Here is a 54,751-nt window from a genome sequence, read left to right as displayed (position 1 = left end):
ATGATGTGGTTGTGGATCTTGATCGTGTCCGGCGAAAGCCCGGTCAGGCTTGCCGCTGCGGCCTGCGCAGACCCAACGACCTGGGTGCCGACCCACATGTCGCAGCCATCCTTGCGGACATGCAGGGTGCAGTTCATCGGCTCCATGGTGGTATGGGCGAGGAAGGGCAGCTGGTAGACCGCTTCAAGGCGGGTGGCAGCAGACGCCAGTGCCTGTTCGACATCACCGTCATTGCGGGCGACAGCGCCAGGCTTCTGGGATTCCTCCTCGAGATGCTTGATGATCGCGGCGCTGGAGACTGCGGCGTTCGGGCCGTCCTCCCATTCGATGGCGGCGGCTTCGAGGCCTTTCTTGGCCGCCCCCGTGTGATCGGCAACCACGGCGACGGCACTTGCCGTCAGCACGACCTGGCGCACGCCCTTGACGGCGAGTGCGGCATCACGATCGACCGTCTTCGGCTTGCCACCCAGCACGGGGGAGATGGCGATGGCTGCGATCTTCACGCCTTCCGGCATGGCATCGATGCCGTATTTCTGCGTGCCGTTGACCTTGGCTGGCGTATCGAGCCGCTTGGTGGCCTTGCCGAGCAGCTTGAACTGGTCCGGCTGCTTGAGCAGGACGGCTTCAGGCGCAGGAACGGGGAGCGTTGCGGCGAGATCGACCAGATCGCCATAGGCAAGCGTCTTGCCGGCGGCATCAAGCACGGCGCCGTCTTTGGTGGTCAGCGTTGCGGCATCGACCTTCCACTCGCTGGCGGCGGCCTGGACCAGCAGGGTGCGGGCGGTGGCGCCGGCGGTCCGCAACGGGGTCCAGAAGGCGCGGATCGAGGTGGAACCGCCGGTCAGCTGGCTGCCGATCAGCGGGTTGCCGTAAAGCGCGGCATTGGCCGGTGCGTGTTCAAGCACCACCTTGTCGAGCGCGACATCGAGCTCTTCGGCGAGCAGCATGGCCTGGGCGGTATAGATGCCCTGGCCCATTTCGACCTGCGGCAGGACCAGCGTCACGAGCCCCTTGGTGTCGATGCGGATGAAGGCGTTCGGGGCGAAATCCGTCGCGGCCAATGCCGAGAAGGCGGAGCCCAGGGAGAGGTTGACGACGAGGCCACCGCCAATGATGGCGCTTGCCTGGAGAAAACGGCGGCGGCTCAGGTCTGGGCCGGAAACATGGTTCGACATGGTGAGCCCTCCTTCAAGCGCTGGCAAGTTTGATGGCAGCGCGGATGCGCTGATAGGTTCCGCACCGACAGACATTGCCGGACATGGCAGCATCGATGTCGTCATCGGTCGGCTTGGGCGTGTCGGTCAAAAGGGCCGCTGCAGACATCAGCTGGCCCGACTGACAGTATCCACATTGCGGAACATCAAGCTCTATCCAGGCCTCCTGCAGGGCCTTGCCATGGGTCAGCGTGTCGAGCGCTTCAATGGTGGTGATCTGGCTCTCGCCGATGCTGTCGATGGTCGTGACGCAGGAGCGCGTGGCGACGCCGTCGACATGCACGGTGCAGGCGCCGCACAGCGCCTGACCGCAGCCGAACTTGGTTCCCGTCATGCCGAGCACATCCCGGATGACCCAGAGCAGCGGCGTGTCGCCATCGACATCCACGGTGTAGGCACGACTGTTGAGTTGGATGGAAAATGTCATTGAGACCTCCGCTGGAAATTGTATGTGTCGCGCACGTTGACGGTTATGGGATATAAGTAAAGTGCCTTGTAGTGCACGAAGTGTTCATCGATCGGCATCATTGCGGCACCCCCGGCACCGGAGGCCGCCGTTCATGCCCGACGGTACACAAGACGACAGCCGACCTGAAACATTTATGTTTCCTAATGTTAATTATTCATGTGGAGATCGAAAACGCCCGGCAAGCTTTCCGGACGCTGGCCGAAAAAGACGTGCCGTATGCCGGACACCGCCTGCTTTGCCGCGGGGGTGGGGTGCGGCAGCTTGCACCACAGCTCAGGCTCTCGGTGCTGCCGCTTGCCCGGCGCGATGCAATCGAGGCGCTGGGAGACGGGCGAGCCGATATGGCGCTCGGCTTTCTCTGGGATGCGCCGGAGACGCTGTCGAACCGACGGCTCTACGAGGAGAGTTTTCTGGTGGCAGGGCTCAGCACCGCCCTGCCCGAGGCGCCCGTCATGACACTCGACGCCTATTGCTAGGCCGAACATGTTCTGGTCGCGCCGGGCGGCGACATGAGCGGGATCGCCGACCGAACGCTGGAGGCGATCGGGCGGAGCCGGCGGATCGTGCTCGGCCTGCCCTCCTTCCTGCCGGCGCTTGCGGCCGTCGCGCAATCGGGTGCGATCGTGACGCTTCCCAGGCGGGTGGCAGAGGATTTTTGCCAAGGGCTTCGGCCTGGTGACGGCAGAACCGCCGATCGGCATCCGGCGCTTCCCGGTCTCCGCCTTTAGGCACCGGCGCAACGACAGCGATCCGCTGACGCCATGGCTGGTACAGGAACTCTCAGTGACCATCGACCGCTGATCTCAGACGCAAGAAGGCCGGCACGAGGCCGGCCTTCGGGCGGTGGATCAGAGAGGATCGGATCAGGCGATCAGCGAACCGAGACCGGAACTTCCGTCGAGGTGCGCAGGGCGTGGCTGTAGGGGCAGACGATATGGGCGGCGGCGACCAGCTTTTCGGCCAGAGCGCGGTCCATGCCGGGGATTTCGGCCGAGATCTTCACGTCGATCTCAAAACCGGTGCCATCAGCGCGCGGGCCGATGCCGACATCGGTGTGGATCTTGGTTTCCGCCGGGATCGTCACCTTTTCCTTGCCGGCGACGAATTTCAGCGCACCGAGAAAGCAGGCGGAATAGCCGGCTGCGAAGAGCTGTTCGGGATTGGTGCCGGTCGCACCGTCGCCACCCAGTTCCTTCGGTGTGGTGAGTGTCACATCCAGGACGCCATTGTCGGATACGGCTTGGCCGCTGCGGCCACCGGTGGCATGGGCGTGGGCTGTGTAAAGAATGGCCATGGGTGTTCTCCTTGTTTCGGTTGCGATGATCACTACATAGAGCACAATTGATTTGCGCGCAATTTATTTTTGCGCATTGCATCGTGGCGAAGATTTCGCCACAGTCGAAACAGATAGGACGCCTGCGGGGTTTCTAAAAGACCATGACCGATCACGACCTCGAAAAGGAGCTGCGGCTCGACAAGCAGTTGTGCTTTGCGCTTTATGGCGCCGCACATGCCTTCACGCGCGCCTACAAGCCGCTTCTGTCGCCACTTGGCCTGACCTATCCGCAATATGTGGTGATGATGGCGCTGTGGGAGGAAGATGATGTGGCGGTGAAGGCGCTGGGCGAGAAGGTCGGGCTCGATTCCGGCACGCTGTCGCCGCTTCTGAAACGGCTCGAACAGGTCGGCTATGTCTCACGCCGCCGCGACGCTGCCGACGAGCGGCAGGTGTTCATCACGCTGACTGCGCAAGGCCGGGCGCTGAAGACCCGTGCCGTCGGCGTGCTGCGCGGCATCGGCAGCCAGACCGGATGCGAAATTGCCGAGATCGAAAGCCTGCGCGACAGCCTGAAACGGCTGAAACGGCAGCTCGACTCCGTCAAGGGACCGGACGAGGAAGGCTGAAAGGTCGCCTGCCAAACCGACCCGGATGGGAACCGATCGGGGTCGGGCGGGTTGTACTTGGAACATAGTCGTTGGCCCGCCGCCTTTTCCGGTGGCGAGGGGGCCTTGCGCCAGCCCGAGGAGATCTCAAATGCAGCTTCCACAGAATACAATCATTGCCGTTGCCGATGGCGAAAAGCTCGTCCTGTTTCAGCACGAGGGCGATGCCATGCATGTCAAGCTCAGGGCCATGCCGGACGAGGCGATCGACAGTTCGAAACTCTCCTCCGGCGCCCGTCACAGGAGCAGCGCGGCCAATCCCGACGACAGCCAGCAGGAAGAAGACGGCTTTGGCAGCGGCGTGACGGCGATGCTGAACCGGCATGTGCTGGATGGCACGATCACAAGCCTCGTCATCGTGGCGGCACCGCGCATGCTCGGCGAAATGCGCAGGGGCTATCACAAGGCACTTTTGGCAGTGCTGATCGGCGAGCTCGACAAGGATCTGACCGGGCATTCGGTGGCGGATATCGAAAAGGCGCTTGAAGCCGCCTGAACCGGATCTGCAGGCCGCAGAGTTCGACCGCCCCTTTCCAACAAAGCGCACGATAAAACAGTTCAGGCCCCGTCAGTGCTGACGGGGCCTGAACTTTGATGCAGAGCGGACTGGCGCTTCTGACTACTGGCGGACCATGATCTTCGCCTTGGTCGGCACGCGTTCGTAGAGGTCGATGATGTCCTGGTTCATCAGGCGCACGCAGCCCGAGGAGACGGCCTTGCCGATCGAGTTCCATTCCGGATTGCCGTGCAGGCGGTAGAGCGTGTCCTGACCGTTCTGGAAGATGTAGAGCGCACGCGCGCCGAGCGGGTTGTCGATGCCGCCGGGCTTGCCGCCATTGCGCGAGGAGTATTTCTCAAGCTCTGGCTGGCGGGCGATCATCTCGTCCGGCGGGGTCCACTTCGGCCATTTCTGCCGCCACTGGATGACGCCCGCGCCACCCCAGGCAAAGCCATCACGGCCGATACCGACACCGTAGCGCATGGCGGTGCCGCCGGGTTCGACCAGATAGAGGAAGCGGCTAGGCGTATCGACGACGACCGTGCCGGGGGCTTCGCCGGTGGGATCGATGACCTGCTGGCGATAGAAGCGCTCGGGGATCTTCCAGTAGGGCACGGCGGGGATGACGAAGCCGCCGTCATAGATTTCGCCATACATGGCGTCGAGTTCAGGCGTGCGGCCGGTCGGGGCCGCCGGCACGACCGGGCCTTCGAGGCGGGTGCCTGACGGAAGCGGGCGGGACGTGGTGCAGCTGGCAAGCAGGGAGGCCGCGCCGAGACCTGTCAGCGACAGGAGCGAACGGCGGGTCAGATGCGGTGTAGAGGACATGAATGTATCGGTTTCCTATGGCAATGCTGCGGAGGAAGACGCTGGGAGGTGCGCTTTGTTCCGCGATGATGCGATGCAAACAGGAAAGGTTCAATTAAAGCAACGCTGCCCCCCTTTCACGTTTTGGAGAGAGGCACACCGTCGCAAACGGGTGTCGCTAAATGACAACAATCGGGGTGTTGTCGGGCACGCGATCGAAGAGATCGATGACATCCTGGTTGAACATGCGCACGCAGCCCGAAGATGTTGCCTTGCCGACCGACTGCCAGTCCGGCGTGCCGTGGACGCGGTAAAGCGTGTCCTTGCCGTTCTGGTAGATGTAGAGCGCGCGGGCGCCAAGGGGATTGTTGAGACCGGCCACGAGACCGCCGCGGGCGGCCGAGACGGGCTTAAGGTTGGGGTTGTTCTCGACCATATCGTCGGTCGGGGTCCAGTGCGGCCACTTCGCCTTGCGCTGGATGACGCCCCTGCCCGACCAGGCATAGCCGTCGCGGCCGAGGCCGACACCATAGCGAATGGCCTTGCCGTTCGCCTGGACGAGATAGAGATAGTGCGCCTTGGTATCGACGACGATGGTGCCCGGGGCTTCGGCCGAGGCATAATCAACCTCCTGGCGCAGCATGTCCGAACGCACCCGGTCGAGCGGGATCGCCGGCAGGGTGTGACCCTCGTCGACCATCAGGCCATAGATTGTCCGGTGCAGCGGATTGGAGACCGGCAGGCCATAGGTCTGATGAAACTGCGTCTGGTAGAGGCTGCGCTTCTGCGGCGCGGCCTGATCGGCTGCCGGCGGCGTGCGGGCCGGGTCATACCAGACGGGCGCCACCTCGTCCTGGAAGACATCGATGTTCATGCGGCTGGTGTCGGTCATCAGGATGCAGCCCGAAAGCGAGCCGACAAGCGCCGTCCCGAGCCCGAGCGACAGCATGCGCTTCGACAGGAGAAAGGCCGTGGCGGCCGGGCCGGACGGGGAAGACTTGGACATGCTGCACCGATTCACTGACATCGTTGCAGCCACCCTGTCAGCTGCGGCTGGCGCGAAGCTTATGGCAAGAAGCGCCTGATCACGCCGTGTTAGCGCGATCATTTTTGGATTCGAACTCGCCGCCTCTGGGGTCACCATTGGATTAGTCCTTCATTTCATTCGCGAATTCTCACTCAACCTAGAAATACCAGACCTCCGCCCCGGACACTTTGGTTAACTTTCTTTAAATCAAATTGCTCAACTCATAAATACATCGTGGCAATACTTCCGAGAGGGGAATTAAAATGATGAACAACATTTATATAGGCAATAAAATATACATCGGCTTCGGATTGGTGCTGTCGATCCTGACAGTATTCGCCGGGATCTCGATCCACTCCAACCTGACCAATGCGGGCTACTTCAGCGAGTATCGGAGTGCGGCGCGGCTGACGAATGAGTCCGGTCGAATCCAGGCCAATATGCTCGAGGCTCGACTGTCGTTTCTCAAGTACAGAGCATCCCAGACCGAGGAGCTGCATCAGGAGGTGCTGAGCCGTCTCGCAACCACACGGCAGTCCATTGAGGCGACGGCAGGCATGGTCGAAACCGATCAGGAGCGCACGTCGATCCAGGGTTTCCTGGCCCAGGTGGAGGCCTATGAAGAAGGCTTCAAAAAAGTCTCCGAATTTCAGGCGCAGCGCGCTGTTCTGGTGACGGAGACGCTCAATCCTCTCGGCTCGGCAATAGCCGAAGAACTCTCTGCAATCAGCGAGGCTTTTGCTGGCGCGGGCAATACCGAAGCCGCTCTTGCCGCCAGCCGGATGCAGTATCAGATGGCCAACCTGCGCCTGGCCGCCAACAAGTTTCTTCTCGACAACAACGAGGCCAACTACACTGCCGCGATGGATTCCGCCGGCAGGGTTTCGGAGGAGGCCACCAAGGTCGCCGCCCTGATCATCGATCCCTCGCGCACCGAACGCTTCAAGGCGATCACTGCTGATGTTGCCAGCTATGTCGAAGCCTTTGGCAAGGTGCATGGCGTCATCACCGAGCGCAACGCCGTGATTGCCGGAACGATGGATGTCGCCGGGCCCGCCGTGACCAGCGCGGTGGAAGACCTCAAGCTCGGACTGAAGAAGGAGCAGGACACGCTTGGCCCGATGATCGCGGCAACCATGGACGGCTCCGTCACGACGGCTGTCAGCATCGGTGTCGTGGGCATCATGCTAGCGCTGACAATCGCCTTCTTCATCGCTCGCAGCATCACCAAGCCGATCGGTCAGATCACTGGCGCCATGGGTGCGCTCGCCGCCAACAAGCTGGAGACCGAAATCCCCGGCCTCGACCACAGAAGCGAGATCGGCCTGATGGCCAAGGCGGTCGACGTATTCAAGCAGAACGCCATCAAGATCCGCGATCTCGCGGCCCAGGAGGCGGCGCTGCAGGAAAAGAATACCGACCTGCAGTCGAACATCGCGACCGTGGTGGATGCGGCGGTCGCCGGCGACTTCACCCGCCGGATCACCAAGCATTACGACAATCCGGACCTCGATCGGTTTGCCGCCAATGTGAACACCCTGGTTCAGTCGGTCGATACGGGTATCGCCGAGACCCGGCGCGTGATCTCGGCCCTGGCGCAGGGCGACCTGACGGAAAGCATGGATGGCCGCTATCAGGGCGTGTTTGCCGAACTGCAGACCAATATGAACGAGACCATGGGCACGCTGCGCGCACTGATGCAGGAGGTGCGCCAGTCCGCCGACGTGATCAATGGCGGTGCGGACGAAATCCGTCAGGCGTCGAACGACCTGTCGAAGCGCACCGAAACCCAGGCTGCCTCGCTGGAGGAAACATCTTCGGCGCTGGAGGAGATCACGGTTGCGGTCAAGACCTCGACGGAGCGGGCGCAGGATTCGAGCCGCATGGTGACCGAGGCGCGGCAGTTCGCCGAGGCCTCGTCGAGCGTGGTGGGCGACGCCACCTCCGCGATGAGCCGGATCGAACAGGCCTCGAACGAGATCACCCAGATCATCAACGTGATCGACGAGATCGCCTTCCAGACCAACCTGCTGGCGCTGAATGCCGGGGTCGAGGCCGCGCGTGCCGGTGAAGCGGGCAAGGGCTTTGCCGTCGTTGCCCAGGAAGTCCGTGAACTCGCCCAACGTTCGGCGACCGCCGCCAAGGACATCAAGGCGCTGATCACCAAGTCGTCGCACGAGGTGGAGACCGGGGTGAAGCTCGTCACCTCCACCGGCCAGGCGCTGCGGGAGATCCAGGTCAAGGTCGTCGGCATTGCCAGCCAGGTCACCTCGATCGCCACCGCCGCCCAGGAGCAGTCGACCGGCCTTTCCGAGGTCAACATGGCCGTCAACCAGATGGACCAGATGACGCAGCAGAACGCCGCCATGGTCGAGGAAGCTGCCGCCAGCACGTCCCGCCTTGCGGACGAGACGGCGCATCTGAAGGCGCTGATCGCCCGCTTCAAGGTGCATAAGGAGGGCGTCGCCGCCCGCTACGCGGCCTGACATCCTCGACGAAAACCAGGACGAGGCAGAACGACCCCAGCTCTCCGTGAGCTGGGGTCTTTTCTTGTGTTCCAGCTGCTAATCGGCGACGACCGCCGGGTCCGGCTTACCTTCGCCTTCGCGCGGCAGGCGGATGTTGGGCAGAAGCAGCGCGCAGATGAGGCCGATGACCATCATGCCGGAGGCCGTCAGGAAGAGCGGGACGAAGGCGTCGGAATAGGCGTTGGCGACCAGCATCCGGGCGGCGTCCGGCAGGGCGGCCAGGGCTTCGGGCGTCAGGTTGCGGAAGTCGACGCCGCCGGGCAGCGCGATCTGGACATGGGTGAGGCCGGAGCTGACGATTGCGCCGTAGATGGAAATGGCGATGGCAGCACCGCCCATGCGGGTAAGCGTGACGGTGCCCGTGGCGGCCCCGACATCGGCTTTTGAGGCGGCGTTCTGCACGCCGATGACCGGCACCTGCTGGCCGACGCCGACGCCAAAACCCTGCAGCAGCATGACCATGCCGATGAAGACGACCGGCGTTCCGGCATGGATGAAGGAGAAGATGCCGAGGCTGATGACGCCCAGTGCAGTCGAGGCAATGCTGAAGGGCTTGTAGCGACCGCTTCTGGCGATCAGGCGGCCCGATGTCAGCGAGCCGAGCGCGATGCCGCCTGTTGTGGCGATGAAGAGCAGGCCGGCCATGGAGGGCGACAGGCCTGTTGTCGTCTGAAGGAAGAGTGCGATGTAGTTGACCGAGCCGATGCCGATCGCGCCCGAGACAATCGAGATGACCAGCAGCAGGTTGATGGTGGGCTTGGAGAAGAGCGACAGCGGCACGACGGGCTCCGGCGCGCGACGCTCGACCAAGACCCAGCCCGTGGCGCAGAGGGCGCCAAAGGCGACGACAGCCAGGCTTTCCCATGACATCAGCGAGCCGAATATCTGGCCGCTATCGGCCCAGAAGACGATGGAGGCGACGGCACCGGCGAGCAGGATCGCGCCGGCATAGTCGATCTTCGGTTTGCGGTTCGGCTTGCGATAGGGAAGCAGGAAGGCGAGACCGATGAAGACGGCAATGCCGATCGGCAGGTTGACGAGGAAAATCGAGCGCCAGCCAAAGAGATCCGACAAAGTCCCACCAAGGACCGGACCCAGCGCGCCCGAGGCCATTAGCACAAGGCTCGAATAGCTCTGGTAGCGGGCGCGCTCACGCGGTTCGAAGAGATCGGCATTGATCGAGAAGATTGAGACCATGATGCCGCCGCCGCCGAGCGCCTGGAGGACGCGGGCTGCAATCAGCGTGTCCATGGAGACGGCGAGGCCGCAGACCAGGGAGCCGAGCGTGAAGATCGCGATCGCCGCCATGATCACGTATTTGCGGCCGAAGAGATCGCCGAGTTTGCCGTAGAGCGGCATGACGGCGCTGGTGGTCAGCAGATAGGCGGAGCCGACCCAGCCGAAACGCTCGAGCTCGCCGAATTCACCGACGATGGTGGGCAGCGCGGTGGAGACGATCTGGTTGTCGAGGGTGGCCATGAACATGGCCGACATCAAGAGGAGATAGACGAAGAGGCGAAGTTTCGGATCGGTGACCAGGGGCGTGCTGCCCGAGCCCGCCGGGCCGCCCGTTGCGGCTGACGGCGCATTGGGATGCGGTTCAAAGCGTGTATCAGGCCCGGACTGGGCCGCGGTGGTGAACTTGGTCATGGATCGGGGGCTCCTGTCTGACCGCAAAATGTGCCTCTCGCAATTATATGTCAATAGCACATATTTGCTGATGGCATCTATTTTGCTTTTCGAGCAAGGCGCGCTCTGTTATGCTCCCGCCATGATGTCTGCTTCACACCCCAAACCCGCCGCCGATGAACCCGTCACCGAACCCGCCGCGGTTCCCTTCTCAGGCGATCCGCCGCTGGCCGCGATCGGCCAGGCGATGACCCGCATGCGGCTTCTGATCGGCCGCCGGTTCATCGGGCGCATGGCCTTGAAGCGCATCGGCACCGGGCTCGAACTCTCCGACCTCGATGCGATTGGCGTCATCAAGCGGATCGGCAGCCAGCAGGAGGTAACGGTGGGCACGATTGCCGAGCAGTTGAGGATCGACCCCTCGCGCGGCAGCCGGATCGTGGCGGACCTCGTGCGTCAGGGCCTGCTGGAGCGGGCCGCCTCACAGGAGGACGGGCGCCGCAGCCTGGTCAAGGTGACGGCGGCCGGACGGCAGGTGCTGGACGAGATCGAGGCGATCAAGCGGGAGATCATCGCAGAAGCCACGGCCGGATGGCCGGCGGCAGACGTGGAGGCCTTCGGGCGCCTCTACACGCGCTTCACAGAGGGCCTTGAAGCCCGGTTCGACCGCTTCGAGCAGGACGAGAGCTAAGAGGGGCATGCCGCAGGGCATGACGGCATCGGCCCGGAATTCGGGCAAGACTGCCGCAGAAACGACCCGACCGGCACTCCCTCCCCCGAGAAAATGCCGGCCGGTCGTCATGGGACTGGTTGTTCACCACCTTCCCGCTCCGCCAGAACAGGAAAGGCTTGCGTCCCATGCCGAAGGAAAATGGGATCAGATGGGCTTGGGGCCCTGCATTGCATTGTAGATCTTCTTGCCCAATACGACGGCAATCGGAATGGAGATCACCAGACCCGTCGCAAAAGCCGCCGCGATCTGCCAGCCTTGCCGCATGTCCAGGGACAAGACCGCGATGACCGATGCGCCGCCCACGGCGCTGGCAACCAGGATATAGAGGACTGCGGCCAGACGAAGCATGGTCTTTCTCCTTCGCACTCACGTCTTTCGATAATCACCATAGGAGTCTGGCGGCGAATTTCCTTGATCTGGCTCAAGTCCTTGCTCGCGATCGCTTAGACCAAAGGCGAAGTCCTTCATCTCAGACGTTAACACTGTTTTAAGCCTGTTCTTGCCGGTCCGTCGCACTTGCTCCAAGGTCGCCCCATTCGCAATCCACCCGAAACGGAACGAACAGGATGCCTTCTCGACGCTCGGTCATGCTTGGCCTCGGCGGGCTGCTCGCGACGGCGGGACTGCCGGCTGGCCCGCGCATGGCTGGAGCCCAGACGCTTGCCATGGCGGAGCTGCGGGGTGGTTTCGATGCGGCGGAGGCCGGGATCCTGCCGGGCACGGAAGACGACCAGAGCCGCAAGCTGCAGGCACTGATCGACCGCGCAGCCGCCGTCGGCCAGCCGGTCTTCCTGCCGGCCGGCACCTATGAGGTTGCCAATCTGGAACTGCGCGACGGCAGCCGGCTGACCGGGGTTCCGGGCCTGACCCGGCTCATCTATCGCGGCGACGGCCACCTGATCGCGGGCCAGGATATCTCCCGGGTCAGCCTTTCCGGCATCACTTTCGACGGCGCCAATCGCTGGCTGGCGGACTATACGGAAGGGCTTCTTGCCTTCCGAAGCGTCGACGAGGTCGTGATCGACGGCTGCGAGATCGTCGGCAGCCGCAAATGCGGGATCTATCTCGCGCGCTCCGGCGGCCGGATCGAGGACACACGCGTCTCGGGAGCCGCCGAGACCGGGGTCTGGGCGATCGAGAACAGAGCCTTTTCAGTTCGCAACAATCATGTCTCCGACTGTGGCAATGGCGGCATCCTCGTGCATCGCTGGACGAAAGGCGAGGACGGCACGGTCATCACCGGCAACCGGGTGGCGCGTATCGGCGCGACCAATGGCGGCACCGGTCAGTATGGCAACGGCATCAACGTCTTCAGGGCCGACAACGTACTGGTTTCCCAGAACCACGTCTCCGACTGTGCCTTTTCCGCGATCCGGGCGAACTCGGCCTCCAACATCACCATCAGCGGCAACCAGGCCTTCCGCTCGGGCGAGACGGCTGTCTATGCCGAGTTCGAATTCGAGGCAGCGCTGATTACGGACAACCTGATCGATGGCGCGGCGATCGGCATCTCGGTCGCCAATTTCGACCAGGGCGGGCGGCTTTCGACCGTCAGCAACAACATTGTCAGGGGCATCGTGAACAAGGGCCCCTATGAGCCGATCGTCAGCGGCTTCGGCTTCGGCATTTCCGTGGAGGCCGACACGCTGGTGAGCGGCAACCTGGTGGAGGGCGCGCAAACGGCGGCCATCGCAGTGGGCTGGGGGCCCTATCTTCGTAACGTCATCGTCAGCGACAACATCCTGCGCGGCAGCCCGGAGGGCATGCGGATCAGCGTGGTGGAGGGTGCGGGCCATGCGGTGGTGCGCGACAACATCATCGAAGGCGCATCAGATGGTGCCATCCTCGGCTATCGCTGGAACGACCGGGTGACGGAAGACCTGGCCGACGAGAGCTCCTCCTTCGTTAACCTCAGCCTTTCCGGCAACATACGCGTGGCGTCCTGATCCGGGACAATGTGGCGCCGATCGTTTACGGATCGGAAACCAATATCGGTATTTCCGGGTAGTCGTAATTTCTGTTTAAGGTGACGCTGATCTACTCGTTGCAGTCACACGGCAACGGCACCCATGTTCCTGAAACTTCAGAATACCATCCTCGAAATGATCGCCACCGGGCGTTCCCTGGCCGAAACCGTCGATCTGCTTTGCCGCGAGGTCGAGCAGATGAGCGACGACATCGTCTGCTCGGTGCTGCTGCTGGACGATGAGAAGCGCTTGCGCCACCTCGCCGGACCGTCCCTGCCCTTCGAATACACCGCGGCCATCGACGGGACCGCCGTCGGGCCGGGTGTCGGCTCCTGCGGGACGGCGGCACATACAGGCGAACCGGTGCTGGTGGAAGATATCGACACCCATCCCTATTGGCAGCCCTACAAGGGGCTTGCCCTGCCCATCGGCCTGAAGGCCTGCTGGTCAACACCGATCATCGGCGCCGGTAAGGTGCTCGGCACCTTCGCCTTCTACTACCGTGTAGCGCGCGGGCCCTCCGCTGACGAGCGCGCCGTGGTCGAGGCCTGCGTGCATCTCTGCGCGATCGCCATCGAACGTGACCAGCGCATCGCCGAACGGCGGCGGCTCGCAGAAACCGACAACCTGACAGGACTCGGCAATCGCAGCCGGTTCAACGAAACGATCAATGAGGTGGCGCGCCGGGGCACAGACTGGGCCCTGATGCTGATCGACCTCGACAATCTGAAGATGGTCAACGACACGTTCGGCCATGGCGCCGGTGACGGCCTGATCCACATCGTCGCGCAGCGGCTGAAGGAAATGGCCCCGGCCAACATGACCTTCCGGATCGGCGGCGACGAATTCGCGGTGATCGTGCCCTGCCTGGAAACGACGGATCCGACGGAACTCGCCGATCGGCTGATCCACCGGATCAAGGAGCCGGCCGATTGCGGCGGGCATCTGGTCTATCCCGCCGCCACGCTTGGCGGCGCCAAGGCCGGCCTGGAGCGGAGCCCGCAACAGGTGCGGCAGAATGCCGACTACGCGCTTTATCACGCCAAGGAACGGGCGCGCGGGCGCTATCTGGAATATGCCCCCGGCCTCGGCACCGCGATCGTCAAACGTTTCCGCTCGGTGCAGGACGTCGACAAGGCACTGCGCGACGACCGGATCGATGCCCATTACCAGGCTGTGGTGCATCTGACGACCGGCCGGATCATGGGTTTCGAATCGCTATGCCGGATGATCGCCCCGGACGGTACGCTGGTGGCAGCCGCCCATTTCCACGAAGCGATGAAGGATGCGCATGTGGCGATCGAGATCACCGATCGCATGCTCGAGCGGGTTGCCGCCGATGCCGGCCGCTGGCGGGCCGAGGGCCTGCCCTTCTCGCGCGTCGGGATCAATCTTTCCGCCGCCGATTTCCATCGCGGCGGGCTGACGCAACGCATGCTCGATGCCTTTGCCAAACAGGGCGTCGGCGCCGAGAAGATCGTCGCGGAGGTGACGGAATCCGTCTATCTCGCCCAGAAGGATCACGTGGTTGCCGAGGAAATCCACGCCATGCGCGAGGCTGGCATCAAGGTCGCCCTCGACGATTTCGGCACCGGCTTCGCCTCGCTGACGCATCTGCTGACCGTGCCGGTGGACATTCTGAAAATCGACAAATGCTTCGTGCGCCGGCTCTCGGATGCCGGCGGCGGCGGCGGCGTCATCACCAAGGGGCTGCTGGAGATCGCCCGGGGCCTCGGCATCTGGGTGGTGGCGGAGGGCGTCGAGGAACAGGGACAGGCCGAACATCTGCTGTCGCTCGACTGCACCGCAGGCCAGGGTTATTTCTTCTCGCGTCCGGTCGACCGACACCAGACGACCGCGTTCCTGAGGGCGAGCGGTTTCCATCGCGACTGGACCGGCATCCTGAAGGAGCGGGCTGGCGAGCCCGAGCTGCATCGGGCAGGCTGAGGCCGTGACCCCGCCTGCCCACAGCCAGGCTTACGACATCACCGCAGCGCGCTCCCCGAGACCACGGCTGGAAACGAGCCGGATGAGCGCGCGCGCCTCCGGCGGCGGTCGCTTCTCCATCCGCCGGTAGAGGCGGCAATCGGGCGTTCGCGTCAAAAGCCCCATATTGACCAGTTCTCGGCGGATCAGCACGTGATCGGCAAAGCCGTTGTGGCGCATCAGCACGTCGTTCACCGCCTTTTCGGGCATCTCCCCCCCGGCCGGCAGAAAGGACCAGAGCACCCAAAGGGCGAGCTGCTGCTGGCTGAACTTGCCAGGCCAGCGAACGAGCACGTCCGTTCCGGCAAAGCAGCGGGCGGTGAGCTCGACGCGACGGAAATCGACCGCAGGCTCGGCCTCGACGACCGGTGGGTTGGCAAGACGTTGCTCTGCTGCGCGGCTTGCCTTGAAATGCTGATAGTTGCGAAAGCCCACGGCACGGGTCAGCATGTTCAAGAGCTCGACATGGCCGGGCAATTCCGCCCGTGTCTCCAGTTCGCGCTTCAGGGACTTGGCCAGCGCCGACAGATCGGGCGCAGAATAAGCGTGTGTTGTCCTCGACATCTCAATTCTCCTGGTCGTGCCCGGTCGCGAGAGCAACCAACAAGGCCGGTGGTCACCGACTTCCGACGGGGCACGGGAAAACGAGCTGACGTCGACAAGAGAAAGGCAGGTTTAGCTCCCCTCATCGGGGCGGTGACGCCTGGGTGAACTGCGGACCCTGGAGGTCCATGGATACGCGCGGCCGGCGGGGATTGTCAATTCCGCCGGCGATCAGGAAATTTCATCGATGCCATCAACGGGGACGGCTTTTCCTACCGTCCGCTGCAAGATAGTTTTCTGCGCACCATTCAAGGGAGACCGGCATGCTGAAGATCTATGGCGTCTACAAGTCCCGCGCGACACGCGTTCTCTGGCTGATGGAGGAGCTTGGCGCCCCCTTCGAGCTGGTACCGGTGCTGCAGGCCTACAAGCTCAAGGATCCGATGGCAGCAGATGCGCGGCTGAACACCCGTTCAGCCGGCTTTCTCGCGGTCAATCCGATGGGCAGCATCCCGACGATCGAGGACGACGGGCTGGTGCTGAACGAGTCGCTGGCGCAAACGCTTTATGTGGCACGCAAGCATGGCGGGCCGATCGCGCCGCGCGATCTCATCGAAGAGGCGCAGATGCTGCAATGGTCGCTGTTTGCCGCGACCTCGATCGAGACGGAAGCCTTGAAAATCTCCATGGCCAACAACGAAGGACGGCTCGCGACCGAGGCCGGTCAGGCGGAGGCCAAGGCGGTTGCGCGCATCCTTTCGCGGCCATTCGGCGTGATGGAGAAGCATTTTTCCAGCAATGATTACGCCGTCGGCGGACGCTTCACCGTGGCCGACATCAACCTCGGCGAAGTGGTGCGTTATGCCCAGGCCTACCAGCCGCTGTTCGACGCCCATCCGAAGACGGCAGAATGGCTTGCCCGCATCCAGGCACGCCCGGGTTTCAAGGCGATGTGGGAGAAGCGACTGGCCGAGGTGGAGTAGCCACTTTCACTCTGGCCCGGCCCCCCGCATGAACGGACGCGCCAGCACCCAATAGCCGGTGTGGTGGTGGACAAGCCCCGTCACCACCACGAGCCGGATGAGCTGCACCAGGACCATGGCGACTGCGGCGCCGGTGATGCCCCAAAGGGGCACCAGCAACAGCATGAGGACGAGGCAGGCAGCCACCGAAATCGAGACGATCAAAAGGCTCAGGCGGTAGCGGCCCTGGACGACGAGCAGCTCGGCGGCCTGGCCGGTGGCAGCGCGGATGACATAGGCGAGCCCAAGCAGAGCCAGGCAGGGATAGGCCGATACGAAGGCCTCTCCAAAGAGGTGCAACAGGGGATAGCCGGCGACAAGAGTGAGGGCGACCGAGGGAATGGTGAGCCAGAAGGTGGCGTTGGTCGAGCGGGTGATGCGGGCCTGCAGCCCTGCCCTGTCGGCCGAGGCGAGTGACTGGGAGAAGCCACGGGCGGCGACCAGCATGAAGCCATATTGCACGAAGGCGGCAAGCGACAGTGACCGCTGGGCGGCGAAATAAAGCGAGGCCTGATCGGGCGGCACCAGGAAGCCGAGGATCAGTACGTCGATCCAGACGAAGAGTTCCTCCGCCGTCATCGCGGGCATCATCAGCACCGAAGCGAGAAGCCAGAAGCGGCGGCGCTCGGGCGTCGTCACGGGCCGAACGCTTCTCGGCAGGCGGGCGCGCAGGATGAGAGCCTGGACCACGAGCACCAGCACGGAGGCGAGCACGACGAGGGAGAGAACCGTCACGGCATCGAGGGCAAGACCGGCAAGCTCGGCGATCCCGACCCCGAGCATGATCAGCACTGGTCGCAGGATGAAACCCGGAATGGTCGAGAGCGCATACCAGCCGAAGCCTCTGGCGATACCGGTCAGATAGGTTTCGAGCGAGAGAACGGGAAAGCCAAGCGCGAGCACCCCGATGGGGAGCAGGAAAGCCGGATCGACGAGATCAGGCAGCAGGAAAAGGAAGGCAAGGGCTGCGACGGCCAGAAACCCGGACCCGAGAATGACGGCGCGAAAGCCGGTTGCGAGATAGCCGGCGAGATGGGCTTGGCTGTCGCGCCGGCCATAACGCGGGATGAAGCGGGCGGCGGAATCGTAGAAACCGAGCACGCCGACCTGGCCGACGACGCTGACCCAGGTCCAGAGGATGACATAGACCCCGTAGTCCTCAAGTGCCATCAGGCGGGCGAGCAGGATCTGAAGGCCAAGACCGACAAAGGCGGCGGCAATGCGCACCGAAATGCTGACAAGCGCACCGTGCAGGCCGGGATCGTCGAGGACACCGACAAGCTTGCGCCGCAGTCTCGCTATCATGGAACGCAGCAGAGCATCAGGCTCACGGTGCTGCCGTTTCGACCAAAGAACTGCTGAAGCGCATCGATGGTGACCCGCACGCGGTTTCGCCAGGCCGGGCCGATCCCGTCATAAAGCGCGCGCAGACGCGGACGAAGGCCCGCCTTCCAGTGGCGGCAATACAGATAGCCGAGCGAGGTGAAGGGGATGTAGCTTGCTGCCAGCGGTTCCGCCGTATTGGTCCAGCTCGACTTGTAGGTCGAGGGATCGTTCAGGAAGTCGAAACGCCGGATGCCAGTCTCGATCGCCCAGCGCTGGGCATTCTCCATCTGCACCTTGCCGGGGGAGTGTTTCTGGTAGGTCAGATCGATCGCACCGAGAAAACAGTAGTAGTGCTGCCGGAAGCGCATGCCGAGCTCCATGGCGATCGGCACCCCGTCGAGCGTCAGCGCATGCAGGAAGACGCGACCCTCATCCTCATCGGCCCCCTCGCCCAGACCATGCAGGAAGGCGGTGAAGCGCGGATCGAAGACGTTGCGGCCGCGGCGGCCGGTGCCCTTCAGCCAGTCCTGCTTCATTGCCAGGCAGCGCTCGATATTCTCGGCATAGCCCTCGCTGCCGGGAACCAAAATGCGATAATCGACGACGCCCAGCTTTTCCAGCCTGTTGCGGCGGCTGTTGCGCTGCAGGCGCTGCTTCTTCGGCAAGCTGCGGTGATGGCTCTCCCAGTCGGGAAATCCGGTCAGGTCGAAGATGGAGGACTGCTGCGAGACGGCAGACGAGCGGCCCTCTCCCTCGATGATGCGGGCAAGCAATGCGCTTTGCGGCACGTGATCGACACAGATGGCATCACGGCCGCCGCGATTGCGGATCTTCTCGAAGACGGCGCCGCCAAGCGCGACATCGAAGGCGCCGGGATCGTAAAGCACCGTGGCATACTGGTTCATCGGCGCGGTCAGCGGCATCAGCACGGTGAGCGACGCGCCGATGCGGCGCGTCATCAGCGGCCAGATCATGATGCAATCGGCGCCATCCCACAGCACGTAGATCTTGGGCCTCGCACGGGCGCTCTCCTCTTCGGAGAGGAAGGTCCTGCACCAGGTTCTGCACCAGTCGAAGCTCTGGAAATAGGTGAAGGTCTCCGGGCAGCGCCGCTCCAGCGCCTGCCACTCTTCCTTCAGGGCTTCGAGATCGTCGAGGCTTTCACGGCATTCGAGTTCGAGCACGCGGCCGTTCCGCTCGACGGGCACGGTCCAGCGGCCGCCGGTCACGGTGCCGGTCGCCTGTTCATGCTCTCTCATCGAAACATCCATGGGAATCGGCCTCGTCGGTTGCGCATGGTGGATCGTGCGAAAAGCCTAACCGGCAAGGGTTAAACCTCCCTTGAGGCGAACGCAGCGCATGCGGACACCTCTGACATGGCGACGAAGGATCAGGCAAAAAGCACATCTGTGACCCTGACGGTGCCGACGGCCAAGCCGTTCCAGTTGGTCATGCCATGATGGGCAAGGCTCATCAGGGCGGCTTGCTCCTCACTGTCCTTTTCGAAATGGCGGGCGAGCAGGGCTGCCATCATCGCCTCGGCGGCGCGGCTTGCGCCATCCTCGGCCTTGACGGCAAAGGACAGGCCTTTTTCCGGCAGCAGCGCGCAGAAGACGCCTTCGGCACCGGTCTTGGCGAAGATTTTCCCCGGCGCCACCTGCATCAGCTTCGTGCAGAAACGTTTCGTTCCGGCGACATAAAAGGGTTCGGCCATGCAGGCGTCGATCAAACGGCGGGCAGCGGCAGCGCGGATCGGTTCAAGGCCCCTGCCCGTCGCAAGCCTGCCGAAACCGCGCGCAAGGCCCGTGAGCGGTACGGCATAGGTCGGGATGGAGCAGCCGTCGGTGCCGCAATTGTCTCTTGAGAGAACAGCACCGGTCAGATCCGCCATGATGGCGCGGATCGCCTGCTGCAGCGGGTGGTCGAAGCCGGCATAGCCGCGCGGGTCTTCACCGATGTGACAACAGGTGCAGACGAAGCCGGAATGTTTGCCGGAGCAGTTGTTGTGGAGAGCTGACGGTCTGTCGAGCGTGCGGGCCTGCTCGATCAGCACCGGTTGATGCGAGGACCAGTGGGCGCCGCATTCGAGCACGCTTTCGTCCCGGCCGGCGGCCTTCAACATGGACGCGGCGGTCGCAACATGCTCCGGCTCGCCGGAATGGGAGGAGCAGGCAAGTGCCAGCTCCCGGTTGCCGAAACCATAGGCATCAGCCGCCCCGCTCTCGACCAGCGGCAGCGCCTGCATGGCCTTGCAGGCGGAACGCGGGAAGATGGCGGCATCGATGTCACCGGCGGAAAAGAGGATCTGGCCTTCGGCATCGACCACGACTGCCATGCCGCGATGGCGGCTCTCGACGAGTTGACCGCGCGTGACCTCGACCGTGACCGGATTTTCCATGCTCTGCCTCAAAATGCCAACAATCTCAGTCTCCATTTAAAGCATGCAACGTCAACTTGTTCGAGGTCGGGATTGAAATTTCTGCTGCGCGCGGTCTCCGTCATTCTGCTGGTCTTCGTTCTGCCGACGCTGGTTTCGGCGGGGCTCTGGGTGTCGCAGGATCGGCCGCAGCGCTGGAGCGAGGCGAACTGGGGGTCCTCTGGCCTCTTGCCCAGCGCGGAAGAGAGCCCGCAAGCGGCGATCTACGTGTTCTCGGCGATGACCGGCGGCTTGAAAGGCGCGATTGCCAGCCATGCCTGGATCGTCACCAAGGACGAAAACGGCAGCTATCAGCGCTATGACAAGGTGGGCTGGGGCTCCCCCATTCGCCGCAACCACCGGGCGCCCGACGCCTTCTGGTATTCCAACCCGCCGCGCCTCGTGGCCGAGGTGAAGGGCGAGGCGGCGAAGCGGCTGATCCCTCAGGTGGAGGCGGCGATCGCGGGCTATCCCCATGGCCAGCCGGGCGGTTACCGGATCTATCCGGGGCCGAATTCCAACACGTTTGTCGCCCATGTGCTGCGCGAGGTGCCGGAACTTGGCGCGGTTTTGCCGCCGGATGCCGTGGGGCGCGACTACCTGCCTGATGGTGCCTTCTATCATCTCGACAAGGACGGACGCGACCTGCATGTGAGCCTCGGCGGGCTGGCCGGGCTTTCGGTGGGGATGCGCAGCGGGCTGGAGGTGAATTTCCTGGGGCTGGTCGCCGGCATCGATATCGCCCGGCCAGGCATCAAGGTGCCGGGCTTTGGCACGGTTGGGCTGTGAGCGCGAAGGCTTGCCGACAACCGGAATCAAAAGAGCCACCCGCGAGGGTGGCTCCCATGAGTTTTGGTCCTGTTGTCTGGACCCGGACGGGGCAACCGTCCGAAGGAAGGCTGTGTCAGGCCGAGGGCTGCCCCGTCAAAACCGCATCCTTTCCAAAGTCACATACGCAGACCGAAATCTCATTAGACATTGGATCACCTTCCTTTCGTTACGTTGCCGATGGGTAAAAGGTAGGGTGACAGGCGGGATTCGACAAGGCACGTTGTGTGACGGTTTGTTTGGATAATTGTGTTGCATTGCGGCGGACTGCGTTCATAATTCGCGCGCTGGCGCTTCGGGACGCAAGATCAAAGCAGAGCTTCCGTTGTGACATGGAACGCAGCATCCACTATCTTGAACCGAAACGCGCAATGATTTCCGACAAAGTGACGTGGCCGAGGCACGCTCCGTTGCCCGGCGATCGTTCGCCGTTTTCCAGCGCATGCGCATAGATCACAGCCGGATCGGCCTCGATGCGCGACCTCAAGGCTGCGAGCTTTGGCCAGCGCGAGATGTCGGCCACCCGATGGAAATCGAGCCAACGGGCGACACCGATCAGGATGCCATCGGCGAGCATGGGATGGTTGCCGACCAGAAAGGGGGTATCCCCGATCATCTCTTCAAGCCGGTCATGGCGTTCGATGACGGCCTCCCTGCCCCATTCGGTGAGCGCCGACTGCATGCTGGGATTGGCTGGCTGCATCTCCATCGCCGCCCATAGGGGACTGAAGGCTGCGGTGAAACCGGTGTTGATGAAGGCCATCAGCTGGTGGGCCCGGTCCGCTTTGCCGGACAGCGGATCGAAGCTGATGCGCCGCTCCAGATCGCGGGTCTCGAGCCAGGCGGCGATGGCCAGGGTCTCGGTCAGCTTCTCGCCGCGATCGGTGATGAAGGCAGGGGTTTCGACGCGCCGGTTGAGCTGCTTGTAGGCCGGCTCTCGCATTTCGCCGAACATGTCGACGCGGCACAGCCTGCAAGGCTTGCCCAGCCATTCCAGCGCGGCCACCAGGCCCATGGAACTTCCCGCCGGGAAGCCGTATATCAGTATGGGTTCCAAGGTCTTGTTCTCCGTGATTTCTTCTGATCACGCTGCGCAGCGGAGCTTTGAAAATAGACCGCACGTTTCCCAAGTAAATTACGCACTTTTTTGTCACCATAGGCGACCGATGAAAGACCTCGTTTCCCGCTGCCCGATCGAAGAAGTCATGCAGGTGTTGAGCGGTCGCTGGCCGACCCTGCTGATCTACTATCTCCAGGAGGGCACGAAGCGCTTCAGCGATCTGCGCCGGGACAACCCGACGATCTCGCATAAAATGCTGACGCTTGAACTGCGAAAGCTGGAGCAGGCCGGCATCGTGGTCCGCACGGAGTTTGACGGCTATCCGCTTCGGGTTGAATATGATCTCACGCTTGCGGGCAAACGGCTCGTGCCGCTGATCGATGCCTTGGGCGACTGGTGGGACAGCTGCGGCACAATCCCGGTTGACCAGGGCGTCACGGTCCCGGATCAGGATGGTCATCAACGCGCTCAGCAGCCAGGCTGAAAATTCCGCAATTAGGCAGCAACTGCCACCAAAGCTACCGTGGCAGGGTATCAAGTTGGAGTTGATCGAAAAGTTGGCTTGTGTTCACGCCGCTTATCGCCAAGAGTCACTAGATGAGCGAGCATCCTGCCGTCGATATTAACGCACTACGCCAAATCGGATGGGATCATTGGGATCCTATCGGAATTCGTCAGTCCAACGATGTAGCTTGGCGAAACGCCGCTGCCGATGAGTACGACACCTATCTTCGTCAAGCCGCCAACATGATCCTGCGGGGGGCAACACTTGAGGAAGCCGCCAGGTATCTTGACACGATCGTTTCCGACCACATGGAGCTTGGCGTGAGTGAGGCTAGTCGTCATGCCTCATTGCGTACAGCCGAAGCGATCTCGGCCTATGTGCTGGACAACGGCCTTAATTCCTGAGGCGGAGCGGAGGTTCAGGGCTATGGTTGAAGACTTGGTGGCAGTTGCTGCCTAATTGCGGAAAATTCTGCCCGCGATCCGATCAACAGCAACGAAATTGGACGGTGTATGAGTGAACGTCTCACCACTGCGGTAAGAATGGGCGTTGCCGCCCGGCAGATCTTGAACAAAGCGCGGACATTTCCAGATGGAGAGGCCGGGAGTCCATTCGGTTTGGATGGGTCCCATATCGGGGTAGAGCCGATGCTTCTGGCGCTATCGATGGAGTTGGCGCTCAAGGCTTGGTACGTTTTTGACTACGACAAGACGATGAAACGCAAGCATCACGATCTCGCAGAGATTTTTGATAGTTTGACCGAAGAAAGTCAGCATAAGCTCGATTCAGCTTTCAAAGCTTCCGTAGCGCCGCTCCACCCCAACATCCTCTATGTTGATTATGGCATCCGAAATGTCCTCTTTCAACACAAAGATGCATTCGTAAGATGGCGCTATTTCCACGAGAGAGGAGAGCCCATGTCGTTTGAGCAATCTGTCTTCGAGGCAACGCTTGAGGTGGTGCTCGTGGAATTTGAGAAACGATATCGTAACGTGCATCTCCAGCCGCCGCTATTCTCTCGCGGAAGTTAGGTCGAGCCGTAGAAGCACGAAAGCCGGCCCCCACAAGAGGGCCGGCTTCAGCCGCGATGTCTTTAACGCGTTCTCATCTCGACGCTCTATACCCGCCCGCCCTCAGGCCACCGCTTCCTCGCGGACATCATCCAGCAGAAAATAGGCTGTGATGTATGTGATCGTGTAGGGCACGCCGCTGTCGGCCTTGCGCTCCTCGGTGCCGCCATCGGCGGGGTGCCAGGCGTGGTAATGGGGGTTGTTGACGATGAGCGTGACGGCCTTGCCGGCGTGTTTTCCGTCCAGGCGGTAGCGCGTTTCGGCAAGCGGCCAGATGCGCTGATAGTCCTCCTGGGTGACCCGGACCCGCAGGGCGGCCCGCTGGGTCTTGGCGCCCGGGCCTGTGCCCTCGCGCTCAGCTTTGGGAATGTCCAGCATCACCTCTTCGGCACCCTCGAAGATCGATTTCAGTTCGTCCGGCCACAAACGTCTCATGCATATTCCTCCCGTGTTCGGCTCCTCAACCGATCATGAAGGTAGCGTGACATTGGCGGCGACGCAAACGGCCATGACACGAGCCTAAAGGGGGCGTTTTGGGGGGCCTGAGGGCGGGCTTGAGGGGGACGGCGGCCTTACCCCCTCCCCCGTCATCACAGTTGACCGCATCCTCGCCGGAGGCGACACTCCCTTGCGCAATGGGAGGAGAACATCATGGAAGACCCGATCCGCTGGCGAAACATGCTGAGCGCACCGAAGGACGGCAGCCGTATCCTTGTCACCATCCGCGCTTCCGAACAGGGACCGGGCGCCGTGGATCTCGTCTACTGGTCGAGGGGCGACCGATACGGCGCCGACGGCTGGCGCTCGTCGGATTCGACGCCGGGCGCGATCATTTCCTATGCGGAACCGGAGCTGAAATGCTGGATGCCGCTGCCGGGGGTGAACATGGATGCAATGGCAAGACCGCCGGCCTGGGAGGGCGAGGACGAAAAGGAGTTGGATGGATCCGGCATTTGAGCCGCACTGCGGTGACGTGTGGCCGCTTGGCCGCCAGGGCGGGAGCTTGCGGTGTGGAGGGCGCTCCCCCGGGATGGTGGTTGCCAGGAGGGAAAGGAAGTGTGGCCTCTCGGTGACACCGGCGTCGGACACGTTGATTGTTGCGCGGGTTTACTTGACTCTTTTTCTCATCTTTGAAATCTGACCCCCTAGTTTTTTTATTGGGGATCACAATGGTGAAAATCGGTTCGGCGCTCTGGCGCCACAAGCTCTCTTTGATGGCAGGCGCGTCTCTCGCCTTGCAGGCCGGGTTTGTTTTCGCGCAGGAAGCTCAGACGGAACTCGATACGATCGTTGTGGAATCAGAGAGTGATGCCATTCTGGTTCAGGATGGCTATGTCGGCAAAGCGGACCGGACAGGGACCAAGACCGATACACCTCTGGTCCAAATTCCTCAGTCCGTTTCGGTTGTGACGCAGGATCAGATTGAAGATCAAAAGCCGCGGACCCTGAACGAGGCGCTGACCTACACAGCCGGCGTCAATCCGAACACGTTCGGCTTCGACAGCCGCTATGACGCCTTTTATCTTCGCGGTTTCCCCGCCTATTACAACGGCATGTTCCGCGACGGGTTGCGGCAGTTCAATGGTCCCTCCGCTTGGCTGCGGACGGAGCCCTATGGGGTGGAAGGGGTGAGCATCCTGAAAGGTCCCGCCTCGTCTCTTTATGGCGTGAGTGGTCCTGGGGGCATCGTGAACGTGGTCACCAAGCGTCCGAAGGACGAGCCATTCCGCGAGATCGAGATCGGCATAGGACAGGACAAGCGCTATCAGGTGGGGGTCGATATGTCTGGCCCCGTCAACGAAGCGGACAACCTTCTCTATCGATTCACCGCCCTGGGTCGTAACAGTGAGACCGAGCTCAAGGGCTATCCCGACGACAAGTTCTACATCGCTCCTGCTTTCACATGGAAGCCGGACGAGGACACCAAGTTTACGGTCCTTACAGAATATTCGAAGGCAACAACCGGCGGGACCGCCTTCTTCTATCAGCCGACCTATGGTGAGATCACCGACGTTTATGGCGGCGATCCGAACTGGAACGACTTCGACCAGACGCAGGGGCGCATCGGCTACGAATTGGAACATCGTCTGAACGACGTCGTGACGCTACGGCAGAACCTGCGCTACAGCGCCGTCGATGCCGACCTGCAGTATAGCGGCCTCTACGGAACCACCCCCACCCGTTACTGGGGCTACTACGAAGAGGACATGAAGAATTTCACTGTCGACAATATGGCACAGTTCGAATTCGACACCGGCTCCATCCGCCATACTGCCGTCGCGGGTCTGGACTATAACTGGTCTGACTACGCAGCCTATAGCGCCGTCTCCTACACGACATTGGCCGACCTCGACGCGGACAATCCGCCCTTCTACGGTAGCCAGAGAAGCAACATGGTCGGGCTCTACGTTCACGACCAGATGGAATGGGACAACCTGACGCTCTTCACAAGCGCCCGTTATGACTGGGTCAAGACCGATGCCGTCGACGACTCTTTTGTGGCGACCGAGCAAACGGACCATGGCTTCTCCGGACGGATTGGCCTCTCCTACCGCACCGAGCAGGGGCTGATTCCTTATGCCAGCTACTCGACCTCGTTTTCGCCCAACGTAGGGTTCGTTTATGACGATCCGAGCACCAACGTCAGCCGGGTCGCCGACCCGACGATCGGCAAGCAGAAGGAGATCGGCGTCAAGTATGAGGTTCCGGGAGCCAATGCCGTTCTCAGCGCAGCCTTGTTCGACATAGATCAGCAGGACGGCGTGGTTTTCGACACGTCGAGCGGCATCAACAAGCAAGTGCAGCGCGATCTCAACTCACGCGGCCTCGAGCTGGAGGCGAATGCTTCCTTCGACAACGGCTTCAGCGTCATCGCCTCCTACACCTATATGCGGATGAAGATCGACAAGGGGGCGGTCGGCACCGAGGGCAACGAGCTTTCCGGCACGCCGAACCACATTGCATCGCTTTGGGGGCACTACCTTGTGGAAACAGGACCACTCGAGGGTCTCGGGCTCGGAGCAGGTCTTCGCTATGTCGGCGACAGCTATGGTGACGACGACAACAGCTTCGAAAATGACAGCCGCATCTTGGTCGATGCCGCGCTCTCCTACGACTTCAGCTATAGCAATCCTGACCTACAGGGTCTGACACTGCAGGTGAACGCCAAGAACCTGTTCGATACCAAAAAGCCGATTTGCTCCGCCGGCTCCTGCTATTGGGATGAAGGCCGGACCATTTACGGCAGCCTGAGATATCGTTTCTGATGTCGGAGGCAAAACCAAGGGGGGCCGTGATGCTGCTGACGGGCATCACAGGCCTTTACATCGCGCAGAGCGTCATAGGCGGCATCACCTGGACGGCTCTCCCTGCCTTGATGCGCGAAGCCGACGTTCCTCTCGACCGGATCGGTCTCGTGTCACTCATCGCCCTGCCCTGGGTGCTCAAATTTCTTTGGGCACCCATGGTCGAGCGATACCGCCTGCCAAAAACAGGTGGCAATCGCTCTGGCGCAATTGTCTTGTTCGGCGGCCTGATCTCCATCTTCGGGCTGATCCTGTCCGGCAGTTTGGACCCATCCGGCTGGATGCCTCTGTTCGCCATCCTGACAGTGGTCGCTTTCGCGGCCTCAACGGTCGATATCGCCTGCGATGGATTCGCCGTGCAAAGCTTGGCGTCCGGGCATCACGGGTGGGCGAACGCTGCGCAGGTTGGAGGGGCCTATCTGGGATCTGCCTTGGGAGGCGGTCTCTTTCTCTATCTTGTCGGCACGTCCGACTGGCAGATCGCCACCTGGGCAATGGCCGCAGTTCTCTTGCTTCTCGGTCTGCCGTTTCTCCTTGTTGCGTCAAGGATGCCGTCAGAAGCAAGACGGGAGCACGTGCCGTCACTCTTGCATGCCCTAAGACGACCACTGTTGCGACGGGGGCTGTTTGCGGCGGGTACCTTCGTCGTCGCGCAAAAAGTCTCTTTGGGAATGATCGGCCCGTTTCTCGTCGACCAAGGTCTGGATCTGAAAACGATCGGCCTGATCAATGGCAGCGGAAGTCTCGTTATCGGCTCTGCTGCAGCGCTCGTGGGAGGCGCGTGCGTGAGGGCATGGGGCGCGAGACCGGTGCTTATCCTCGCGCTTGTTCTGCAGGCTTGCCTGCTGTCGCTTCTCGCGGCAGCCAGCCTCACAGGGGCATTCTCCGTCCCGATCATGATCATGATCGCGATCACCAGCAGTTCCGGGGTTATGGCCTTCGGCTTTGTTGCCCTTTACGCGCAGTTCATGCGCCTGTCGGATCCGCGCCAGGCAGGTGTGGACTTCACGCTGTTTCAGTGCTGCGACGCGGCCGTCAGCATCATCGGCGGCGTGGTCGCGGGACACATCGCCGAAGCCTTCGGCTATGGTGTTTTCTTTTCCGCTGCCGCCGCCTTGGCCTTGGCCGTGGTCCCTCTCATCGCAAGAGTGTCCGCGGATGATCACAGCGGCCATCCATCCAATGACCGGGGCGTGACACCCGGATCAGGAGCTCGCTAATGGATACATTGCAAAACTTCAGGCTTTCCGGGATCGCCGTTCCGAAGAACGCCCAGTCGATGCTGGACGAGATATGCGAGCATTTTGTCGAGCACTCGGACGTGCTGCGCAGCGAAGGGGCGGTGCTGCTCAAGAGCGACATCGGAACAGCCGACATCAAGATTGTCGATCAGCGGTTGGTGATCGATCTGGCATGCCCGACGGAAGAGGCGCTGCACCTGTGCCGCAACATGATCGCGGAGCATCTGTTCTACTTTGCCAACGAGGAGCCATTCGAGCTCTCATGGATTGACGCCGCGACAGTCTCGCGCCTGCCAAATCTGCATGAGGTCACTGTCGTTTCGGCTGAGAACGTCACCCCCCGCATGCGCAGGGTGACGGTTGCATGCGACGACGTCACGCCATTCCTAGGCGGCGATGTGCATGTTCGCGTGCTGATCCCGCCCAAGGGGAGGCCGCCAGCCTGGCCAGGGCTGGGCGATGATGGACGCATTGCGTGGCCCAAGGGTGACGATGAGATCGTGGCGCGGGTCTATACCATTCGGGCGGTGGACGGCGAGAAGCGAGAACTCTGGATCGACGTCCTGCAACACCCTGCAGCGGGCGTGAAGACGCCAGGTGGCGACTTTGCGCGCGACGCCAAGCCGGGCGACAAGATCGCGCTGATCGGTCCGGGAGGCAGCCTCCCCAAGGCGGGCCGCATGCTTCTTGCCGGTGATGAGGCGGCACTTCCAGCCATCGCCCGCATCGCGGCAGAAGCACCCGCGCAAGCCCGCATCACGGCGATCATCGAAGTGGAGGACGAGGCCGAACAGCAGCCCTTGCCGAGCAGCGCCACGCTTGACGTGCGCTGGCTGCACAGAGCGGCCTATGAGGAAGGGCAGTCCGACACGTTCAAGAACGAGGTCAAGTCGGCCATCGCAGCAAACGAACCTGGCACATACACCTGGGTCGCATGCGAGAAAAGTGACGCACGTGACATTCGTGCCTTCCTGAAGATGCGCGGCTACGACCGCAAAAGCCAATCCATCGCGTGGTACTGGGAGCGCGGGAAGGCCTCTCAATGATCACAAATCACAGCGGGCCGCTGTTGCGCATCAAGCTGTGGCTCTCAAGCAAAGTAGAGGCCGACGCTCACTCCCCTTCCCGTGCCGTCGCGACCGGCTCGGTGACCAGCTTGAAGTGCGTCATCTCCTCTGGCGTCAGGTGATAAAGCCGGTCGGGCGGGGTTTCCAGCGCGTGGAGCCAGAAGCCGTTTTCGATGCCCATCTCGTCGAGATGGCGATCCATGTCGCTGCTCGCGCTAAGCGACCTGCAATGTCATGTCGTAGCGATCCAGTCCCGGCCCGAAGCCACCTGGCGTGATCTTGGACACCGTAAAGCCATGCTGCCGGTAGAAGCCGGCGGTATGCTGGCTTGTTGCGAGCACCAGTCGGGAGACCGTGGCAGATGCGCGGGCCAGTCTCAGCCTCTCCTGCGTCAACCGCGTGCCGAGCGCCGTCACCGGGAACGCTGACCAAACCGGCCTTTCTGCCAGACGCCGCTTTTCAACAGGCTATCAGAATTTGGTGTGCGGCCTGACCGAATGTTAAGCTCCCCGGTCTCAAGATCGTTAAAGCTGCGGGCCTTCAACCGGTCCAAACCATATCCATAAGGGATTTGACGTGCGCTACAGAGAGACCGACGATGTGTTCAAGACGCTCGTATCGGAGTTGCACTCGACGCTGACCCCGACGTCGATCATGGGTGTCACCATCCTTGCCGTCGGGCTTTTCGCCTATCAGAGCCTTCAGAGCACGCCGCTCCTGATGGCGACGATCGGCGGAACCATGGCCTCCCTTGGCAAGATCGCCGTTTCGCTCGCCCATCGACGCGCTGACGCCATGAAGCGTTCAACGGTTGCGGATGCCGCCCGCTGGGAGAAGGTGCAGGGCCTGTTCATCTTTCTCATTGCGGCCTGTGTGGGGACGATCGCCACCATCGCCTTCTCCTACCGGGACCTGTCAGTCCACATCCTTGCTGCAGCGCTCACCTTTGGATACTGCGCCGGCGTGACGGTCAGAATATCCGTTCGACCTGTTATCGCCGCCACGACGATCGTGATTGCAGCCCTGCCGGCGACAATCGCGGTCATGGCGTATGGCGATACCGCCCATTGGATTCTGAGCCTGCTCTGCGTGATCTTCATCGTTGCCGCGATGCAGAGCATGCTGCATGTGTACCGAACGACCGTCCGACAAATCCGCCTGTTTCTGGAGATGGAGCATCAGGCACGCCACGATCCGCTGACGGGGCTTGGCAACCGCACGGCGCTGAGCGAAGCCTATCTGAACCTTGGTAGCGCTGACGATAGCCTCACCTGCGTGCATTGCTTCGACCTTGACGGCTTCAAGCATATCAATGATCGCTTCGGCCACGCGGTCGGCGATGCCCTGCTGGTCGCGATCGCCGGGCGGCTGCGAGAGAAACTGGAGCCCCCTCATCTCGCGGTTCGGATTGGCGGCGATGAATTCGTCATTCTCCAACCGCATGTTCGCGATCCCGCCGAGGCGGAGATGCTGGCACGGCGGATCCTGGATGTTCTCGGCCGGCCCTATCGTCTTGGCGGCGAGGAGATCACCATCGGTATCAGCCTGGGCTATACCATGGCCCTTTCCGGTTCTGCGGAGCTGGAGCAGATGGTGGCTTCGGCGGACAAGGCCTCCTACCGCGCGAAACGAAATGGCGGCGGTTTCGAGCGCGAAATGGCGCCGACGCTGGACCTGGGCAAGTTTTCTCTGGTCGCATGAGATGGCGGAGGCCTGCCCAGCGAGAGGCTTTTCGAGCTAAGCTCCGATCGAGCCAAGATTCTCGAGGGAGGAAAGATTGAGCCGCAACATCATTCTGGTTGATCCATTGCCGAGGACACTCGAGCTGATCATGGAACCCGCCGTGCGGGCGCGGCTCGAAGCGCTGGGCGAGGTGATCGTCTCGGAAGACCGTGCCATGCCGGCCGAAGACGTCGAGCGGTATCTTCCCGACACCGTGCTGATCTTCGGCCAGACCGACATGCCGAAAGAGCGCCTGGACCGAGCGCCGAGGCTGAAGGCGATCATCAACGTCGAATCGAATTTCCTGCCCAACATCGACTATCAGGCCTGTGTCGAGCGCGGGATCTGGGTGATCACGCCGGCTTCGGCCTTCGCTTCACCGGTGGCGGAGGCGGCACTTGCCATGGCGCTGGATCTCGCACGCGGCATTACCGCAGCGGATCGCGACTTTCGCCAGGGCGTCGAGCGCTATGGTCTCGAGGGCAATGCCAACACCTTCCGCTTTGCCGGCGCGCCCGTCGGGCTCATCGGCTTTGGCGATCTCGGCCATGCGTTTCGCGACCTGATCCGCCCCTTCAGGAACAGGGTCCGCGTCTTCGATCCCTGGCTTCCGAAAGAGATCATCGAAGGCCAGGATTGCGAGCCGTCGACGCTCGACGACGTGCTCCGCGAAAGCCAGGTGGTCTTCGTCTTTGCGAGTGTCACCAGCGAGAACGAGGGCTTCATCGGCAACAGAGAATTCGCGATGATGAAGCCGGGGGCGGCTTTCCTGCTGATGAGCCGGGCGGCCGTCGTCGATTTTCCGGCGATGATCGAGGCGGCTCAATCCGGCCATATCAAGGTGGCGACGGACGTGTTTCCGGAAGAGCCTGTCGCGGCGGACGATCCCGTGCGCAAAGCCTCGGGGCTCCTGCTTTCGGCCCACCGAACCGGCGGGACGCGGGACGCCTTCTATGCGCTGGGGTCCATGGCGGTTGCCGATGCCGAACTGATCATGAAGGGCCTGCCGCCCCGCCTTTGCCGCCGCGCCGATCCGGCAACGGCAAGCCGGCTGAGGTCGAAGCCGGTGACGGTGTCGTAAGGGCGGGGGCGGCGTCTTTCCGGTCGGGAGGACATCAGGCCTCAGAGCCGTGACCGAGATCGTCTCCGAACCCTATGCGCCCTGCGCTTGATCCCGGTGCAGAAGGATCTGCTCGTAATGCGCGATGACCCACTGTTCCATTGTACGGGCAAGCGCACTGAACGAGATGCCGAGTTCCGTCAGACGATACTCAACCCGTGGCGGCACTTCCGGGTAGGAAATGCGCTCGACAAAGCCGTTCGTTTCCAGCTCCCTCAAGGTTTGCGTCAGCATTTTCTGTGAGATGCCGCCGACCTGACGCATCAAGGCGCCGGTCCGGACCGGTCCCTGCTGCAGGCAGCAGACAATCAGGATCGACCACTTGTCGCCGATCAGATCGAGCAGGTCCCGGGACGGGCAGTTCATGTCATAGGGATTGGCCGGGATGAACATGTTCAATTATTACCAAAAGGTGCGTACTTTACGTTTGGGAAGCTTAACTTCATATGAGGGTCGCAGGCAAACAACAATACCGGAGCTAAGAAATGTCGAACCCCTCGCGCGTTTATCTTTATGCAGAGTTTCAGAATTCTGCCCCCTTCACCGAAGAGGTCTGGAAGGAAGCGAATGTCCTGATGAAGGACGTTCCAGGGCTGCTGACCAAGACCTGGCTCAGCGGCGTCGGAAACCATTCTGTTGGTGGCTTCTACACTTTCGACAGCCTCGACAACGCTCACGCCTATGCGCGTGGCCTTCTTTCAGACTTCGCCAAGGCGGCAGATGCCAGCCTGACGGTCAAGCTGTTTGACGGCGATGTCGTCGCCACCGCAAGTCGCGGCATGCAGTCCCCGTTCTACGCCTGAGCCAAAATGGGCCTCATTTGCAGACCACTCCATCCGTCAACCGGAAAGCCACGGCGCACGACCAGTGCGCCGTGGCGCACACCACGAGGGAGATTTGCATGCCGAAGCTGACATCCATTGCCAACGTCATCCGCAGGCCATTGGCCTCCATTACGATACTGGCCCTGATGGGCGGCATTGCCCATGCTGCCGAACTCCTTCAATCGGTCGGCCGAGATGACAGGCCGATAGGTGACCAGACCGCCCCTGTGACAATCGTCGAATACTCTTCTCCCACCTGCCCTTCCTGCGTCACATACCGCACGCAGGTAGCACCTCTCATTGAAGCTGAATTCGTCGAGACGGGTAAAGTTCGCATCGTGTTCAGGCCGCTTGCGCGAAATGCCGTTGATCTTGCGATCTTCATGCTGGCAGAGAAGAAAGCGGGCCATGAATATCAGAGGCTCGTCGATCTCTTTTATTCGAAACACACGGACATAGCCAAGTCACCCGATATCGAGGCCACCCTTCGCGAGATCGCCAGATCAGCAGGCATCGGTGATGAGGACTTCAATCGACACGTGTCAGACAGCACGACTTACGAGGCGTTGGAGCGCCTGAAGGCGCAGGCGATGGATGACTTTCACGTGCAGGGCACTCCGACCTTCTTCATTAACGGGAAGCAGATAACCGGAGCTTTGTCCGCAGACGAAATGCGGGCTCAAATCGCGGATGCGCTCAACCGCTAGGAGGGTTGTCCGTCAACCGTCCAGTCTGGCACGTCTGCCAAACAGAAAGCCGGGACCGAGATGCGAGCACAGATGCCGGACACTCGGGCGGTTTGGCCTTGGGGGCGGATGTCCCTCACCCCACCGTCAGCACGATCTTGCCGATATGCGCCGAGCTTTCCATCAGCCGGTGCGCCTCAACAACATCTTCGAACGGCATCACGGTGTGGATGACCGGGGCGAGATCGCCGCGCTCCAGGCGGGGCCAGACTTCGGTCATCAGGTCGTCGCGGATGGCGCGTTTCTCTTCCGCCGTGCGCGGGCGCATGGTGGAGCCTGTCACGGTCAGGCGCTTGACCATGATCGGGGCGAGGTTGGCCTTTTCCACCGTCGAGCCGCCGAGGAAGGCGATGATCGAGAGGCAGCCGTCTTTCGCCAGGACCTGCAGGTTGCGGTCGAAATAGGCAGCGCCGATCATGTCGAGAACGACATCGACACCCCTCCCTTGGGTCTCTTCCTTGACGATCTCGACGAAGTCTTCCAGCTTGTAGTTGATCGCCCTCGCAGCACCCAGATCCATGCAGGCAGCACATTTTTCTGCCGAACCGGCGGTGGTGTAGACCGTTGCGCCGAAGTCCTTGGCCAGCTGGATGGCGGTGGTGCCGATGCCGGACGAGCCGCCATGGATCAGCACGGTCTCGCCTTCGGTGAGGCCCGCCATCTGGAAAAGATTGGCCCAGACGGTGAAGAAGGTTTCCGGAAGCGCTGCCGCCTTCACGGCGTCATAGCCTTTGGGGAATGGCAGCGCCTGGGTGGCGGGGACGGTACAATATTCGGCATAACCACCGCCGTTGGCCAGCGCGCAGATCCGGTCGCCGAGCTGGAAGTCCGTGACGCCTTCGCCAAGGGCGACGATCTCACCTGCGATCTCGAGACCGAGGATGGGGCTTGCATCCTTTGGCGGCGGATAGGCGCCCTGGCGCTGGGCGACATCCGGCCGGTTGATGCCCGCCGCCTCGACCTTCACCAGCACTTCGCCGGGCCTCGGGCTCGGCAATGGCCCCTCGACGAGGCGCATGACCTCCGGGCCGCCATGGGTGGGCAGGTCGACATGGCGCATGGTGGCGGGCAGTGACATCGGCGGGCTCCTCGGATCGATTGCTCAAAGTGAGGCATAGAGCCTCTGAAATGCGATGAAAAGGAGGCCCTTTGTCCGACGTGACAAATGGTATCGGGGGATGCGGGGCCGCCCTAGAGATCAATCTGCATGAAGGTGGCGATGGGGGTCTGCCGGTATGCCGCAAACGGACCCCGGTCGCGGAAACCGGCCCTTTCGTAAAGCCGCCGTGCCTCGACATTGCGGATGCCGACCTCCAGCAGGATCTGGGCAAAGCCGCTTGACGCAGCCTGATGCAGCACCGCCTGCAGGAGGCTGTGACCGACGCCCCGCCCTGCATGATCCGGGTCAACGATCATGCGCTTGAGTTCGGCCGTGCCGTCGGCAAGGTCGAAGAGGGCCGCGCAGCCAAGCGCCCAGGCTTGCCCGTCGCGCGCGACAAAGAGGGTAACGCCGGGACGCGCCAAGCTGGCCGCCGTCAGCGGCTGGCGGAAGGCCCCGGGATAAAGGCGAGCGGCCACGGCATCGGAGAGGTCGAGCAGGCGCTGGATATCAGGCTGATCGGCTGGCTCAGCCGAGACCTGGACCGATATGGCGTCCCCCTCCCGCATGGCGCGCGACGCCCCGGCGCTCAGCGCAGGCCGCGTACCGCCTTGAGTTCCGGATAAGGATAGTAGCGCAGGCGGCTGTCGCGGCAGCGCGGCTCGTTGTTGGTGGCGCCAAGCAGGCGATCGCCGCGGAAGGAGAAGCCGATCACATCCGGATGGTGCTTCCGCTGCGTGTGCCATGCCCGGATGCAGAAGGCATAAGTCTTGGTCGAGGGCTCAAGCAGCACCACGCTCGAAATCTGCGGATCGACGAAATCGCCGATCTTGCCGTCGCTTTCCTTCAAGACGCGAACCAGCTCGCGCTTGACCCCGGCAGAGGGCGGCATCTGGGAATCGGCCACGGACTGGGGCACATCGGTCTGGCAGCCGGCGAGAAGAAGGAGGCTGCCTAAGATGGCAAATCGTTTGGTCATAGAAGAGCGTCCCGCGTTGAAATCGCGTTCATCTTGCGCATCTTCCGCGCGCATTCAAGACGCCGCATCGTTGTTTCCGCGGGAATCTCAGGCGCCTTAAACCAAGAGAAAAGGCACCTCTGCGGCAGTCCTCAAGGCGCGGCGCAGTTTTGGCGAAACTGCTGCCAAGCTCACTCGCGGCGGGTTGCCCGGCAAGCGGCGCGCATCAGTGCCAATCTGCAGCAGCGAGCGAGTCGACATGTACTGCTGGAATGGTGGCGCGTCGTTTCTCAAGATCGTCAACACGCCGCGGCTAGCGAGTTGAGCGCCTGCCCGGTCAGTCTCCGAGCCGACCGAAGGCGAGGCCGGCCTCGTTCTCCTTCGCCTGCTTCTTGAGCTCGGCGATCTCGGCGCTGATCCGGTTGACATCGTCGAGCACCAGCCCGACCGGGACCTCCAGGACGCCGATGGAGCAGCGCATCAGCGGGAAGTCGCGTTCCCGACCGTTGCGATCCAGCCCGCGGATATGACCGGCGTGACGATCGGCCTCGGAATAGAGGGTGACGACGTCGTCGTGGAAATCCGAGAGCAGTCGGTCGAGGATTTCTGTCAGTTCCTCGCGCGTCCAGTCGGTCACGCCGATGAAGAAGTCGTCGCCGCCGACATGGCCGAGGAAATCGCCTTCAGAGAAGAAGTAGCGGCGCAGGAGTGCGGCGAAGAGCGAGATGGCGTGGTCGCCCTGGTGGAAGCCGTAATGGTCGTTGAACGGCTTGAAGTGGTCGAAGTCGCAATAGCAGAAAAAGCGGGTCTCGTCGCCGTCGAGGGAGACGGACTGCATGAAATCGCGAATGGCCCGGTTGCCGGGAAGGCCTGTCAGCGGGTTCTGGTCCTGGGCGGTCTTCAGCTGTTTCTCGCTCATGATGCGGATCAGCGAGGCGGCGGAGACGACGCCGGCATAACGCATGTTCTCCGTCAGGATGATGCAGTCCGAACCTTCCATATTGGCAAACATCGTCATCAGCCGCTCGGCATCGGCGTCGAGGCCGACGATCGGGGCGCGGTCGACGAAGTGCGAGATCGATCGCTCGTAGAGCTTGTTCTTCAGAAGATCGCGGCCGAAGGGCTGATAGATGTATTCCTTCAGATGCCGCTCGTTGATGATGCCGCGCGGCTCGCCATTGGCGTTCAACACCGGGAAGAAGGACTGGCCGGGATTGCGGCGGAAGAGATCGAAGACGTGGTCGATATTCTCGTGTTCGAAGACGGTCGGCAGCGTCTCGATCTGCTTGCGGATCAGGATCTCGTCGAGTGACTGGGGGGTGCGGCGGGCCTTGCCGACATCCTGGAGATGGGGAAAGGCGCTTTTCAGTTCCGAGACGATGGTGCTGGGACGAGCGATGTACCAGCCTTGGACCAGATCGACGCCGAATTCGCGGCAGGCGAGGAATTCGCTCTCGGTCTCGATGCCCTCGGCAATGACACGCACGCCGAGCACATGGCAGAAGTTGACGATGTTCTTGACGAGATGGCGCTTGCGCGGATTGCTGTCGAGGCCGGCGATGAAGTGGCGGTCGATCTTCACGTAGTCGACGGGATAGTCGCAAAGCAGCTTCATCTCGCCATGGCCGACGCCGAAATCATCGATGGCAAGCTTGAAGCCGGAGCGGCGCAGACGCTCGACAAGGGCGGCGAATTCGGGGACGCGAGTGTTGTCGAAGCGCTCGGAGAGTTCGAAGCACACCGAGGACGGCGGGACATGGGCCTTGCGCAACTGGTCGAGCAACGTATCGATCAGCGCATCGCCCTGCGGGATCAGGCGAACATCGAGATTGAGGAAGAGCGTGGCACTGGCGCAATCGGGAAGGGTCGCGAACTTGGCGAGCGCGCGGCTGGCGACCATCTGCTCAAGCGGCAACAGCTGGCCGCTCGCCGCCGCCTGATCGAGAAGATCGAGCGGACTTTCAAAACCGATCCGATCCTGGCCGCGCATCAGGCTCTCATGACCGAAGACCACGCCTGTGCCGACCTCGACGATCGGCTGAAAGGCGTTCTCGACCACGAGCTTGGCGAGCGTGACGAGCTGGTCACTGGCGAAACGACGCAGCGCTCCGAAATCTTCTGCGACCCCCGCGTGCATTAGAAGATACTCCAATATGTGCTTGTTTTTACAAGAGGAAATCTGCAGACCCAAACGTCAACAAAGCCTTTCCGCAATGTGACAGTGGGATGAAACTTTCGGACGAGAGGAAGCGGGAAGCACCTTCACCGCCACCTGTGCCGAGGCGGCGCAAAGCACTGCAGGGCCGCCTCACCGGGGCCTCTGCACCCATCAATGGCCCCCATATGGCACGCCGCCCTTCGAGACCGTGCCCGTCGGTTTACCGTTAACAGAACAGCATCGGGAAATGCCTGAGGGGGATGTGGAATTTTTGTTGATTGATCAGCCAATCAAAATTATCATGAGTCAAGATAGGGGATATCAGATGCCGAAGGTCGGAATGGAGCCAGTGCGCCGCAAGGCGCTCGTAGACGCCGCGTTGAAGACGATCGGCCATCATGGCTCTCTGACGGTCACGATGTCGGAAATCGCCCGCGAGGCGGGTGTGTCGGCGGCGCTGGCGCATCATTATTTCGGTTCGAAGGATCAGTTGCTGATCGAGACCATCCGCTCGCTGCTGCGCCAATTGCGCGCCGACGCGGTGGTGGCGCTGGCGAGCGCGCAGACGCCGCGGGAGCGGATCTCGGCGGTCATCCGGATTTCCTTCCAGGCCGACCAGTTCGCGCCAGAAGTCGTCGCCGCCTGGCTCGCCTTCTATTCAGAAGCGCAGCGGTCGGAAGAAGTGCGCCGGCTCCTGGCGCTCTATGCCCGGCGGCTGCAGTCGAACCTGCTGTCCGGGCTGACGCCGTTGTGCAGCGCTTCTGGCGCGGGCCGGATTGCCGATGGCGCGGCGGCGATGATCGACGGGCTCTATATCCGGCAATCTCTGAAGGCAGCCCCGCTGTCGATTGATGCCTCTGTCGCATTGGTCGAGGATTATGTGACGGGGCAGCTCGCCGCCCACCCTCCCCTTGAGGGGGAGGGTCGGACCAAAGGTCCGGGGTGGGGTGAGCCATGAGCGCAGCAGACCGAACGAAACGACAGCAGAAGATCACCCCCACCCGCCGCTTCGCGGCGACCTCCCCCCTCAAGGGGGAGGTGGAGAGAAACCACCCGTCTGGAGACAGGACATGAAAGCCCAACCGCAAGCCTCCCACTTCATCGACGGATCTTACGTCGAGGATACCGACGGCACCGTCATCGAGAGCATTTATCCCGCCACCGGTGAGGTGATCGCAAGGCTGCATGCCGCCACCCCTCAGATCATCGAAAAGGCGATCGCGTCTGCCAAGCGGGCGCAGAAGGAATGGGCGTCGTGGAGCCCTGCGGCACGCGGGCGTGTCTTGAAAAAGGCCGCCGAGATCATGCGCGAGCGCAACCGGGAGCTCTCCGAACTCGAGACGCTCGACACCGGCAAGCCGATCCAGGAAACGATCGTTGCCGACCCGACTTCGGGCGCCGACAGCTTCGAATTCTTCGGCGGCATCATCGCCTCGGCGATGAACGGCAGCCAGATCCCGCTGGGTGGCGACTGGGCCTATACCAAGCGCGTGCCGCTTGGCGTGGTCGTCGGCATCGGGGCCTGGAACTATCCGCAGCAGATCGCCTGCTGGAAGGGCGCACCGGCGCTCGCTGCCGGCAATGCGATCGTGTTCAAGCCGTCGGAAGTGACGCCGCTCGGTGCCTTGAAGATTGCCGAGATCCTGATCGAGGCCGGGGCGCCGAAGGGCGTCTACAATGTCATCCAGGGCGACCGCGAGACCGGGCCGCTGCTCGTGTCGCATCCCGATGTCGCCAAGGTGTCGCTGACCGGCTCGGTGCCGACGGGCCGCAAGGTGGCTGGCGCTGCGGCTTCCCAGCTCAAGCATGTCACCATGGAGCTTGGCGGCAAGTCGCCGCTGGTCGTCTTCGACGATGCCGATATCGACAGCGCGATCTCGGGCGCCATGCTGGGCAATTTCTATTCGACCGGCCAGGTCTGCTCGAACGGCACCCGCGTCTTCGTGCACAAGGCGATCAAGGAGACCTTCCTTTCGCGGCTGAAGACCCGCACGGAGGCGATCCTGATCGGCGACCCGCAGGACGAAGCAACGCAGATGGGGCCGATGGTTTCGCTCGCCCAACGCGACAAGGTCTTGTCCTATATCGACAAGGGCAAAGCGGAGGGCGCGACGCTCGTGACCGGCGGCGGTATTCCCAACAGCGTCACGGGTGAAGGTTTTTACATCCAGCCGACGGTGTTTGCCGATGTCACCGACGAGATGACGATCGCGCGCGAAGAGATCTTCGGACCTGTGATGTGCGTGCTCGATTTCGAGGACGAGGCAGAGGTGATCGAACGCGCCAACGCCACCGAATTCGGTCTGTCTGCGGGCGTGTTCACGGCGGATTTTTCACGTGCGCACCGGGTGGTCGATCAGCTGGAAGCCGGGACGCTGTGGATCAACACCTATAATCTCTGCCCGGTGGAAATTCCCTTCGGCGGTTCGAAACAGTCCGGCTTTGGTCGCGAAAATTCGGCAGCGGCGCTGGAGCATTATTCCGAGCTGAAGACGGTTTATGTCGGCATGGGCAAGTGCGAGGCGCCGTATTGAGATGAGCGTTGCCGCCGTCGCGCCAAGTTACCCCCCTCTGCCCTGCCGGGCATCTCCCCCACACGGGGGGAGAGTGGATTGTGGTTGGGCGCTCGGTCGACTGCAAACGTCGAGCGCTCTGTCGTTGGAAAAGTCGGGTGGCAAAGCGGTAGCGGCCACTCTCCCCCCCTGTGGGGGAGATGTCGGCGGAGCCGACAGAGGGGGGTGCTGCAGCTTCGACGTTTGGCAGTCACACCACGATATCGTCCAGATCGACCTTCAAGGCCGCAGCAATCCGCTTCAGCACATCGACGGAGCCGGTCTTCTTGCCGCTCTCGATCTCGGAGAGATAGGGCTGGGAAATGCCGGCGGCAGCCGCGAGGTCGGAGACGGACATCTTTCGGTAATTCCGGTAGGTGCGGATGCGGCTGTCGGTTTCCCAGAGCTCGTACACCAATTCAGCCGGCCAGGTTTCCTCGCCAGCCCGGACACGAGCCATGATTCGGTCAGCCGTGATCGTATCGATCAGGTCTTCGTAGTCGTCCTCGGGAACGAGAACATAGGTCTCGCCGTCGATGACGGTCTTACGCACTTCGCCCATTGTTCACTCCTTGTAGATGCCACCGCGCGGTCCGACCTCGACGACAATCACCAGCATCGTCTGCTCGTCGATGATGACTCGGTCGTCTCCGACACGAATTCTCAGAAGTGGGCTGCCCTTCAACTTCTTCACATCGACCCGTTCGCCGCGCGCGAAGGCATCGACCTTCGATCGGATCGCATCCCGTCGCTTGGGCTGCATGCGGTCCAAAACTTTGGTCGCAGCTTTGGTGTACTCCACCCTCTTCATGCCAAGAGTATAGCAAATAGCTATAACTCTTCAACCATTCGGATCTGACACCATGCAGAACGCAGACTACGTCATCATCGGTTCCGGCTCCGCGGGGGCGGCCATGGCTTATCGCCTGTCGGAGGACGGGAAGAATACGATCATCGTGCTCGAATTCGGCGGGTCGGACATCGGGCCCTTCGTGCAGATGCCGGCGGCGCTTGCCTATCCGATGAACATGGACCGTTACAACTGGGGCTACATGACCGAGCCCGAGCCGCATTTGAACAATCGAAGGATGATTGCGCCGCGCGGCAAGGTGATCGGCGGATCCTCGTCGATCAACGGCATGGTCTATGTGCGCGGCCACGCCGAGGACTTCAACCGCTGGGAGGAGCTGGGGGCGACCGGCTGGGCCTATGTGGATGTGCTGCCCTATTTCAAGCGGCAGGAAAGCTCGCATGGCGGCGAAGAGGGCTGGCGGGGAACGGACGGGCCGCTGCATGTGCGGCGCGGCGAGATCAAGAACCCGCTTTACCGTGCCTTCATCGAGGCGGGACGGCAGGCCGGGTTTCCGGTGACGGAGGACTATAACGGCAGGCAACAGGAGGGCTTCGGCCTGATGGAGCAGACGAGCTGGCAGGGGCGGCGCTGGTCGACGGCGAATGCTTATCTGAAGCCGGCCTTGAAGCGGCCGAATGTCTCGCTGATCCGCTGTTATGCCCGCAAGGTCGTGATGGAGGGCACCCGCGCCGTCGGTGTCGAGGTCGAGATCGGGGGCAAGATCGAGGTTATCAAGGCGAACCGCGAGGTGATTGTCGCGGCATCGGCTTTCAACTCGCCGAAGATCCTGATGCTGTCGGGCATCGGGCCGGCTAATCATCTGAAGGAGATGGGCATTTCCGTCGTGGCTGATCGTCCGGGCGTCGGCCAGAACCTGCAGGATCACCTGGAATATTACCATCAGTTCAAGTCGAAGCTGCCGATCACGCTGCATTCGAAGAACAACTGGTTCTGGATGGGGATCGTCGGCGCACAGTGGCTGTTCTTCAAGAAGGGCTTGGGCACCTCCAACCAGTTCGAGGCGGCGGCCTTCATCCGATCGGCGGCGGGGGTCAAATGGCCCGACATCCAGTATCACTTCCTGCCGATCGCGATCTCCTATGACGGCAAGTCGGCGGTGGGTGGCCATGGTTTCCAGGCGCATGTCGGCTACAACATGTCAAAGTCGCGCGGCTCGGTGACGCTGCGTTCGCCTGATGTGAAAGACGCGCCGGTTCTGCGCTTCAACTATATGAGCGATCCGGAAGACTGGGTGAAGTTCCGCCATGCGGTGCGCGTCACCCGCGAGATCTTCAACCAGAAGGCCTTCGATCCTTATCGCGAGGTCGAGGTGGCGCCGGGGCCGAATGTGCAGTCGGACGCGGAGATCGATGCCTATCTCGCCGAACATCTGGAAGGCGCCTATCACCCCTGCGGCACCTGCAAGATGGGCCGTGCGGACGACCCAATGGCGGTTGTCGATCCGACCACGAAGGTGATCGGCGTCGAGGGCCTGCGGGTGGCGGATTCATCGATCTTCCCGCATGTGACCTATGGCAACCTGAACGGTCCCTCGATCATGACCGGCGAGAAGGCGGCGGATCATATCCTCGGCAAGCAGCCCCTGCCCCGCAGCAATCAGGAAGCGTGGATCAACCCGCGCTGGGAGACGAGTGACCGGTAGGGTTTAGCGGTCGTCGTCTTCGCGCTGGTGGCGGATGGCGAGGATCTGTACGTCACCGTCCTTTGCCAGTTGGTACAGCGCGAGATAACCTGTGCCTCCAAACGGTATCAGAAGCTCCCGGAACGTCTGCCCGTCCTGTTCTATTCTGCGACCCGTATTTGGAAAATGGACAAGGCCCGAGACACGGCTGACGATGGCATCCAGCGCGCGCTCTGCGGCTTCGACGTCCCTGTCAAGGAGGAAGTCGTAGAGCCTGTTGAGGTCCGCCCGCGCTTTGGCACTGTAGCGGACCTTCCGGCTCATCGGCTCAACTCTGCCTTCTTCTTGTCGAGCTTTGCGCGGAGTTCGGCATGGACTTCGTCAGCGTCATACCAGATGCCGGTCCGTTCGGCCTCCTCCAGAGCTGCCAGTCCCCTGGCAACAAACTCCGCCTGTTCGCGACGATAGTCCACCTCGGCCCTGGCCGAGCGGTCGATCAGGTCGGCGACGGTCTCGCCTTCGCGCAGCACGCTCTCGGCGGCGGCGTGGAACTCCTCGTCGTCGAGGACTGATGGCTTGACGGTCTCGTTCATGGATTGGCTCCCTGATCTCGCGGGATCATACCGCGAAAATCGCGCGCTGATAAGGCGATCGGGTTCAGGGGGACGTGATCCGCGCCAGGATACGGTCGGCGATCAGCTCGTAATTCTCATCGAAATGGTGGCCGCCGGGCCGGGCGATGAGTTCGAGGCCGTCCTTGACGCGGCCGGCGAGTGCCGGGCAGCCGCTGTCTTCCTCTTCCAGGCCATAGACGCACTGGACGCTGGCTGCGTCTATGGTGGCAAGATGGTCGACCGGGTCGCCATGTTTGGCCGAGCCTGCGACGCCGACCCAGCTTCCGAGCACGATCTCGAAATCGGCCTGGTGCGAGAGCGCCAGCAGCGAGAGGAGCGTGACGGCCTTGCGGTCTGAATCCGGCAGAAGTTTATAGACCTTGGGCAGAAGATTGGCTCCGAAGGAGTAGCCGATCAGCACGACTTTGGAGACGCCGAGGCGCTTGCGATAGTGGCCGATGATGGCTGAAAGGTCGGCGGCGGTCACTTCCGGGGTCTTTTCGCTCCAGAAATAGCGCAGGGCATCGACACCGATGACGGGCACACCATTTTCGGTGAGGCGGGCTGAAATGCGCTGGTCGATCTCGCGCCAGCCGCCATCGCCGGAATAGAAAATGGCGACGGTGTCATGGGCCGGTGTCACGATATCCTCGACAAGCGGCAGATCGAGAGCGACATCATCGGGTTTCAGGCGGGCGACAAGCCCGCTCGCTTCGGCGGAGAGGACACGGGCAGGACCGCCATCGCCGTTTGCAATCAGCACGTCCGGATGGTTCGCATGAAGCGATGCCGCGTGCTGGCGCGCATCCTCACCGGCGGTGGATGAGAAGGCGATGCGAAGAGGATTGGGCAACTTGCCGGGCGCCAGGCCATAGGCCGTCCCCCGTGGGGTCTCACGGCGTGGCGCCGGCGTGCAGAGCGGCTTGGGCAGGGCGATGGCCGCTGTCGGATCCACGGCGACCGTCTCGCCGATCGTCTCGGCGAAGCTGCCATTCGGTGTCTGGGCTGCGATCGCAAGCGCCAGTGCACCGCCCTCGCCGAAGCCGAGGATGCGCGGCGGACGGTAGAAATCCGCGTCATGGCTGCGATGCAGCTGGCGGGTCAGACGCTCGATATCGGCGGGCAGAAAGAGGCAGTCGCGCGCTGTTTCGCGCGACAGTGCCGCGCGCCAGGTGCGCAGGTCGACGCCCACGGCGACGGCGCCACCCAGCACCACGGTCTCCAGCGCCGCCTGTTCGACCATGTCCCAGCCATTGGCATCGGAGACAATCACCACCACACCGGACATGCTGCCGTTATCGGGTACCGTGATTCGATCCTGCGGCAGGCTGACGACGCCAGCGGCGGCGGTCGGCAGGGCGCTCAGCAGCAGCGGCAGGCCCATGATGAATGCGGTGAGGCATTCGGCCAGGCGGCCGCCAATCCTGCCGTGCCCCCTCGCCCGCATCATCGGCGCATCAGCCCTTTGAGACCGCCGCCAATCAGCAGCGTCACGTCGACCAGCGACAGGATCGGCAGGCCCTGGCCGGTGACGACAAGATAGCGGGGCTGCCAGTCGGGGTCGAACTTTTCCTTGAAGGCCCGGACGCCACGGAAATTGTAGAAGCGCTCCCCGTGTTCAAAAATCTGCCGGGCGAGATGGTTCCAGGCCGGCGCACGGCGGTGCCCGGACAGCCCTGCCAGCGGGGCCATGCCGAGGTTGAGGCTGCGGAATCCTTCGGCCTTCAGCGTCTCCATGACCTTCACGAACAAGAGGTCCATCATGCCACGATGGACACCAGGCACATGGCGCATCAGGTCGATGAAGGCATCGCCCGTCGAGGAGCCGGTCATCAGGGTGGCGAAAGCGACGATCCGGCCTTCGCGGCGGATCACGGCAACAGGACCGGCGGCGACGTAATCGCGCTCAAAGGTCCCCAGCGAAAAGCCCTTTTCACCCGCCTTGTGGGCAGACAGCCAGGTGTCGGATACGGCTGCGAGTTCGTCCATCACCTCCCGGACGCTCTCCGGCGCCAGAAGTTCGAAGGCGAGGCCATCACGCTCTGCACGGTTGATCGAGCGCCGAAGCTTCAGCCAGTCTCCACCGGCCAGCGAGAAACGCGTGAGATCGATGACGGCCTGTTCGCCCAACTTCAAGGCCTGCAGGCGCAATTCGACGGCAATCGGCAGGAAGTCGGCAGAGACCTGGTAGAAGACCGGGCGGCTGCGGGTTCGGCGGGCCTCGGCGACGAATTTCTCGACCAGCGGCGCCCAGAGATGCCTTGGACCGACCGGATCGAAGAGCGCCACCAGCGACCGCCCCCGACGGCCATACATGATGAAACCTTCACCGCAATCGGAGAAGAGGATGCGCTTGTCGCCGAGCCGCACGAGACCGGCGCTGGCATTGGCCTGACGCGGCAACAACGCGGCGGCCCGGGCGAGATCATCGCTGCTCTTTTCACGCGGCGCATCGCTGCGGCGAGGCATGCGGACCAGCCCACGCGAGGCGATGACGCCAAGCACCATGGACAGGCCCAGCGTGCCCTCGGTCGCATCGATGCCATGGCGTGCAAGCACGAGGCTCCAGCCGAAGGACAGGACGCTCTCTTCCGCGAGGATCGGCGCGAGCAGCGCCAGCATGGCCAGCCCCCCGACGACAATGCCCGTGCGGGGGACACGAAGAGCGAGGCGCCAGAGCAGCCACAGCGTGGAAAAGGGCAGCGATTGGCCGCGACCTGCGGACGGCGCAATTGCTGCAGGTTCGGAATTGGACATGGAAGAAGCCATGAAGGCACCACTCGGCAAGAAGGATCCAGCGCTTATTAGCGCAAGCGCATGGACTGAAGCTTGTGACACCAAGGGGTAAAAGAGTCGGTAAGCCTGCGCATAAATTGCGCAAGACACGCATTTTCCCCTGCGGTCAAGCAGAGGAAATGCAGGTCAGCCATGCAGGCGCCCACGGGGCGAACGATCGGCATGGCAAGCCAGGGGCCTGTCCTCAGCGCTGGCGCAGCACCGTGGCCGCCAGGGAGAACGGACTCGAGACGGTCTGCGCGGCGGCATCGAGCACGAAGGCACCGGCGTCTCCCAGGGTGGCGGTGGCGGCCGGCTTGTTCAGCGCTTCGGCAAGCTGCCGGGCATCGAAGGCACGGTTGTGATTCGTCGCGTCGATCGATTCCAACGACGAGATGTCGATGATCGTAATGCCATAGCGCTTGGCGGCCTCTGCCACCTGCGGATTGCGGGCATCGATAGCGCCGACGCGTTGCGTGCCGGCCCCAAGGAAACTCGACACCTGCAGGGCGCGGTCATCGGGAGCGACCAGGATCGTGATGGGCGTGCGCATGCGACCGATCACGTCGAGCTGGGCGCGGAACACGTCCTCGTCGATGTCGGGCGCCGCCATGATCACCCGAAGCCTGGAGAGCACATCGTCACGGCCTTCTAGCTTCAGCTGACGCAGCACCTCCACGGTCAGCCAGCCGCCCATCGAATGGGCGAAGACATGGACTTCGCCGCGCCGCGTCTCGACCAGGTCGATCAGCAGCTTTGCAAGCGCATCGCGCGAGTAGGTGGCAGACTCCTTGTCGGCCACATAGGCGGCCAGCGCCGCATGGGAGGGCCAGGCGAAGAGGATGGGGGTTCCGCCGATGTTGCTGTCGGTCTTCAGCTGCGCAAGACGATAAAGCGATTCCTGGAAGTTGTAGTTGTAGCCGTGGACGAAGACGACGGGCGCAGCCGGACCGCTCTGGCGCACCACCTGCAACAACGCGGCTCGGCCCAGGTCATTCTGCGCCAGCACGGCGAAGTCGGTCTTCGGATCCGGCTTGCGTCCGGGCTTCGGCCACTCGATGTTGGACGAGACATGGGTCGGCGGAATAGATATTTCGAAGCGGGCGTAATTGGGCTCACGCGCCTTTTCATAAGAGAAAGCGTTGCCGCCTGCCTGCAGGCGGTCGCGGGTGGTGACGGTATAAAGCGTCTCGACCCGCTCGGGCCTGAAGTCACCGAGGGCAACCGGATCCAGCGTTTCCGGTCCGGGACGGCCAGCGCAACCGGACAGACCGGCGATGGCGACAAGGCAAAGGGCGAAGACTGCGTGACGGGACCGACGGCCGGAACCAAGGGGAGCAAGCATCATGGCAGACCAATCCTCGCGAGGCGACAAGCGCAACACTTCCGTCGTCATGACGGGTATCAACTCCGGACCTATAACGATTGGTATGTCGTTCGCCAAGACCAGGATCTGGGAGGGTCCAAGTGAACCCGGCTCTGGGACGGTTTACACAGGCTAATCCATATTCGTTTGGTTATGATATGAGCCTACATTGTTATTTGCATGCAGGCAGACCATCTGCAAACATAACCGACAAGGGAGAGTTCGTCGGCAGGGAGTGAGGAGTACGGCGTTGCGCCATTTACATGACTCGGGAGGTCATGTTTGATGGTCGCATCGATGCCTCGAGCCGGCGGAAGTTCCAGAGTTTAACGAAACGGGAGGAGATCATGTTGCGTCAGTTTCTTATTGCCGGCCTGTCCGGAATTGCCCTGTCAATGACCGGGACTGCGGCCTTCGCCGCAGACGTCACCCTCAAGCTGCACCAGATGCTGCCGCCGCAGGCAACCATCCCGTCCAAGGTGCTGCAGCCCTGGGCGGAGAAGATCCAGGCCGAGTCCGGCGGCCGTATTGCCGTAGAGCTCTATCCGGCGATGCAGCTGGGCGGCAAGCCTGCCGACCTGGTCGATCAGGTCAAGGACGGCGTGGTCGACCTCACATGGACGGTTATCGGCTATACGCCGGGGCGCTTCCCGAAGTCGGAAGCCTTCGAGCTGCCATTCATGGTGACGACCGCCGAAGCGACCTCGCTTGCCTTCCAGGACTATTACGAGAAGCACCTGAAGGACGAGCTTTCCGACTATCACGTGCTGGCTGTGCACACCCACGGGCCCGGCCTGATCCACACGATCGGCTCGAAGCCTGTTGCCAAGCTTGAAGACATGCAGGGCCTGAAGCTGCGTGGCACCTCCAAGGTCATCAACCAGATGCTCGAAGCCATGGGCGCATCAGCCATCGGCATGCCTGTGACCGCTGTTCCGGAAAGCCTGTCCAAGGGTGTCATCGACGGCTCCGTCGTGCCGTGGGAAGTGACGCCGGCGATCAAGATCGCCGAGCTTGCACCGAACCACACCGCCTTCTCCGGTCCGAACGGCCTTTACACCGGCACTTTCCTGTTCGCGATGAACAAGGACAGCTATGAGGCGCTGCCGGATGATCTGAAGAAGGTGATCGACGACAATTCCGGCAAGGAACTGGCCCGCCTGTTCGGTCAGGCCATGGACGCCGGTGACATCCGCGGCAAGGACATCGCCGACAAGGCAGGCAACACGACGATCACCCTGGACGAGACGGAAACCGCACGCTGGAAGGCGGCCGGTGAAGCCGTGACCAAGGCCTGGATCGCCGAGATGGACGGCAAGGGCCTTGACGGCACAGCGCTCTACAACGACGCGCTCGCGCTGATCCAGGCGAACTCCAAGTAACCTCCCCGACTTGTCCGGGCGTCCCGTCGGAAGGCGCCCGGACTTTTTTGTCGTGATACCCGAGGAATCCCCCATGGCGACAGCCACCTCACCCAGCTTTGAACGTATCGAGCGGGTCTGCCATGGCCTTGCCGGCGGACTTGCCATCTTCGGCGGGTTCTGCCTGCTCGCCGCCTGCACGCTGACCGTGCTCTCGATCGCCGGCAGCCTGACCATCCGCCCCCTGCCCGGCGAAATCGAACTCGTGGAGGCGCTTTGCGGCCTCGCGGTCTTTGCCTTCTTGCCCTTTTGCCAGCTCAAGCGCGGCCATGTCGGCGTCGACCTGATCATTTCTGCCCTTGGGCCAAAGGCAATGAACTGGACGCAACTGATCGGCGACATCCTGATCACCCTGCTGCTCGGCCTTGTCACCTGGCGCCATTTCATCGGCACGATGGACAAGTTCGACAATGGCGAAACCACGCCGCTGCTGCTGCTGCCCGTCTGGTGGGGCTATGCGGCGGCGGCCGTGCTGCTCGTCGCCAACATTGCCATCTGCCTCTTCGTCGTCGCCGCAGACATCCGTGACATCCGGAACCGGCGCACCATTGTTGCATCGCTCGGAGCCCATTGATGAGCAGCGTCGAAATCGGACTCTGGTCCTTCCCCGTCCTTATTGCGCTGATCATGCTGCGGGTGCCGATCGGCGCCGCCATGCTCGCGACCGGCATGGTCGGCACCTATCTGGTGCTCGACAAGTGGACGCCGATCCTGGCGCAGATGAAGGCGCTGGCCTGGAACACCAATGCCAACTACTCGCTGTCGATCATCCCACTCTTCCTGCTGATGGGCCAGTTCGCTGCGCGCGGCGGCATGAGCCAGGCGCTGTTCAATGCCGCTGCGGCTTTTCTCGGGCATCGCAAGGGCGGCGTGGCAATGGCCGCCGTCGGCGCCAGTGCCGGCTTCGGTTCGATCTGTGGTTCCTCGCTGGCAACGGCTGCCACCATGGCGCAGGTCGCGCTGCCGGAACTGAAGCGCAATGGCTATGCCGGCGGGCTCGCCACGGCTTCGCTTGCCGCCGGCGGCACGCTCGGCATCCTGATCCCACCGTCTGTCGTGCTCGTCATCTATGCGATCCTCGCCGAGCAGAACATCGCCAAGCTGTTCCTCGCCGCCTTCGTGCCCGGCATCATCGCGGCACTCTCGTATCTCATCGTGATCGCCATCTATGTGCGCGTGAAACCGGAATCGGCGGGTCATGCAGCCCGCGTTGCCTGGAAGGACCGGGTGCCGGCGCTGATTGCGGTCTGGCCGGTCGTGGCGATCTTCTTTTCCGTCGTCGGCGGCATCTATCTCGGCTGGTTCACGCCCACCCAGGCGGCGGCCGTGGGCGCGGTCGGTGCAGGCCTCGTCGCCTGGGCCAATGGCGGCCTCGACCGCAAGACGCTGTTCGACTGTTTCAAGGAGACTGCGGTCTCGACCGGCATGATCTTCTTCATCATCCTCGGCGCCTCCGTCTTCAACTCCTTCCTCGCCTTCTCGCGCCTGCCGCAGGTGGGCGCGGAATGGGTGACGGCGCAAGGCTATGCGCCGATGACGGTGCTGATCATCATCCTGGTGCTCTACATCATCTTCGGCTGCATCATGGACTCGCTCTCCATGATCGTGCTCACCATCCCGATCTTCTTCCCGATCGTGACGGCCATGGATTTCGGCATGAGCCCGGAGCATTTCGCGATCTGGTTCGGCATTCTGGTGCTGATGGTGGCTGAGATCGGCATGATCACGCCACCCGTGGGGCTCAATCTGTTCATCATATCGGCGATGTCTCGCGATGTGCCGATCCGAGAGACCTACAAGGGCATCGTGCCCTTCGTCACCGCCGACCTGTTGCGCATCATCCTGCTTACAGCCTTTCCGATCATATCGATCTTCCTGGTGTGAGAGCGCATTGACCGACCGCCCTTTCGGGGCGACATCTGAGACAGGAGCGGAAGCCGCCCGCAAGGGCGGCTTCCGCCGTTTCATGAATGATGACGTTTTCTCGCCTTGCAGGACGCGAGGGGCAGGATGGCCGGCAAAAGATGCCGGTCGACCGCACGGCATAGACGAAGCTGCCATCAGCCGCACGGTCACGGATGCGGATGGCTTGCCAGCGGGGATCGTCTGGTAAAAGCGGGTTCATGCGGGCCTCCCGTGTGGATGAATGCGCAGGATGGACGCGGCACGACGGGATGGCCACCCGATTTCCTTTCCCAAGCAGGCGCGACCGGCTCCCGGGTGTCGCATCCGGGAAAACCACGATAGGTCTGGGTGGACGTCTCACTCCGATTCTCAGGTCCATGGAAACTTCGCTTTATCTGCCCGTCAAAGGCTTCCTCGAAGACGCAGGCTACACCGTCAAGGGCGAGGTCGGCGGTTGTGATCTCGTTGGTCTCAGCGACGGCGATCCGCCCGTGGTGGTGATCTGCGAGCTGAAGCTCAGCTTCAATCTTGAACTCATCCTGCAGGCCGTCGATCGCGCCTCGGTCGCCGACGAGGTCTGGATCGCCGCACGCGTTTCGGCCAAGGGCAAGGGTCGGGAGAGCGACAAGCGCTACCGCGATCTCTGCCGCAGGCTCGGGATCGGCATGCTTGGCATTTCCGACAAGGGGGATGTCAGCGTCATCGTCGGCTCGGTGACACCGATGCCGCGCACCAATCCGAAACGGCGGTCACGGCTGATGCGCGAGCACCAGCGGCGCAAAGGCGACCCCGCCGTTGGCGGCAGCACACGGACACCGCTGATGACGGCCTATCGGCAGCAGGCGCTGGGCTGTGCGGCCGCCTTGGCGGCAGGTCCGCTCAAGGTGCGGGAGATCAGGGCGCAGGTGCCTGAGGCCGGCAAGATCCTGCAGGCGAATGTCTATGGCTGGTTTGAACGGCATGACCGCGGCGTCTATGGCCTGACCGAGGCGGGACGCGACGCTTTGCAGCGATGGCAGCCGCCAGCCGGGTGAGCGGCTGCCTTGCGATGGCGCAAGGCGCGCCCTGCCGCATCTGTCGGGAAGGGCTGCGGCGCTCGCGCCACAAGCGAGCGCGTTGCCCCCTTGGCGATCAGTCCTGCGGGGCGTCGGTCCGCCTGACCAGCAGCTTGTCGACGCGCCGGCCGTCCATATCGATGACTTCGAAGGACCAGCCCTTGGCGGTGAAGCTGTCCCCGAGCGAGGGCAAGCGCTTGATCTGATCGATGACAAAGCCGGCGACGGTTTCGTAATCCGGGTCACCGTCGAGCGCGAAGCCCATCTCGTCGGCAAACTCGTCGATCGGCATCCAGCCGGCCACGAGAAAGGACCCGTCCTCGCGTTCCAGGAACGGAGGCTCCTCGCCGTCCTCCTCCTGGAAGACACCTGTGATCGCCTCAAGGACGTCACCTGATGTGACGATACCTTCAAAATGGCCGTATTCGTCATAGACGAGCACCATATGCGCCGGCGAGCGGCGGAGCGACTGGATGACATCCATGGCCCCGGCACGGTCCGACATGACAGGGGCATCCCGCATCAGGGCGCGGATGTCGAGATTGGTGCCCTGCAGGAAGGCATCGAGCGCGTCCTTGACGAAGACGACACCGAGAATTTCATCCGAGGCGCCGTTGCGCACCGGCAGGCGCGAGCGTTGCGAGTTGCGCAGCTGTTCGCGGATCGTATCGAGGTCATCCTCGACATCAATGACCTCAACGTCGCGGCGTGGCGTCATCAGACCACGGGCGTTGCGGTCCGCGAGACGCATGACGCCCGAGATCATCTCGGATTCCTCTTCCTCGATGACACCGGCGCTATGCGCCTCGGCGAGCACCGTGCGGATCTCCTCGTCGGTCATTCTCTCCTGCGTCTCACCCTTCTGGCCGAGCAGCGCAAGCACCCCCTTGCCGGAGGCATTGAGCAGCCAGACAAGCGGGAGGGCGACCCTGGAGAGCAGAGACATGGCGGGTGCGACCTTGGCGGCCACGGCCTCCGGCGCGCGCAGCGCGATCTGCTTGGGCACGAGTTCGCCGACGATCAGCGACAGATAGGTGATGGCGACGACGACGGAGCCGACGCCGAGGCCATCGGCCATGGTTTCGGACAGGCCCTGGACCTCAAGCCAGCCGGCGAGGCGCGCACCGAGCGTGGCGCCGGAAAAGGCGCCAGAGAGCACGCCAACCAGGGTGATGCCGATCTGGACAGTGGACAGGAAGCGGCCCGGATCTTCGGCGAGCCTGATGGCGATGGCAGCACCGCGATTGCCCTGATCGGCAAGGAGCTTGAGCCGGACCGGGCGGGAGGAGACGACGGCGAGTTCGGACATGGCGAGAACGCCGTTCACAAGCGTCAGAAAAACAACGATGGAGATTTCGGTTAACACGAGAGGTCCATTGGTTTCGCCGGGGTGCTTCGAAGCCAGGCGGCTGCGCGACCCGGGATGCCGATCAGCCGGCCAGTCCCACCGCTCCTGACCAGCGCCGGGAGGGCACTGCAGCAAACGTCGACAGCCCCATATACGGCATCAGGGCTTGTCGCTGCAACCGGATGCGAGATCAAAGTTCCGCGTCCGGACCAGAGGCCCGGACATTCGAGGCAGAAGGCACGCGTCTTCACGGGGGCCTCCTTCCTGCCAAGACAAGGCGCTGCCCGAGCCGCACGCCTGCTCCACAATCAATGCAGCGCCGCACTGGCCGCCAACCGCTCGTCCTTGTCGTGCAAGGCGTAGCGATCAACCATGTCGGCGCTCGCCTCATTGAAGCCGAGGACATCGACGTCTATGCCGGCCTTGCGGTATTTCAGCACGATCTTGTCGAGCGCCCCGACGGCTGTGATGTCCCAGAGATGGGCGGCTGTCACGTCAATGACCACCTTCTGGGCGATGTCTGAGAAATCGAAGGCGTGAATGAAGCTTTCGGCCGAGGCGAAGAAGATCTGGCCCGTGACGCGGTAGGTGACAGCCCCCGATGCCTCGTCGGCATGGCGGGTGACACGGAAGAGCTTGGCCACCTTGCCGGCGAAGAAGATGCCGGACAGCAGCACGCCGACGATGACGCCCTTGGCGAGGTCATGGGTCGCCACGACTGTCACCACGGTTGCCAGCATGACGACGGAGGACTGCCAGGGATTGCGACGCAAATCGAGAATAGAGCGCCAGGAGAAGGTGCCGATCGAGACCATGATCATGACGGCGACGAGGGCGGCCATCGGGATGATGCGGACGAGATCGTCGAGCACGACGATCAGGAAGAGCAGGAAGGCGCCAGCGACGAAGGTGGAGAGGCGCCCGCGGCCGCCCGAGGTGACATTGATGACCGACTGGCCGATCATGGCGCAGCCGCCCATGCCGCCGATCAGCGCCGAGGCGATGTTGCCCGTGCCCTGGCCAATGCATTCCTGGCTCTTGTTGCTCGGCGTGTCCGTCATGTCGTCGACGATCTGGGCTGTCAGCAAGGACTCGAGCAGGCCGACGGCGGCGAGCGTGATCGAATAGGGCAGGATGATCTGCAGTGTCTCCCAGGTGAGCGGCACCTGCGGCAGCAGGAAGACGGGCAGCGTCGAGGGCAGTTCGCCGAGATCACCGACGGTGCGCAGGTCCATGCCCGTCCACCAGGCAAGCGTCGTCAGGACCGCGATGGCGACGAGCGGCGACGGGATCGCCTTGGTCACATAGGGGAAGAGATAGATGATCCCCAGGCCGCCGGCGATCATGGCATAGGTCAGGCCTGGGACGCCGATCAGTTCCGGCAGCTGCGCCATGAAGATCAGGATG

At 62.5% G+C, this 54,751-nt stretch carries 57 protein-coding genes and 1 pseudogene (2 of these 58 only partly in view); 28 read left to right on the top strand and 30 right to left on the bottom strand.

The features are described 5' to 3' along the window. Positions 1 to 1,175, bottom strand: the 5' portion of a protein-coding gene (locus J2045_RS17890) for a xanthine dehydrogenase family protein molybdopterin-binding subunit (RefSeq protein WP_307375251.1). Its footprint begins 985 nt before the window's first position; only the first 1,175 of its 2,160 coding nucleotides appear in the window; it begins with the start codon at positions 1,173 to 1,175; its stop codon lies off the left edge, out of view. A gap of 13 nt (positions 1,176 to 1,188) precedes the next feature. Further along, the gene (locus J2045_RS17885; RefSeq protein ID WP_307375249.1) at positions 1,189 to 1,641 is read right to left on the bottom strand and encodes a (2Fe-2S)-binding protein; all 453 of its coding nucleotides are present in this window, start codon (positions 1,639 to 1,641) and stop codon (positions 1,189 to 1,191) included. Positions 1,642 to 1,934: 293 nt separating this feature from the next. On the opposite strand from J2045_RS17885, the gene J2045_RS17880 reads away from it, so the two are divergent. Next, a complete protein-coding gene (locus J2045_RS17880; protein WP_307375247.1) occupies positions 1,935 to 2,159 on the top strand; it encodes a LysR substrate-binding domain-containing protein in 225 nt (74 codons plus the stop codon). A 33-nt stretch (positions 2,160 to 2,192) separates the two neighbouring features. Further along, positions 2,193 to 2,411: a type 2 periplasmic-binding domain-containing protein gene (locus J2045_RS17875; RefSeq protein WP_307375245.1), complete on the top strand. Its 219-nt coding sequence runs from the start codon at positions 2,193 to 2,195 to the stop codon at positions 2,409 to 2,411. 143 nt (positions 2,412 to 2,554) lie between these two features. Here the strand turns inward: J2045_RS17875 and J2045_RS17870 are convergent, their stop codons facing one another. Continuing rightward, a complete protein-coding gene (locus tag J2045_RS17870) occupies positions 2,555 to 2,977 on the bottom strand; it encodes an organic hydroperoxide resistance protein (RefSeq protein WP_307375243.1) in 423 nt (140 codons plus the stop codon). A gap of 143 nt (positions 2,978 to 3,120) precedes the next feature. Here J2045_RS17870 and J2045_RS17865 point away from each other — a divergent pair, with 143 nt between their 5' ends. Together J2045_RS17865 and J2045_RS17860 are read left to right on the top strand one after the other, a co-directional pair. Then, positions 3,121 to 3,588, top strand: coding sequence for a MarR family winged helix-turn-helix transcriptional regulator (locus J2045_RS17865; protein ID WP_307375239.1), 468 nt, complete (start codon positions 3,121 to 3,123; stop codon positions 3,586 to 3,588). Positions 3,589 to 3,718: 130 nt separating this feature from the next. Beyond that, positions 3,719 to 4,123, top strand: coding sequence for a host attachment family protein (locus J2045_RS17860; RefSeq protein WP_307375237.1), 405 nt, complete (start codon positions 3,719 to 3,721; stop codon positions 4,121 to 4,123). A gap of 123 nt (positions 4,124 to 4,246) precedes the next feature. Here the strand turns inward: J2045_RS17860 and J2045_RS17855 are convergent, their stop codons facing one another. Together J2045_RS17855 and J2045_RS17850 are read right to left on the bottom strand one after the other, a co-directional pair. Continuing rightward, on the bottom strand, positions 4,247 to 4,954 hold the full coding sequence (locus tag J2045_RS17855; RefSeq protein WP_307375234.1) for a L,D-transpeptidase: 708 nt from the start codon (positions 4,952 to 4,954) through the stop codon (positions 4,247 to 4,249). 157 nt (positions 4,955 to 5,111) lie between these two features. After that, positions 5,112 to 5,882 carry a L,D-transpeptidase gene (locus tag J2045_RS17850; protein ID WP_307375387.1) on the bottom strand — a complete coding sequence of 257 codons (771 nt, stop codon included), beginning with the start codon at positions 5,880 to 5,882 and terminating at the stop codon, positions 5,112 to 5,114. A gap of 341 nt (positions 5,883 to 6,223) precedes the next feature. Between J2045_RS17850 and J2045_RS17845 the strand changes: the two genes are divergently transcribed. After that, on the top strand, positions 6,224 to 8,446 hold the full coding sequence (locus J2045_RS17845) for a methyl-accepting chemotaxis protein (protein WP_307375231.1): 2,223 nt from the start codon (positions 6,224 to 6,226) through the stop codon (positions 8,444 to 8,446). A 78-nt stretch (positions 8,447 to 8,524) separates the two neighbouring features. Here the strand turns inward: J2045_RS17845 and J2045_RS17840 are convergent, their stop codons facing one another. Beyond that, a complete protein-coding gene (locus tag J2045_RS17840) occupies positions 8,525 to 10,138 on the bottom strand; it encodes an MDR family MFS transporter (protein WP_307375229.1) in 1,614 nt (537 codons plus the stop codon). Positions 10,139 to 10,202: 64 nt separating this feature from the next. On the opposite strand from J2045_RS17840, the gene J2045_RS17835 reads away from it, so the two are divergent. Further along, a complete protein-coding gene (locus tag J2045_RS17835) occupies positions 10,203 to 10,808 on the top strand; it encodes a MarR family winged helix-turn-helix transcriptional regulator (RefSeq protein WP_307375226.1) in 606 nt (201 codons plus the stop codon). Between the two features lie 186 nt (positions 10,809 to 10,994). On the opposite strand, the gene J2045_RS17830 is transcribed toward J2045_RS17835, so the two are convergent. Continuing rightward, positions 10,995 to 11,198: a hypothetical protein gene (locus J2045_RS17830; RefSeq protein ID WP_307375222.1), complete on the bottom strand. Its 204-nt coding sequence runs from the start codon at positions 11,196 to 11,198 to the stop codon at positions 10,995 to 10,997. Between the two features lie 218 nt (positions 11,199 to 11,416). On the opposite strand from J2045_RS17830, the gene J2045_RS17825 reads away from it, so the two are divergent. Continuing rightward, the gene (locus J2045_RS17825; RefSeq protein ID WP_307375219.1) at positions 11,417 to 12,796 is read left to right on the top strand and encodes a TIGR03808 family TAT-translocated repetitive protein; all 1,380 of its coding nucleotides are present in this window, start codon (positions 11,417 to 11,419) and stop codon (positions 12,794 to 12,796) included. A gap of 123 nt (positions 12,797 to 12,919) precedes the next feature. After that, entirely contained in the window at positions 12,920 to 14,764 is a 1,845-nt protein-coding gene (locus J2045_RS17820) for a putative bifunctional diguanylate cyclase/phosphodiesterase (protein ID WP_307375215.1), read from the top strand. Positions 14,765 to 14,794: 30 nt separating this feature from the next. On the opposite strand, the gene J2045_RS17815 is transcribed toward J2045_RS17820, so the two are convergent. Further along, entirely contained in the window at positions 14,795 to 15,367 is a 573-nt protein-coding gene (locus J2045_RS17815; protein ID WP_307375213.1) for a DUF2087 domain-containing protein, read from the bottom strand. Between the two features lie 302 nt (positions 15,368 to 15,669). Here J2045_RS17815 and J2045_RS17810 point away from each other — a divergent pair, with 302 nt between their 5' ends. Beyond that, the gene (locus tag J2045_RS17810; protein ID WP_307375211.1) at positions 15,670 to 16,329 is read left to right on the top strand and encodes a glutathione S-transferase family protein; all 660 of its coding nucleotides are present in this window, start codon (positions 15,670 to 15,672) and stop codon (positions 16,327 to 16,329) included. A 6-nt stretch (positions 16,330 to 16,335) separates the two neighbouring features. Here J2045_RS17810 and J2045_RS17805 read toward each other — a convergent pair whose 3' ends face one another. From J2045_RS17805 to J2045_RS17795, 3 genes are all read right to left on the bottom strand, one after another. Further along, complete coding sequence (locus J2045_RS17805) at positions 16,336 to 17,673, bottom strand: lipopolysaccharide biosynthesis protein (protein WP_307375208.1); 1,338 nt, start codon at positions 17,671 to 17,673, stop codon at positions 16,336 to 16,338. Further along, the gene (locus J2045_RS17800) at positions 17,670 to 18,953 is read right to left on the bottom strand and encodes a GNAT family N-acetyltransferase (protein ID WP_307375205.1); all 1,284 of its coding nucleotides are present in this window, start codon (positions 18,951 to 18,953) and stop codon (positions 17,670 to 17,672) included. The genes J2045_RS17805 and J2045_RS17800 overlap by 4 nt, the downstream gene beginning before the upstream one ends. Positions 18,954 to 19,084: 131 nt before the next feature. After that, positions 19,085 to 20,092, bottom strand: coding sequence for an asparaginase (locus J2045_RS17795; RefSeq protein ID WP_307375202.1), 1,008 nt, complete (start codon positions 20,090 to 20,092; stop codon positions 19,085 to 19,087). Positions 20,093 to 20,164: 72 nt separating this feature from the next. On the opposite strand from J2045_RS17795, the gene J2045_RS17790 reads away from it, so the two are divergent. Then, complete coding sequence (locus J2045_RS17790; RefSeq protein WP_307375201.1) at positions 20,165 to 20,899, top strand: DUF3750 domain-containing protein; 735 nt, start codon at positions 20,165 to 20,167, stop codon at positions 20,897 to 20,899. A gap of 388 nt (positions 20,900 to 21,287) precedes the next feature. On the opposite strand, the gene J2045_RS17785 is transcribed toward J2045_RS17790, so the two are convergent. Continuing rightward, positions 21,288 to 21,995, bottom strand: a complete 708-nt coding sequence (locus J2045_RS17785) for a glutathione S-transferase family protein (RefSeq protein WP_307375198.1) — start codon at positions 21,993 to 21,995, stop codon at positions 21,288 to 21,290. 109 nt (positions 21,996 to 22,104) lie between these two features. Between J2045_RS17785 and J2045_RS17780 the strand changes: the two genes are divergently transcribed. The 3 genes from J2045_RS17780 to J2045_RS17770 all read left to right on the top strand — a co-directional run bounded on the left by J2045_RS17780 (position 22,105) and on the right by J2045_RS17770 (position 23,534). Beyond that, entirely contained in the window at positions 22,105 to 22,482 is a 378-nt protein-coding gene (locus J2045_RS17780) for a winged helix-turn-helix transcriptional regulator (RefSeq protein ID WP_307375195.1), read from the top strand. A 113-nt stretch (positions 22,483 to 22,595) separates the two neighbouring features. Continuing rightward, positions 22,596 to 22,907: a hypothetical protein gene (locus tag J2045_RS17775; RefSeq protein WP_307375193.1), complete on the top strand. Its 312-nt coding sequence runs from the start codon at positions 22,596 to 22,598 to the stop codon at positions 22,905 to 22,907. A gap of 108 nt (positions 22,908 to 23,015) precedes the next feature. Beyond that, the gene (locus tag J2045_RS17770; RefSeq protein WP_307375190.1) at positions 23,016 to 23,534 is read left to right on the top strand and encodes a hypothetical protein; all 519 of its coding nucleotides are present in this window, start codon (positions 23,016 to 23,018) and stop codon (positions 23,532 to 23,534) included. Positions 23,535 to 23,636: 102 nt separating this feature from the next. Here J2045_RS17770 and J2045_RS17765 read toward each other — a convergent pair whose 3' ends face one another. After that, complete coding sequence (locus tag J2045_RS17765; protein ID WP_307375187.1) at positions 23,637 to 24,008, bottom strand: hypothetical protein; 372 nt, start codon at positions 24,006 to 24,008, stop codon at positions 23,637 to 23,639. A gap of 216 nt (positions 24,009 to 24,224) precedes the next feature. Between J2045_RS17765 and J2045_RS17760 the strand changes: the two genes are divergently transcribed. The 4 genes from J2045_RS17760 to J2045_RS17745 all read left to right on the top strand — a co-directional run bounded on the left by J2045_RS17760 (position 24,225) and on the right by J2045_RS17745 (position 29,165). Then, complete coding sequence (locus J2045_RS17760) at positions 24,225 to 24,530, top strand: hypothetical protein (RefSeq protein ID WP_307375184.1); 306 nt, start codon at positions 24,225 to 24,227, stop codon at positions 24,528 to 24,530. Between the two features lie 212 nt (positions 24,531 to 24,742). Further along, complete coding sequence (locus J2045_RS17755) at positions 24,743 to 26,839, top strand: TonB-dependent siderophore receptor (protein WP_307375182.1); 2,097 nt, start codon at positions 24,743 to 24,745, stop codon at positions 26,837 to 26,839. A gap of 29 nt (positions 26,840 to 26,868) precedes the next feature. Beyond that, positions 26,869 to 28,098 carry an MFS transporter gene (locus tag J2045_RS17750; RefSeq protein ID WP_307375179.1) on the top strand — a complete coding sequence of 410 codons (1,230 nt, stop codon included), beginning with the start codon at positions 26,869 to 26,871 and terminating at the stop codon, positions 28,096 to 28,098. Next, positions 28,098 to 29,165, top strand: coding sequence for a DUF2218 domain-containing protein (locus J2045_RS17745; RefSeq protein WP_307375177.1), 1,068 nt, complete (start codon positions 28,098 to 28,100; stop codon positions 29,163 to 29,165). The genes J2045_RS17750 and J2045_RS17745 overlap by 1 nt, the downstream gene beginning before the upstream one ends. Before the next feature lie 67 nt (positions 29,166 to 29,232). On the opposite strand, the pseudogene J2045_RS17740 reads toward J2045_RS17745, so the two are convergent. Together J2045_RS17740 and J2045_RS17735 are read right to left on the bottom strand one after the other, a co-directional pair. Next, positions 29,233 to 29,385: pseudogene (locus J2045_RS17740) on the bottom strand (COG3904 family protein); the annotation flags it as partial. Between the two features lie 16 nt (positions 29,386 to 29,401). After that, entirely contained in the window at positions 29,402 to 29,602 is a 201-nt protein-coding gene (locus tag J2045_RS17735; RefSeq protein ID WP_307375171.1) for a GNAT family N-acetyltransferase, read from the bottom strand. A 160-nt stretch (positions 29,603 to 29,762) separates the two neighbouring features. Between J2045_RS17735 and J2045_RS17730 the strand changes: the two genes are divergently transcribed. Both J2045_RS17730 and J2045_RS17725 read left to right on the top strand, forming a co-directional pair. Next, positions 29,763 to 30,887 carry a GGDEF domain-containing protein gene (locus J2045_RS17730; protein ID WP_307375168.1) on the top strand — a complete coding sequence of 375 codons (1,125 nt, stop codon included), beginning with the start codon at positions 29,763 to 29,765 and terminating at the stop codon, positions 30,885 to 30,887. Positions 30,888 to 30,963: 76 nt separating this feature from the next. Beyond that, on the top strand, positions 30,964 to 31,989 hold the full coding sequence (locus tag J2045_RS17725; RefSeq protein WP_307375165.1) for a hydroxyacid dehydrogenase: 1,026 nt from the start codon (positions 30,964 to 30,966) through the stop codon (positions 31,987 to 31,989). Positions 31,990 to 32,061: 72 nt separating this feature from the next. On the opposite strand, the gene J2045_RS17720 is transcribed toward J2045_RS17725, so the two are convergent. Beyond that, complete coding sequence (locus J2045_RS17720) at positions 32,062 to 32,421, bottom strand: winged helix-turn-helix transcriptional regulator (RefSeq protein ID WP_307375385.1); 360 nt, start codon at positions 32,419 to 32,421, stop codon at positions 32,062 to 32,064. Positions 32,422 to 32,513: 92 nt separating this feature from the next. On the opposite strand from J2045_RS17720, the gene J2045_RS17715 reads away from it, so the two are divergent. Both J2045_RS17715 and J2045_RS17710 read left to right on the top strand, forming a co-directional pair. Next, positions 32,514 to 32,831, top strand: coding sequence for a YdhR family protein (locus tag J2045_RS17715; RefSeq protein ID WP_307375163.1), 318 nt, complete (start codon positions 32,514 to 32,516; stop codon positions 32,829 to 32,831). 98 nt (positions 32,832 to 32,929) lie between these two features. Continuing rightward, entirely contained in the window at positions 32,930 to 33,559 is a 630-nt protein-coding gene (locus J2045_RS17710) for a DsbA family protein (RefSeq protein ID WP_307375159.1), read from the top strand. Positions 33,560 to 33,674: 115 nt separating this feature from the next. On the opposite strand, the gene J2045_RS17705 is transcribed toward J2045_RS17710, so the two are convergent. The 4 genes from J2045_RS17705 to J2045_RS17690 all read right to left on the bottom strand — a co-directional run bounded on the left by J2045_RS17705 (position 33,675) and on the right by J2045_RS17690 (position 37,792). Continuing rightward, positions 33,675 to 34,676 (bottom strand): NAD(P)H-quinone oxidoreductase, encoded by a 1,002-nt coding sequence (locus tag J2045_RS17705; protein WP_307375157.1) that lies wholly within the window; start codon positions 34,674 to 34,676, stop codon positions 33,675 to 33,677. 113 nt (positions 34,677 to 34,789) lie between these two features. Continuing rightward, positions 34,790 to 35,266, bottom strand: coding sequence for a GNAT family N-acetyltransferase (locus J2045_RS17700; protein ID WP_307375154.1), 477 nt, complete (start codon positions 35,264 to 35,266; stop codon positions 34,790 to 34,792). A gap of 20 nt (positions 35,267 to 35,286) precedes the next feature. After that, positions 35,287 to 35,676 (bottom strand): hypothetical protein, encoded by a 390-nt coding sequence (locus J2045_RS17695; protein WP_166603706.1) that lies wholly within the window; start codon positions 35,674 to 35,676, stop codon positions 35,287 to 35,289. 316 nt (positions 35,677 to 35,992) lie between these two features. Then, positions 35,993 to 37,792, bottom strand: a complete 1,800-nt coding sequence (locus tag J2045_RS17690) for a bifunctional diguanylate cyclase/phosphodiesterase (protein WP_307375151.1) — start codon at positions 37,790 to 37,792, stop codon at positions 35,993 to 35,995. A gap of 346 nt (positions 37,793 to 38,138) precedes the next feature. Here J2045_RS17690 and betI point away from each other — a divergent pair, with 346 nt between their 5' ends. Then, positions 38,139 to 38,771 carry a transcriptional regulator BetI gene (gene betI, locus J2045_RS17685; protein ID WP_307375148.1) on the top strand — a complete coding sequence of 211 codons (633 nt, stop codon included), beginning with the start codon at positions 38,139 to 38,141 and terminating at the stop codon, positions 38,769 to 38,771. 112 nt (positions 38,772 to 38,883) lie between these two features. Then, positions 38,884 to 40,347 carry a betaine-aldehyde dehydrogenase gene (gene betB / locus J2045_RS17680; protein WP_307375145.1) on the top strand — a complete coding sequence of 488 codons (1,464 nt, stop codon included), beginning with the start codon at positions 38,884 to 38,886 and terminating at the stop codon, positions 40,345 to 40,347. A 229-nt stretch (positions 40,348 to 40,576) separates the two neighbouring features. Here the strand turns inward: betB and J2045_RS17675 are convergent, their stop codons facing one another. Together J2045_RS17675 and J2045_RS17670 are read right to left on the bottom strand one after the other, a co-directional pair. Continuing rightward, on the bottom strand, positions 40,577 to 40,927 hold the full coding sequence (locus J2045_RS17675; RefSeq protein ID WP_307375143.1) for a helix-turn-helix domain-containing protein: 351 nt from the start codon (positions 40,925 to 40,927) through the stop codon (positions 40,577 to 40,579). A 3-nt stretch (positions 40,928 to 40,930) separates the two neighbouring features. Continuing rightward, positions 40,931 to 41,128 (bottom strand): type II toxin-antitoxin system RelE family toxin, encoded by a 198-nt coding sequence (locus J2045_RS17670; RefSeq protein WP_307375141.1) that lies wholly within the window; start codon positions 41,126 to 41,128, stop codon positions 40,931 to 40,933. A gap of 100 nt (positions 41,129 to 41,228) precedes the next feature. Between J2045_RS17670 and betA the strand changes: the two genes are divergently transcribed. Then, positions 41,229 to 42,881 carry a choline dehydrogenase gene (gene betA / locus J2045_RS17665; RefSeq protein WP_307375138.1) on the top strand — a complete coding sequence of 551 codons (1,653 nt, stop codon included), beginning with the start codon at positions 41,229 to 41,231 and terminating at the stop codon, positions 42,879 to 42,881. Positions 42,882 to 42,884: 3 nt separating this feature from the next. On the opposite strand, the gene J2045_RS17660 is transcribed toward betA, so the two are convergent. From J2045_RS17660 to J2045_RS17640, 5 genes are all read right to left on the bottom strand, one after another. Further along, positions 42,885 to 43,184, bottom strand: a complete 300-nt coding sequence (locus J2045_RS17660; RefSeq protein ID WP_307375136.1) for a type II toxin-antitoxin system RelE/ParE family toxin — start codon at positions 43,182 to 43,184, stop codon at positions 42,885 to 42,887. Beyond that, entirely contained in the window at positions 43,181 to 43,453 is a 273-nt protein-coding gene (locus J2045_RS17655) for a prevent-host-death protein (RefSeq protein WP_166603699.1), read from the bottom strand. The genes J2045_RS17660 and J2045_RS17655 overlap by 4 nt, the downstream gene beginning before the upstream one ends. A gap of 64 nt (positions 43,454 to 43,517) precedes the next feature. Then, a complete protein-coding gene (locus J2045_RS17650; protein WP_307375131.1) occupies positions 43,518 to 44,924 on the bottom strand; it encodes a virulence factor family protein in 1,407 nt (468 codons plus the stop codon). After that, complete coding sequence (locus tag J2045_RS17645; protein WP_307375129.1) at positions 44,921 to 46,243, bottom strand: phosphatidylglycerol lysyltransferase domain-containing protein; 1,323 nt, start codon at positions 46,241 to 46,243, stop codon at positions 44,921 to 44,923. The genes J2045_RS17650 and J2045_RS17645 overlap by 4 nt, the downstream gene beginning before the upstream one ends. Before the next feature lie 211 nt (positions 46,244 to 46,454). After that, positions 46,455 to 47,597, bottom strand: coding sequence for an alpha/beta hydrolase (locus tag J2045_RS17640; protein ID WP_307375126.1), 1,143 nt, complete (start codon positions 47,595 to 47,597; stop codon positions 46,455 to 46,457). Positions 47,598 to 47,962: 365 nt separating this feature from the next. Here J2045_RS17640 and J2045_RS17635 point away from each other — a divergent pair, with 365 nt between their 5' ends. The 3 genes from J2045_RS17635 (at position 47,963) to J2045_RS17625 (ending at position 50,920) form a co-directional block, all read left to right on the top strand. After that, positions 47,963 to 48,997, top strand: coding sequence for a TRAP transporter substrate-binding protein (locus J2045_RS17635; protein ID WP_307375123.1), 1,035 nt, complete (start codon positions 47,963 to 47,965; stop codon positions 48,995 to 48,997). A 73-nt stretch (positions 48,998 to 49,070) separates the two neighbouring features. Then, the gene (locus J2045_RS17630) at positions 49,071 to 49,610 is read left to right on the top strand and encodes a TRAP transporter small permease (protein WP_307375121.1); all 540 of its coding nucleotides are present in this window, start codon (positions 49,071 to 49,073) and stop codon (positions 49,608 to 49,610) included. After that, on the top strand, positions 49,610 to 50,920 hold the full coding sequence (locus J2045_RS17625) for a TRAP transporter large permease (protein ID WP_307375119.1): 1,311 nt from the start codon (positions 49,610 to 49,612) through the stop codon (positions 50,918 to 50,920). Before J2045_RS17630 ends, J2045_RS17625 begins: the two co-directional genes overlap by 1 nt. Here the strand turns inward: J2045_RS17625 and J2045_RS17620 are convergent. Next, positions 50,898 to 51,161, bottom strand: a complete 264-nt coding sequence (locus J2045_RS17620; protein WP_307375117.1) for an Ada metal-binding domain-containing protein — start codon at positions 51,159 to 51,161, stop codon at positions 50,898 to 50,900. The two genes, J2045_RS17625 and J2045_RS17620, sit on opposite strands and share 23 nt — an antisense overlap. A 157-nt stretch (positions 51,162 to 51,318) precedes the next feature. On the opposite strand from J2045_RS17620, the gene J2045_RS17615 reads away from it, so the two are divergent. Beyond that, entirely contained in the window at positions 51,319 to 51,975 is a 657-nt protein-coding gene (locus tag J2045_RS17615) for a DUF2161 domain-containing phosphodiesterase (protein ID WP_307375115.1), read from the top strand. Between the two features lie 97 nt (positions 51,976 to 52,072). Here the strand turns inward: J2045_RS17615 and J2045_RS17610 are convergent, their stop codons facing one another. Both J2045_RS17610 and J2045_RS17605 read right to left on the bottom strand, forming a co-directional pair. After that, positions 52,073 to 53,362: a hemolysin family protein gene (locus J2045_RS17610; protein ID WP_307375114.1), complete on the bottom strand. Its 1,290-nt coding sequence runs from the start codon at positions 53,360 to 53,362 to the stop codon at positions 52,073 to 52,075. Between the two features lie 290 nt (positions 53,363 to 53,652). Next, positions 53,653 to 54,751 carry the 3' portion of a SulP family inorganic anion transporter gene (locus J2045_RS17605; protein WP_307375112.1) on the bottom strand. It continues 389 nt past the right edge of the window, so only the last 1,099 of its 1,488 coding nucleotides appear in the window; the start codon falls outside the window, past its right edge; it ends in the stop codon at positions 53,653 to 53,655.

This window comes from Peteryoungia aggregata LMG 23059, assembly GCF_030814435.1.
Classification (GTDB): Bacteria; Pseudomonadota; Alphaproteobacteria; order Rhizobiales; family Rhizobiaceae; genus Allorhizobium; species Allorhizobium aggregatum.
Note: the sequence above shows the minus strand (reverse complement) of the source record. Positions and strands in the feature narration are given on the sequence as shown.

What these genes read in the sequence shown, in the direction of transcription:
- J2045_RS17855 (WP_307375234.1), bottom strand. Translation starts at nt 4,954, where the DNA reads ATGTCCTCTACACCGCATCTGACCCGCCGTTCGCTCCTGTCGCTGACA.
- J2045_RS17870 (WP_307375243.1), bottom strand. Translation starts at nt 2,977, where the DNA reads ATGGCCATTCTTTACACAGCCCACGCCCATGCCACCGGTGGCCGCAGC.
- J2045_RS17745 (WP_307375177.1), top strand. Translation starts at nt 28,098, where the DNA reads ATGGATACATTGCAAAACTTCAGGCTTTCCGGGATCGCCGTTCCGAAG.
- J2045_RS17695 (WP_166603706.1), bottom strand. Translation starts at nt 35,676, where the DNA reads ATGACCAAACGATTTGCCATCTTAGGCAGCCTCCTTCTTCTCGCCGGC.
- J2045_RS17760 (WP_307375184.1), top strand. Translation starts at nt 24,225, where the DNA reads ATGGAAGACCCGATCCGCTGGCGAAACATGCTGAGCGCACCGAAGGAC.
- J2045_RS17705 (WP_307375157.1), bottom strand. Translation starts at nt 34,676, where the DNA reads ATGTCACTGCCCGCCACCATGCGCCATGTCGACCTGCCCACCCATGGC.
- J2045_RS17675 (WP_307375143.1), bottom strand. Translation starts at nt 40,927, where the DNA reads ATGGGCGAAGTGCGTAAGACCGTCATCGACGGCGAGACCTATGTTCTC.
- J2045_RS17840 (WP_307375229.1), bottom strand. Translation starts at nt 10,138, where the DNA reads ATGACCAAGTTCACCACCGCGGCCCAGTCCGGGCCTGATACACGCTTT.
- J2045_RS17750 (WP_307375179.1), top strand. Translation starts at nt 26,869, where the DNA reads ATGCTGCTGACGGGCATCACAGGCCTTTACATCGCGCAGAGCGTCATA.
- J2045_RS17805 (WP_307375208.1), bottom strand. Translation starts at nt 17,673, where the DNA reads ATGATAGCGAGACTGCGGCGCAAGCTTGTCGGTGTCCTCGACGATCCC.
- J2045_RS17800 (WP_307375205.1), bottom strand. Translation starts at nt 18,953, where the DNA reads ATGAGAGAGCATGAACAGGCGACCGGCACCGTGACCGGCGGCCGCTGG.
- J2045_RS17820 (WP_307375215.1), top strand. Translation starts at nt 12,920, where the DNA reads ATGTTCCTGAAACTTCAGAATACCATCCTCGAAATGATCGCCACCGGG.
- J2045_RS17650 (WP_307375131.1), bottom strand. Translation starts at nt 44,924, where the DNA reads ATGATGCGGGCGAGGGGGCACGGCAGGATTGGCGGCCGCCTGGCCGAA.
- J2045_RS17630 (WP_307375121.1), top strand. Translation starts at nt 49,071, where the DNA reads ATGGCGACAGCCACCTCACCCAGCTTTGAACGTATCGAGCGGGTCTGC.
- J2045_RS17885 (WP_307375249.1), bottom strand. Translation starts at nt 1,641, where the DNA reads ATGACATTTTCCATCCAACTCAACAGTCGTGCCTACACCGTGGATGTC.
- betB (WP_307375145.1), top strand. Translation starts at nt 38,884, where the DNA reads ATGAAAGCCCAACCGCAAGCCTCCCACTTCATCGACGGATCTTACGTC.
- J2045_RS17655 (WP_166603699.1), bottom strand. Translation starts at nt 43,453, where the DNA reads ATGAACGAGACCGTCAAGCCATCAGTCCTCGACGACGAGGAGTTCCAC.
- J2045_RS17765 (WP_307375187.1), bottom strand. Translation starts at nt 24,008, where the DNA reads ATGAGACGTTTGTGGCCGGACGAACTGAAATCGATCTTCGAGGGTGCC.
- betI (WP_307375148.1), top strand. Translation starts at nt 38,139, where the DNA reads ATGCCGAAGGTCGGAATGGAGCCAGTGCGCCGCAAGGCGCTCGTAGAC.
- J2045_RS17755 (WP_307375182.1), top strand. Translation starts at nt 24,743, where the DNA reads ATGGTGAAAATCGGTTCGGCGCTCTGGCGCCACAAGCTCTCTTTGATG.
- J2045_RS17670 (WP_307375141.1), bottom strand. Translation starts at nt 41,128, where the DNA reads ATGCAGCCCAAGCGACGGGATGCGATCCGATCGAAGGTCGATGCCTTC.
- J2045_RS17845 (WP_307375231.1), top strand. Translation starts at nt 6,224, where the DNA reads ATGATGAACAACATTTATATAGGCAATAAAATATACATCGGCTTCGGA.
- betA (WP_307375138.1), top strand. Translation starts at nt 41,229, where the DNA reads ATGCAGAACGCAGACTACGTCATCATCGGTTCCGGCTCCGCGGGGGCG.
- J2045_RS17860 (WP_307375237.1), top strand. Translation starts at nt 3,719, where the DNA reads ATGCAGCTTCCACAGAATACAATCATTGCCGTTGCCGATGGCGAAAAG.
- J2045_RS17865 (WP_307375239.1), top strand. Translation starts at nt 3,121, where the DNA reads ATGACCGATCACGACCTCGAAAAGGAGCTGCGGCTCGACAAGCAGTTG.
- J2045_RS17620 (WP_307375117.1), bottom strand. Translation starts at nt 51,161, where the DNA reads ATGAACCCGCTTTTACCAGACGATCCCCGCTGGCAAGCCATCCGCATC.
- J2045_RS17660 (WP_307375136.1), bottom strand. Translation starts at nt 43,184, where the DNA reads ATGAGCCGGAAGGTCCGCTACAGTGCCAAAGCGCGGGCGGACCTCAAC.
- J2045_RS17645 (WP_307375129.1), bottom strand. Translation starts at nt 46,243, where the DNA reads ATGGCTTCTTCCATGTCCAATTCCGAACCTGCAGCAATTGCGCCGTCC.
- J2045_RS17710 (WP_307375159.1), top strand. Translation starts at nt 32,930, where the DNA reads ATGCCGAAGCTGACATCCATTGCCAACGTCATCCGCAGGCCATTGGCC.
- J2045_RS17690 (WP_307375151.1), bottom strand. Translation starts at nt 37,792, where the DNA reads ATGCACGCGGGGGTCGCAGAAGATTTCGGAGCGCTGCGTCGTTTCGCC.
- J2045_RS17720 (WP_307375385.1), bottom strand. Translation starts at nt 32,421, where the DNA reads ATGTTCATCCCGGCCAATCCCTATGACATGAACTGCCCGTCCCGGGAC.
- J2045_RS17795 (WP_307375202.1), bottom strand. Translation starts at nt 20,092, where the DNA reads ATGGAAAATCCGGTCACGGTCGAGGTCACGCGCGGTCAACTCGTCGAG.
- J2045_RS17825 (WP_307375219.1), top strand. Translation starts at nt 11,417, where the DNA reads ATGCCTTCTCGACGCTCGGTCATGCTTGGCCTCGGCGGGCTGCTCGCG.
- J2045_RS17640 (WP_307375126.1), bottom strand. Translation starts at nt 47,597, where the DNA reads ATGATGCTTGCTCCCCTTGGTTCCGGCCGTCGGTCCCGTCACGCAGTC.
- J2045_RS17770 (WP_307375190.1), top strand. Translation starts at nt 23,016, where the DNA reads ATGAGTGAACGTCTCACCACTGCGGTAAGAATGGGCGTTGCCGCCCGG.
- J2045_RS17810 (WP_307375211.1), top strand. Translation starts at nt 15,670, where the DNA reads ATGCTGAAGATCTATGGCGTCTACAAGTCCCGCGCGACACGCGTTCTC.
- J2045_RS17815 (WP_307375213.1), bottom strand. Translation starts at nt 15,367, where the DNA reads ATGTCGAGGACAACACACGCTTATTCTGCGCCCGATCTGTCGGCGCTG.
- J2045_RS17830 (WP_307375222.1), bottom strand. Translation starts at nt 11,198, where the DNA reads ATGCTTCGTCTGGCCGCAGTCCTCTATATCCTGGTTGCCAGCGCCGTG.
- J2045_RS17700 (WP_307375154.1), bottom strand. Translation starts at nt 35,266, where the DNA reads ATGCGGGAGGGGGACGCCATATCGGTCCAGGTCTCGGCTGAGCCAGCC.
- J2045_RS17850 (WP_307375387.1), bottom strand. Translation starts at nt 5,882, where the DNA reads ATGCTGTCGCTCGGGCTCGGGACGGCGCTTGTCGGCTCGCTTTCGGGC.
- J2045_RS17875 (WP_307375245.1), top strand. Translation starts at nt 2,193, where the DNA reads ATGAGCGGGATCGCCGACCGAACGCTGGAGGCGATCGGGCGGAGCCGG.
- J2045_RS17780 (WP_307375195.1), top strand. Translation starts at nt 22,105, where the DNA reads ATGAAAGACCTCGTTTCCCGCTGCCCGATCGAAGAAGTCATGCAGGTG.
- J2045_RS17625 (WP_307375119.1), top strand. Translation starts at nt 49,610, where the DNA reads ATGAGCAGCGTCGAAATCGGACTCTGGTCCTTCCCCGTCCTTATTGCG.
- J2045_RS17635 (WP_307375123.1), top strand. Translation starts at nt 47,963, where the DNA reads ATGTTGCGTCAGTTTCTTATTGCCGGCCTGTCCGGAATTGCCCTGTCA.
- J2045_RS17715 (WP_307375163.1), top strand. Translation starts at nt 32,514, where the DNA reads ATGTCGAACCCCTCGCGCGTTTATCTTTATGCAGAGTTTCAGAATTCT.
- J2045_RS17615 (WP_307375115.1), top strand. Translation starts at nt 51,319, where the DNA reads ATGGAAACTTCGCTTTATCTGCCCGTCAAAGGCTTCCTCGAAGACGCA.
- J2045_RS17775 (WP_307375193.1), top strand. Translation starts at nt 22,596, where the DNA reads ATGAGCGAGCATCCTGCCGTCGATATTAACGCACTACGCCAAATCGGA.